The sequence below is a fragment of the Tolypothrix tenuis PCC 7101 genome, from assembly GCF_963874875.1.
In the GTDB taxonomy this organism is placed as follows: domain Bacteria; phylum Cyanobacteriota; class Cyanobacteriia; order Cyanobacteriales; family Nostocaceae; genus Aulosira; species Aulosira tenue.
On record NZ_CAWNJS010000002.1, the window covers coordinates 230,686 to 288,356 of the forward strand.

At 40.3% G+C, this 57,671-nt stretch carries 15 protein-coding genes and 1 pseudogene (2 of these 16 only partly in view); 13 read left to right on the forward strand and 3 right to left on the reverse strand.

Annotated elements, in window-relative coordinates:
• From AACU25_RS35210 to AACU25_RS35255, 10 genes and pseudogenes are all read left to right on the forward strand, one after another.
• Positions 1 to 1,486, forward strand: partial view of a type I polyketide synthase gene (locus tag AACU25_RS35210; protein ID WP_096584884.1) — the 3' end only. It extends 1,745 nt beyond the left edge of the window; the window shows 1,486 of its 3,231 coding nt (coding positions 1,746-3,231); its start codon lies beyond the left edge, outside the window; it ends in the stop codon at positions 1,484 to 1,486.
• Position 1,487: 1 nt separating this feature from the next.
• On the forward strand, positions 1,488 to 7,286 hold the full coding sequence (locus AACU25_RS35215) for a type I polyketide synthase (protein WP_096584887.1): 5,799 nt from the start codon (positions 1,488 to 1,490) through the stop codon (positions 7,284 to 7,286).
• A 1-nt stretch (position 7,287) separates the two neighbouring features.
• Complete coding sequence (locus tag AACU25_RS35220; RefSeq protein WP_096584890.1) at positions 7,288 to 13,998, forward strand: type I polyketide synthase; 6,711 nt, start codon at positions 7,288 to 7,290, stop codon at positions 13,996 to 13,998.
• A gap of 173 nt (positions 13,999 to 14,171) precedes the next feature.
• A complete protein-coding gene (locus AACU25_RS35225; RefSeq protein ID WP_096584893.1) occupies positions 14,172 to 15,179 on the forward strand; it encodes a DUF6208 family protein in 1,008 nt (335 codons plus the stop codon).
• Between the two features lie 462 nt (positions 15,180 to 15,641).
• Complete coding sequence (locus AACU25_RS35230) at positions 15,642 to 22,070, forward strand: non-ribosomal peptide synthetase (protein WP_096584896.1); 6,429 nt, start codon at positions 15,642 to 15,644, stop codon at positions 22,068 to 22,070.
• A 37-nt stretch (positions 22,071 to 22,107) separates the two neighbouring features.
• Positions 22,108 to 22,329, forward strand: coding sequence for an MbtH family protein (locus tag AACU25_RS35235; RefSeq protein WP_096584899.1), 222 nt, complete (start codon positions 22,108 to 22,110; stop codon positions 22,327 to 22,329).
• Positions 22,330 to 22,541: 212 nt separating this feature from the next.
• The gene (locus tag AACU25_RS35240; protein ID WP_321206558.1) at positions 22,542 to 23,354 is read left to right on the forward strand and encodes a glycosyltransferase family 32 protein; all 813 of its coding nucleotides are present in this window, start codon (positions 22,542 to 22,544) and stop codon (positions 23,352 to 23,354) included.
• 108 nt (positions 23,355 to 23,462) lie between these two features.
• A pseudogene (locus tag AACU25_RS35245) lies at positions 23,463 to 24,327 on the forward strand (cupin-like domain-containing protein).
• A 224-nt stretch (positions 24,328 to 24,551) separates the two neighbouring features.
• On the forward strand, positions 24,552 to 25,481 hold the full coding sequence (locus tag AACU25_RS35250) for an ABC transporter ATP-binding protein (protein ID WP_096584902.1): 930 nt from the start codon (positions 24,552 to 24,554) through the stop codon (positions 25,479 to 25,481).
• Positions 25,474 to 26,247 (forward strand): ABC transporter permease, encoded by a 774-nt coding sequence (locus AACU25_RS35255; RefSeq protein ID WP_096584905.1) that lies wholly within the window; start codon positions 25,474 to 25,476, stop codon positions 26,245 to 26,247. The genes AACU25_RS35250 and AACU25_RS35255 overlap by 8 nt, the downstream gene beginning before the upstream one ends.
• Before the next feature lie 372 nt (positions 26,248 to 26,619).
• On the opposite strand, the gene AACU25_RS35260 is transcribed toward AACU25_RS35255, so the two are convergent.
• The 3 genes from AACU25_RS35260 to AACU25_RS35270 are packed head-to-tail and all read right to left on the reverse strand — an operon-like array spanning position 26,620 to position 47,271.
• Complete coding sequence (locus AACU25_RS35260) at positions 26,620 to 37,557, reverse strand: non-ribosomal peptide synthetase (protein WP_096584907.1); 10,938 nt, start codon at positions 37,555 to 37,557, stop codon at positions 26,620 to 26,622.
• Between the two features lie 30 nt (positions 37,558 to 37,587).
• Complete coding sequence (locus tag AACU25_RS35265; RefSeq protein ID WP_096584909.1) at positions 37,588 to 46,656, reverse strand: non-ribosomal peptide synthetase; 9,069 nt, start codon at positions 46,654 to 46,656, stop codon at positions 37,588 to 37,590.
• A gap of 18 nt (positions 46,657 to 46,674) precedes the next feature.
• On the reverse strand, positions 46,675 to 47,271 hold the full coding sequence (locus tag AACU25_RS35270) for an aspartyl/asparaginyl beta-hydroxylase domain-containing protein (RefSeq protein ID WP_321206559.1): 597 nt from the start codon (positions 47,269 to 47,271) through the stop codon (positions 46,675 to 46,677).
• A gap of 227 nt (positions 47,272 to 47,498) precedes the next feature.
• Between AACU25_RS35270 and AACU25_RS35275 the strand changes: the two genes are divergently transcribed.
• The 3 genes from AACU25_RS35275 to AACU25_RS35285 form a co-directional block, all read left to right on the forward strand.
• Positions 47,499 to 48,263: an SDR family oxidoreductase gene (locus AACU25_RS35275; RefSeq protein WP_096584915.1), complete on the forward strand. Its 765-nt coding sequence runs from the start codon at positions 47,499 to 47,501 to the stop codon at positions 48,261 to 48,263.
• 205 nt (positions 48,264 to 48,468) lie between these two features.
• Positions 48,469 to 49,398 carry a glycosyltransferase family 2 protein gene (locus AACU25_RS35280; protein WP_190445583.1) on the forward strand — a complete coding sequence of 310 codons (930 nt, stop codon included), beginning with the start codon at positions 48,469 to 48,471 and terminating at the stop codon, positions 49,396 to 49,398.
• 17 nt (positions 49,399 to 49,415) lie between these two features.
• Positions 49,416 to 57,671: the 5' portion of a non-ribosomal peptide synthetase gene (locus AACU25_RS35285; RefSeq protein ID WP_199347153.1), read on the forward strand. The gene runs 246 nt beyond the window's last position; only the first 8,256 of its 8,502 coding nucleotides appear in the window; the start codon lies at positions 49,416 to 49,418; the stop codon falls past the right edge of the window.

A 57,671-nucleotide genomic window follows, 5' to 3' on the forward strand; every position in this document is an offset into this window, starting at 1 on the left:
GGGTGAGGGTAGTCAGTATGTAAATATGGGTTGGCAACTATACCAAACTCAACCCACTTTTCGGAAAACCTTGGAGGAATGCGACCAAATTCTGCGCCCCTACCTAGAGCAGCCTTTGTTGTCAGTGCTTTATCCACAGTCAACAGCACTTACAAGAAATTCCTCACTTCTAAATCAAACCGCATACACTCAACCAACTCTATTTGCAATAGAATATGCCTTAGCGCAGTTGTGGCAATCTTGGGGCATCAAACCGGATGTGGTCATGGGTCATAGTGTCGGGGAATATGTGGCAGCAACCGTAGCAGGAGTATTCAGTCTAGAAGATGGACTGAAACTAATTGTCACTAGGGCAAGGCTAATGAAATCCATGCCAGGAGAGTTTGCAGCCGTAGCCCAAGAACTCACCTATAGTCAGCCTCAGATAACAATCATTTCTCATCTTCCTGGAGAAAAAGCAACACCAGAAATCTCCACCCCTGAATATTGGATAGAGCATTTCAGCCAACCTGTGCATTTTGGTCAGAGTATGCAAACCCTGTATCAGTCAGGATATAAACTGTTCCTGGAAATTGGACCCAAGCCAATACTTTTAGAAATGGGTCGTCAATGTTTACCAAAGGATGCAGGATTATGGTTGCCTTCATTAGACCCTCTGCAAGAAGATTGGCAACAAATGCTCTCAAGTTTATGGCAGTTGTATACAAAAGGCTTAAAGGTGGATTGGTCGGGGTTTGACAAAGATTATTCCCGTCATAAAGTGGTACTGCCAACTTATCCATTTCAGAGGCAACGCTATTGGCTGGAAACATCTGAAAATAAGCATCAAAAAGATACCCGAGAAAATAGCCTAAATCTGATTGCTCAACTACTGAATGAAATTGATCCAGAGCAGTTAGCACAGGAGTTGAATTTATCGGAATTACTGACCGAACAAGAGCAAAAATTACTACCTAAACTCTTAAATATTTTAGCTAAGCGATCGCAAGAATATGGTCAATTATCAAAACCATATTCAGAAATTTTACAACAACTTGAGAAAACTCCCCAGACGGAACGCCACCAGCTAATGATAAATTACCTGCAAAGTGTGGTTGGTAAATTGTTAGGATTTCATGACTCCCAAAGCCCAGATTCACAGTTAGGATTCTTTGACATGGGCATGAACTATTCGATGATGCTCGAACTCAAAGATTTATTACAGACAAGTTTAGGTTGTGCTATTGCAGTCACAACATTATCTGAACATTTTAATATTCAAGACCTGGCTAAATATTTAATCACCAAGATTTTTGTGGGAGAGTTAGAGGAAAAATTGGAAATTGATAAATATTATGAAAATCCCAACCAAGGAACTCTGATTAATGGTGAAATAGAACTTCTATCTGAAGATACGATCGCCAATGCCATGACAGAGGAAATAATCGCGACGGCACTTCAAGATGAACTGAAAGAAATTGAATTTTTACTCAACCAGGGAATGTGAAATGACCAATAATTTAACGACAGGGCAACAAGTTGTTTCTTCCCAACAAGTGCTTCAAACTATCAAAGAAATGCGAACTAGACTTGAAGCAGTCAACAAAGAAAAAACTGAACCTATCGCAATTATTGGTCTGGGTTGCCGATTTCCAGGTAATGCAAATGACCCTGACTCATTCTGGAATTTATTACATAAAGGTATTGATGCTGTAACAGAAGTCCCACCTGGCCGATGGGATGTTGATGCTTACTATGATCCTAATCCTGATGCACCGGGGAAAACCTACACAAAACAAGGTGGTTTTATCCAGCAAGTAGACCAGTTCGATCCCCTATTTTTTGGAATTTCCCCCAGAGAAGCAGTGAGTTTAGACCCCCAACAAAGACTGCTTTTAGAAGTGACCTGGGAAGCCCTAGAAAACGCTGGACAACCACCAACAAAACTTAGAAATAGCCAAACAGGTGTATATGTGGGCATTTGCACAGATGACTATGCCCAACGAAATATGAGTCTGGAGAACAGGTTCTTAATGGATGCCCACTTTGGCACAGGTAACGCCCGCAGTATGGCTGTAGGTCGTATTTCTCACTTCCTTGGCTTACAAGGTCCGAATATTCAATTAGATACTGCCTGTTCCTCTTCATTACTAGCTGTACATCTAGCTTGCCAAAGTTTGCGTTCCAAAGAATCCAATCTTGCCCTTGCAGGCGGAGTCAATCTGATTCTATGGCCTCTCAGCACTATCAGTCGTTGCAAGTTGAAAGCCTTAGCTCCAGATGGTCGCTGTAAAACTTTTGATGTTGCGGCAGATGGTTATGGACAGGGAGAAGGATGTGGGATGGTAGTTCTGAAACGTCTTTCAGATGCTATGGCTGATGGTGATAACGTCTTAGCGGTGATTCGAGGTTCCGCTGTCAACCATGATGGACCTAGCAGCGGTCTGACAGTTCCCAACAAAATGGCGCAGAAAGAAGTGATTCAGCAAGCACTACAAAATGCGAGAGTGGAGGCGCATCAGGTGAGCTATGTAGAAGCTCACGGGACAGGAACATCCCTTGGAGACCCGATTGAGATAGAGTCTTTGGCAGCAGTTTATGGCAAAAACCGCCCGATAAATCAACCCTTGGTAGTTGGTTCAGTAAAAACCAATTTCGGGCATTTGGAAGCAGCCGCAGGAGTTTGCGGTTTGATGAAGGTGGTTTTATCCCTTCAGAATCAAGAAATACCAGCCCATTTGCACCTGAACAAACCTAATCCCCATATTCCTTGGCATCAACTTCCTCTGGTCGTTCCCACCAAAACAATTCCCTGGAATGTAGGCAATCAAAGTAGAATAGCAGGTATTAGTGCTTTTGGAATTAGTGGGACAAACGTTCATATAATCTTGGAAGAAGCACCAGAACAAGTCCAACCTGAAAAATCTTTAGAGCGTAAATTACAGATATTATCTCTCTCAGCAAAAACTCCAAAGGCTTTGGCAGAGTCAGTTAGTAGTTATGCTCATCATTTGGAAAATAATCCAGAATTAGAGCTAGAAGACATCTGTCACACTGCCAATACAGGGCGTGTTCATTTCAATCATCGACTCGCAGTGATTACCTCTGATAAAGCTGAACTCGCTACAAAACTCAGCAACATCACAGTAGGTAAGGAAGTTGCTGGACTATTTTCTGGTCAAATCTCTACCAGCACAAGTTCACCTAAAGTAGCTTTTCTGTTTACAGGGCAGGGTAGCCAGTATGTAAATATGGGTTGGCAACTGTACCAAACTCAACCCACTTTTCGGAAAACCTTGGAAGAATGCGACCAAATTCTGCGCTCATACTTAGATAAGCCTTTGTCATCTGTGCTTTATCCACAATCAACAGCACTGGTAGAAAATTCCTCACGTCTAAATCAAACCGCATACACTCAACCCGCTCTATTTGCAATAGAATATGCCTTAGCGCAGTTGTGGCAATCTTGGGGCATTAAACCGGATGTGGTCATGGGTCATAGTGTCGGGGAATATGTGGCAGCAACTGTCGCAGGAGTATTCAGCCTAGAAGAAGGACTTAAACTAATTGCAGCTAGGGGAAGATTAATGCAGCAGTTGCCTAGTGGCGGAGAGATGGTATCGGTGTTGGCATCAGAGTCGCAGGTAACAAAGGTAATAGCCTCCTATGCAGACAAGGTAGTGATCGCCGCCATCAATGGTGCCGACAGCATTGTGATTTCCGGTGTTGGTGAAGCGATCGCCGCAATTTGTCAGAATTTCGCAGACATGGGAATCAAGACCAAACCCCTACAAGTGTCTCACGCTTTCCACTCCGCGCTGATGGACCCGATGCTTGGGGAGTTTGCAGACATCGCCAAAGAAATCACCTATCATCAACCCTGCATCCCTCTAATTTCTAATGTCACCGGAAAACAGGCAACAGCAGCAATAGCCACCCCTGAATATTGGGTGAACCATGTCCGGCAACCTGTGCATTTTGCTCAGAGTATGCAAACCCTTCATCGGCAAGGATATAAACTGTTCCTGGAAATCGGACCTAAGCCAATACTCTTGGGCATGGGTCGTCAATGTCTGCCAGAAAATGTGGGATTATGGTTGCCTTCATTACGTCCGCCTCAAGAAGATTGGCAACAAATGCTCTCAAGTTTAGGGCAACTATACACACAAGGAGTAGCAGTAGACTGGTCAGGATTTGACCGTGATTATTCCCGGCGCAAAGTATCACTCCCAACCTATCCATTTCAACGCCAACGCTATTGGCAGGAAGTGGTAGAAAACAAGGATAAAACTGTTTCTACACCAATTGTGCAATTGCTCAACCAAGGTGAAACCGAGGGGTTAGCAAAGGAATTAGAACTAGCTGGAGAACTGAGCGAACAAGAGCGACAATTACTGCCAAAGCTACTAGGACTTTTAGTGAAACGGCAGCAAAATTATCTGGAGTTTAAAGGGGGTATAGTTCACGAATATTACAATGCTGTAGCAATTTTAGGTCAAGAGCAAGCGGGAAATCAAGCAGATGTCAGATCAGAATCAGCATTTTTAACCTTTGGTTTATTTCCCGAAAAAGTTCCTGGTTTTTCTTGGATTAAATGTCTCACAGAGCCGAATCAAGAAAAATCACGTCAGATGATTGTTGATTCTCAAAAAGAGTTGAGAAAATTATTGTTTGCTGAAGTTGATTTCTCAGCTTGCAAAAAAGTTTTAGACTTTGGCTGCGGATACGCTTCGGATTTAATTCAGTTAGCCAAAAAACATGAGCATCTACAATTGAATGGCTACACGATTTCCAGCGAACAAGCCAAACTCGGTAGTGCCAAAGTTGCAGAAAATCAACTCCAAGGGCGGGTAAAAATATTTAATCGTGATAGTACTAAAGATGAATTTCCTGATCGTTATGATTTGGTATTCGGGTTTGAAGTAGCACACCACATTTTCGATAAAAAATCATTATTCACGAATATCGGTAATCATTTGCACCAAAAAGGTTATTTAGTGTTAGCAGATTTCATCTCTAACAGCGAATTATCTATCGATCATCAGGAAACATCTTCCTACTTTATTACTAAATCAGAGTGGGTAGAGTTACTATCTCAACATCATCTCCAGTTAGTTGCAGCTATTGATGTCAGTCCAGAGATATCTAACTTTTTGTACGACCCAGACTTTGAGGAACGTTTGCAGCAGTTGTATGCCAGAAATCGCAACGAGAACGTCAAATCAGGGTTTAAATCCTACTATCAATTAGGCAAAGTTCTCAGCAAAGGAATAGCCAGCTATGTATTGCTAACAGCTCAAAAGCAAGAGCAGTTATCTCCAGAGCAAATAGCTGAGTGGAATCAACAAAGATTAGCGCAACTGACATCTTACTCAGAGGTGACACCAAATCGCTGGCTCTACGAATTAGAATGGCAGCCCCAAAAACATTCAAATTCCATAGATCAGCAGAGAACAACAGGAAACTGGTTATTATTTGCAGAACCTGGTGATGTAGCCAAAGGATTAGTCGAGAAATTGGGTGCAGGATGTGTGATTGTCTCTCCTGGTTCCAGTTATCAAAAGATAGACGAAAAACATTACCAACTCAATCCCACTGCGCCAGAAGAATTTAAACGGCTGTTGGGTGACATTGCTCAACACTCACAACTCCAGGGAATTGTGCATCTGTGGAGTTTACCAACAACCAACAGTCAGTTAAAAATAGCCCTAGAATATGGTTGTGCAAGTTTGCTGCATCTAGTGCAAGCCTTGATACAGACCCAAAAACAAGTAGCCCCTGTGTGGATAGTTACCCAAGGTGCGATGAGTGTGGTTACAGACAAAGAAGCAGTGCAAGTGCAACAAACACCAGTGTGGGGATTAGGTCGGGTAGTCAGTTTGGAACATCCAGAACTGCAATGTCGGTTACTTGACTTGGAATCGAACACCAAAGCAGAAGAACTGGTGAGGTTGCTACATCAAGAACTGAACTCACAAGACGACGAGAACCAGATTGCTTACCGTCAGGGAGAACGTCGGGTAGCGCGACTAGTACGCCGACAGACAACCACCGAACAAAAGCAAGAGATCACCATTGTTCCTGAAGGCAGTTACTTGATTACTGGTGGACTGGGTGCTTTGGGATTACAATTGGCTAAGTGGTTGGTAGATAAAGGTGCTAAACATTTGGTACTCACTGGGCGTGGTCAACCCTCACAGACAGCACAACAAACCATCACCCAAATCGAGCAAGCCGGAGTAGAAGTTTTTGTGCTGCTAGGTGATGTTTCTGTTGAAGAAGATACAGCCAAGATTTTCAGACAGGCGAATGTATCTTTACCGCCATTACGAGGTGTGATTCATGCGGCGGGAGTTTTGGATGATGGGGTTCTCCAGCAGATGAGCTGGGAACGGTTTATAAAAGTTATGGCTCCCAAAATTCACGGCGTATGGTATCTGCACAAATTAACTCAGGAGTTACCGTTGGACTTCTTTGTGTGTTTCTCCTCAGCAGCATCTTTGTTGGGTTCAACAGGTCAAGGTAATTATGCAGCCGCTAACGCTTTTCTTGATGGCTTGGCAGCTCATCGGCGATCGCTCAGTTTACCAGGATTGAGCGTGAACTGGGGTGCTTGGGGAGAAGGCGGTATGGCTACTCGGTTGGCAGATCAGTTCCAGAGCCGCATTCGCTCTTTGGGTATGAGTAGCATTCCGCCATCTCAAGGGTTACAAATTTTGGAGCAGTTGTTGGCACAATCGGCCACCTCTGTAGGGGTATTTCCTGTGAACTGGTCTGTGTTTGTGACACAATTGCCAGCAGGGATGAAAATGCCTGTATTGGAGGCATTTATCGATGAAGATGATGTAGCAAAAGAAACTCAGACCAACGAGTTTTTAGCACAACTCAAAGTAGCTAAAGCTAGCGATCGCCCCTCACTAATGACAAATTACCTCCAAGGTGTTGTGGGTAAGTTACTAGGATTCCCTGAATCTCAAATGCTAGACCCGCAACTAGGATTTTTTGATATGGGGATGGATTCTTTACTGGCTTTAGAGTTAAGGAATCTGCTGCAAACCAGTTTGGGGTGTGCAGTTTCTACCACGATTTTGTTTGAATACTCTAATATTGACTCTTTAGCTGAGTATTTAGTCACAGAGGTTTTGGCAGAAAAACTAGCCGCGACGGTTGAAATTGCCAACAATGGGAAACAACCACCACCAGCATTTATTTCTGGAGAGAAACAAACAACTTCCCCAGAAATACCAACAGACGCGATTATAGAAAAATTTAAACAGATCCAAAACCTACTCAACAAGGAGGTATAGCGTGAATCAACCTCTTTCATCCCAGCAGTTGTTTGAGCTTTTAGAGCAAGTTCATCATAAGCTAGAAGCAGTTGATCGGGAAAAAACAGAACCAATTGCCATTATTGGCATGGGTTGCCGTTTTCCTGGGAACGCCAACGACCCCGCTTCATTGTGGCGTTTACTCCACGAGGGTGTGGATGCTGTTAGCGAAATACCATCAGATCGCTGGGATGTTGAGGAATTTTACGACCCAGATCCCGAAGCTCCTGCCAAGGCATACACCCGATATGGTAGCTTTATTCCAGAAGTTGACCAGTTCGACCCTCAGTTTTTTGGGATGTCGCCTCGGGAAGCAGCAAGTTTAGACCCCCAGCAGAAGTTGCTGTTAGAAGTGACCTGGGAAGCTCTAGAAAATGCAGGGCTGGCAGCAAATAAGTTGAGAAACAGCCTCACTGGTGTATACGTAGGTATTTGCACTGATGACCATACGTATAACTTAACAATCAACGCAGTGACAAAATTAGTTACTCCATTCAGCAAAAATCAAGAGACTTCCGTTTCTGTGGATGGCTACACTGGTATAGGTGTTGCCCGTAGCGTTGCCGTGGGTCGTATTTCTCATCTGCTGGGTTTGCAAGGCCCAAACATTCAGTTAGATACGGCTTGTTCCTCCTCTTTAGTAGCCGTGCATCTGGCTTGCCAAAGTTTGCGGTTAAAAGAATGTAATCTTGCCCTCGTGGGCGGAGTCAATTTGATTCTGTCCCCAGGAAACACCATAGCTCGGTGCAAGATGAAAGCCTTAGCTCCTGATGGTCGTTGTAAAACTTTTGCTGCAGCGGCAGATGGTTATGGTCAGGGAGAAGGATGTGGCATGGTTGTCCTCAAACGTCTTTCAGATGCCATAGCTGATGGTGATTCAGTTTTAGCGGTGATTCGCGGTTCGGCTACCAACCACGATGGCCCTAGTAGTGGTTTAACTGTGCCTAACAAAAAAGCTCAACAGCAAGTCATCCAGCAAGCACTAGAAAATGCTAGGGTAGAGCCGCATCAGGTGAGTTATGTGGAAGCTCACGGCACAGGAACATCCCTTGGCGACCCGATTGAGCTAGAATCCTTAGCAGCAGTATATGGCCATAACCGTCCTCACAATCAACCGTTGGTAGTTGGTTCGGTCAAGACCAACTTCGGACACCTAGAGGCGGCGGCTGGTGTTTTATCTTTGATGAAAGTTGTGCTGTCGCTTTACCATCAAGAGATACCACCTCATTTGCATTTTACTAAGCCTAATCCTTACATACCTTGGCATAAAATTTCTGTGGTCGTTCCCACTAGAGGAATGCCTTGGGTGAGGGAAGAAAAACCCCGCATAGCTGGCGTAAGTTCCTTTGGGATGAGTGGGAGCAACGTTCATGTCATCTTAGAAGAAGCGCCAAAACAGGTTAAAGGTAAACAATCAAAAGAACGTCCTGTTCATTTACTAACGCTATCAGCGAAAACTCAACAGGCTCTAGAAGATTTAGCCAGTTCCTATCGCAATTATCTGGAAATTCATCCAGCACAAAGTTTGTCCGATATCTGTTACACCGCTAATACTGGACGATCTCATTTTCAGTATCGTCTGGCGGTGCTGGCTACTTCAGGAGCCGAATTGAAGGAAAAATTGGGGCGATTACAAGATCCCCTAGCTATGGAAGAAGCAGGGGATCTAATGTTCTGTGGTCAACTCCGCAGCACCAGCAGTCAACCAAAAATAGCTTTCTTGTTTACAGGTCAAGGCTCTCAGTATGTAAGAATGGGATGGGAACTATACCAGACTCAACCAATTTTTCGTGAAGCTTTGGCGCAATGCGATCGCATTCTGCAACCTTACCTCAACATCTCTCTACTAGAAGTACTCTATCCCCCCACAGAAGTAGAAGAAAAATCTCATCTCCTGAATGAAACCGCATACACTCAACCGGCTTTGTTTGCTTTGGAATATGCCTTAGTGGAGTTATGGAAATCCTGGGGAATCGAGCCAAATGTGGTAATGGGTCACAGTGTGGGCGAATATGTCGCTGCAACTGTAGCTGGAGTTTTTAGTCTTGAAGATGGTCTCAAACTGATTGCCACTAGGGGACGGTTAATGCAACAATTACCCCCAGGCGGTGAAATGGTATCGGTGATGGCATCGGAGTCTCAGGTAAGAGAAGCGATCGCACCTTATATTTCACAAGTAGCCATTGCTGCTTTTAACGGTCTTAAGAGTATTGTAATTTCTGGGGAAAGTCAAGCGATTGGGGTAATTTGTCGCAGTCTAGAATCCCAAGACATCAAGCTCAAACGCTTACAAGTATCCCACGCTTTCCACTCACCACTAATGGATTCGATGCTCAGGGAATTTGCAGCAGTGGCTCAACAAATCAGCTACCGTCAGCCTCGAATTCCCTTAATATCTAATGTGACTGGCAACCTAGCTGATGAAAGCATTGCCACAGATCGGTACTGGGTAGATCATATTAGACAACCTGTAAGATTTGCTCAGGGTCTGCAAACGCTACATCAGCAAGGTTATACAGTCTTCTTGGAAATCGGACCTCAGCCAATACTATTGGGCATGGGTCGTCAATGTATACCAGCAAATCAAGGGGTCTGGCTGTCTTCTTTACATTCAACCCAAAGTGATTGGCAACAAATGCTCTCTAGTGTGGCACAGTTGTATGTGCAAGGAGCAAAAATAGATTGGTTAGAGTTGGAACGAGGTTATGCTTGTTCTAAGGTAATGTTGCCAAGTTATCCGTTCCAACGGCAACTTTATCCGAGAGAACCAATCCAAAGTCTACAAAAACTTCTATCTGGTGCCATCAAGTCGGAAAATACTTCGATTGTCAACTTACTCAGCCAAGGATATACCGCAGAGTTACTTCAACAACTACAAAAAGCTGGTAATTTTTCACAAGAGCAATTAAGATTATTAACCGATTTATTAGCAGTATTATCTCAAAAACAGCAGCAGCAATTAGTAACAGATACTATCAAAGATTGGCTCTATGCAGTCCAGTGGCAACCTGTAAATATAAATATTGGTCAGCAAAAGCCGAATTTTCAACTCAGTCACTGGTTAATTTTTGCTGATTCAACAGGGTTAGGCGAAACTCTAATGACTCAATTGCAAAACCAAGGACATGAATGTAGTTTAGTTTATCGAGCCGATATTTATCATAGTCATCAAAGAGGAATTTATAATATTAATCCTGAACATCCCCAAGAATTTGAACAACTTTATCAAGAAATAATCGAAACAAGTATATTACCTGTACAAAGGATAATTCATCTGTGGAGTTTAGATGAGAATTGTGAGCAAGATTTAACGATTTCTGCTTTAGAGTCAGCGCAACTTTGGGGGTGTGGTAGTGTACTGTATTTGTTACAGGCTGTAGTTAAAAACTCCAAGAATACTTTACCCCAATTGTGGCTGGTCACTAGAGGATCTCAGCCGGTTTTATCAAACACAGCGCAAATAGCAGTCACTCAATCATCTTTGTGGGGGTTAGGTCGAGTTATCTCTTGTGAACATCCGCAAATGTGGGGTGGTTTGATAGATTTAGATCCACAGAGTTCAGAAGATGAGGCGGAAATATTACTGCAACTTTTAGCAGATCATCAAAAAGAAGATCATCTAGCTCTGCGCGATCGCAAACCATATGTAGCTCGTTTAGTCAAACAATCTCTGCCAGAGTTTGCACCCTTATCATTGCGTTCTGATGCAACTTATCTGATGACTGGAGGTCTGGGAGCTTTAGGATTACATACAGCTGAGTGGATGGTATCCAAAGGTGCCAAAAATTTAGTTTTAATTAGTCGTCACCAACCTTCGGAACAAACACATCTCAAAATTGAGCATTTAGAACAATTAGGAGCTAAAATTCATGTTTTGTGTGCAGATATCTCTGTCGAACAAGATGTGATAAGAATTCTACAGCAGATTGAGACATCCTTACCTCCATTGCTCGGCGTAATTCATGCAGCTGGAGTTTTGGACGATGGGATGATACATCAAATGAGTTGGGAGCGTTTTACTAAGGTAATGAGACCCAAGGTAAACGGTGCTTGGTATTTGCATCAATTCACTCAACAACTCTCACTAGACTTCTTTGTTTGCTTCTCTTCCATAGCTTCCTTACTAGGTTCTGCTAGTCAAGGAAACTATGCTGCTGCTAATGCGTTTATGGATGCTTTGGCTCATAATCGTCGTCGGATGGGATTATCTGGATTAAGCATTAACTGGGGAGCATGGTCTGAAAGTGGGATGGCTACTCGTGTAACTAGTCAGCATCAAAGCCGGATGAAAACATCTGGGATAGGTGCTATTTCTCCAACACAAGGACTGCAAGTATTAGAGCAACTTCTACTCAACCAATCTCAATCACAGGTGGGGGTAATACCCGCCGATTGGTCAATTTTGGCAGAACAATGGAATTTAGAAAATACCAGTTCATTACTTTTGGAACTATTAGATCGGGAAAAATTACAACAGCAACTTGCATTTAAACAGCAGAATGAAAAAGCGATTTTAGAAAAATTAAAAGTAGCACCAGAAACTGAACATCAAGAGATATTAAGGATTTATCTGCAATCTCTAGTAGCCAAGACTCTAAGAATCCAAGTATCAGAGATTCCTACTGATGCTAATCTCATCGAATTGGGTATGGATTCTCTTATGACTATGGAAGTCATCAATCAACTTAGCCGCGATTTAGACTTTATAATTTACCCCAGAGAGTTTTATGAACGACCTAGAATAGATTCTCTAACCAAGTATTTAAGTGCTGAACTGGGAAACAAAACTATTACCCTGAACTCGCAGCAATCATCTCCACCAACTTTAGAACTCTTCGAGGCCAAATCAATCTTCAATTCTCCTGCTCTGATTCCCAGTTCAGAGCGTCTTCCTGGGATTATATTTATCCTTTCTAGTCCTCGGTCTGGTTCTACTTTGCTCAGGGTAATGTTGGCTGGTCATCCTGCTTTATTTTCACCACCAGAATTGCATCTTTTAGCCTTTAATAATATGAGAGAGCGGGGGGAACAACTCAATTTTTCGCACTTGGGTGAAGGGCTACAGAAAGCTTTAATGGAAATTCTCCATCTAGATGCAACAGCTAGTCAGGCTGTACTTGAAGATATGGAGTTGCAGAATTTGTCTATTCAGCAAGTGTATCGCCAGCTTCAGGAAAATATAGCTCCCCGGTTACTAGTAGATAAATCTCCTGCTTATGCTGTGAATCGCGCCATCTTAGAACGAGGAGAAGCTATATTTGCTAACTCCAAATACATTCACTTAGTTCGCCATCCCTATTCAGTTATTGAGTCATTTGTGCGGATGCGGATGCAAAAAATGGCAGGGTTAGGTGATGAAAATCCTTACCAAGTTGCAGAGCAGGTATGGACTAATAGTAATCAGAATATCTTAGACTTTCTAGCTCAGATAGAACCAGAGCGTTGTCATCAGATTTTTTATGAAGACTTGGTAAAGAAACCCTCGGAGATAGGAACACAACTGTGCGATTTTTTGCAAATTAATTTTGATCCTGCAATTTTGCAACCTTATGATGGCGATCGCATGACTGAGGGTATTTATAAAAATTCCTTGTCAATCAGCGATCCCAACTTTCTCAAACATAATTTTGTGGATGCGAGTTTAGGAGACAAGTGGAAAACTATTGAATTACCTCATCGGTTAGGGGAAAAAACACGACAGCTTGTTAAGCAATTCAATTATGAATTACCTAACCCAATGGACTTTCCCTCAAATATTGCCAGAAATGAACAGTCACAGGGACAAGTTTTTTTAACTGCACCAAACAAGGAGCAGTTTATGGATGAAAAGTTTTTGGAGTTCAAAGGAAATCAGACTTGTGTATGTAGTTGGGGTTCCCCAGATAATCCTATAGTTCTGTGTATTCATGGAATTTTGGAACAAGGATTGGCTTGGCAAGAAGTAGCACTCCCTCTGGTTGCAAAAGGTTATCGGGTAGTAGCTCCTGATCTATTTGGTCATGGACGTTCAACTCATTTAGAAATGGTAACTTCTTATAACTCTCTAACATTTTTGGCTCAAATAGATCGGGTGATGCAGGAATTACCAGACCAACCTTTGTTTCTTGTAGGTCATTCTATGGGAGCAATGTTAGGCGCAATGATTGCTAGTGTGCGACCTCAGAAGGTGAAAGCCTTAATGTTAGTTGAACCTCCATTACCTCCTGAAGAGAACAAACAAAAGTCAATTAATCAGCTAACAAATTTTTTAGAATATTTTGCCTCTTGTCCTCAACATCCTATATTCCCAGATGTAGAAACTGCTGCTAGGAGATTGCGTCAAGCTACACCTGCTTTGTCAAAAGAATTTTCCTATATCCTCGCTCAACGGACAACAACACCCTGTAAAGGCGGAGTCAGGTGGAGTTGGGACCCGATTCTTCGGACTCGTTCTACTCTAAATTTTAACAGTTTTAATGGAGGTCGATCCCAATATCTAGAAATGCTCAAACATATTCAAATTCCTACCACATTAGTCTATGGAGATAGCAGTCAACTAAATCGTCCAGAAGACTTGCAACAACAGCAAATAGCTATGGCTAAAGCAAAACTAGTTTTTGTTTCTGGAGGACATAATCTCCACATTGAAGCTGCTTCTGCTTTAGCATTAATGATTGAACATAATTATTGTGACTCGCAATTATACTCATGATATCATGTCCGCTTGATTACTGATGATTAAAACAGAAGACATAACTAGTTTTCCACACACAATATAAGGTGATTGAATCTAAGCAATAAATCGGAATTGGGAAAAATATCTAGCTAGGAATAAATGAGCCACAATCATTTAACCTTTTTACACCACTATAAAATAATTAATAAATGAAAAATAGCGAAAACCCTTTAGATATAGAGCTTTTGTGGGAAATCCCACTAGCTTTTTTGTCTTGGATATTTTTTAAAACGGTAAGGCTATTAATACGTACTATTGCAAATAGTAATACAAATTTAAACAAAAAAACAGGTTTTAAATGGCTACTATACTCTGAAGAATTACTAAGAAAACCTTTAATATTACTATCTATTTTAGTTACGGGACCCCGTTGGAACCCCCATGTAATTGCTGCTGGTGCTGGACCATTTTATGTCAAAGAATCGTTAGCCATAGATGTAAAATCTTGTCTAGATTCAGCCCAATCATGGACTATCGGTATTTATAGTTTTCCTAAGGGAAAAGCTATTACACATATAGCATATCATAGTTTAAATTTCCAGGAAGAATGGCATCAAGTAAAACTTAATCCTGGAAAATATACTTTAGGAATAAGATACTATCATTGGTCTGCTATAGTTGATTTACCAGCTATCAATGTAGATGGATATCAAGTTATTAATACTCAATCAATTAACAATGATGATATCAACGATTACCTCAAAAATTTAGCAGCACGAGATAATTTTTTTTACCGATGCCTTAATTATTACATATTTACTCTACTAATTTGCCAAAAATGGATATCACAAAAATGGGTTCAGAAAGAATATTTACCTGTTGGAGATACAAATAACGAGTTTTTTTATGGAGTGATTTATCAGGGGTGTTCTTTAAACTTCCAGATAAATCCGCTATTTTTGAAAAACTATGATATTTATTTAACAATATATAATCGTTCTAGTTTCCCAGTTATCTGGTATCAGATACGGGAAGAAAAACACACAACTTCCATAGTAGAAAAAGATGGTTTCTATTTAATTCGGCTTCGTTCCCACTCATCTTCCACATTTCAAGATGAAGTATCTGATAATTCAAAAATAATTCCTAATAATGAAACATTAAGGATTAATATGTTCAATACCTTCGCTAAAAAAAGAGTGGGAAGAAAGGGCTGAGAGAGGAATGGTACTAAAATAAGCTGAAAAAAGCGGTTTTGACGATTTATTTTTGCCGTTCGCTACAAGTCACAGTGACTTTAGTATCTCTGATTTCGGTGGTAAGCTAATCCGCATTTAAACTGCAATATAGCTACTATTTCCTTTATTTTTGATTTTCCGATACCATTTACAGCGATTTTCAGGTACATGAACCACGTCTTTATAGAGTATTAAATATTGTAGAAGGTGGTATTTGCATTAAACTACGACTGTTAACATTTGTTTTAGGCAGGTTATTGTAAGTTGACGATACAGTTTGTTAATACCAATTCTCTATGAAGATGAGCTTTTTATTTATCCTCTTGCAAAAGTCTTAATTTTCGCCAATTTACTAGAGAATTAGTATCAGCAGTTCAAAATAGTAAATTTACCTGATTTTTATCAGTAATCAAGTTAATTTATTTCAGGAATTTTTCACCAGTGAATAGTATATTATCCTTATCTATAAATCAACGGGAAATCTATCTTGACCAAATGATGTGGTTGGAAGGTTCCCATCTGAATATTGGTGCGACTGTAACAGTTTTGGATGCATTTGATATTGAAATTTTCAATTATGCAATGAATCAGGTAATTCGCTGTCATCCCGGTTTACGGACGCGAATTTATGAATTAGAAGGAAAGCCTTTACAAATTATTGCACCGCACCATGACGCAGCAGTAAAATTAGTTGATTTCTCTAGTTATGAAAACAGCGAAAAATCTGCTGAAGAATATATAAATAAAGAATTTACTCAACCTTTTAGCTTTGGCGAACATAACCCACTAGTTGATTTTCAGCTAATTCGCACCAGTAACCAAAAACACATCATTTTTGCTAAATATCATCATGCAATTACCGATGGTTGGGGAACTTCTATCTTTTTCCGGGAAGTAATTAAAACTTACAACCAAATTATTCACGATGGGGTTGATACCCAAACCGAACAAGATTGTTATTTAACTGAATATCTTCAGGAAGAATCAGAATATTTAGCAGGGCGAAATTATCCGCGCGATCGCGATTATTGGAAACAGCGCCTCACTGGTATTTCTCCCCAAGTTTTCCCCCAAATTAAGGACGCAGGATTAACAGGCGATCGCCAAGCAATTTATATTCCCCGCGAGCAGTATAATCGCGTAAATACTTTATGTCAAGAAATCCAATCGAATGCGTTTCATTTTATTTTAGGCTTAATCGCCGTTTGTTTAACTAATCGTTACCAAAAGCCAGATTTAACTGTGGGTTTATCTCTCCTTAATCGCAATAAGAAAAGCTTTAAGGATGCTATTGGCTTATTTGTCAGTACGATTCCTTTCCGCGTGCCAGTAAATAGCAATGAAACAGTTCACCAACTATTAGATAATATCCGTTCTTTATTGCGTCAAGATTATCGCCATCAACGCTTCCCTCTAGGAGAAATGAAGCGTCTAGCAGGCTTACAATTAAATAGTAAAGAACATTTATTTGAAGTTTATTTATCCTACGAAAGACACGATTACAACGAATGTTTTGCTGATAGTCAAACAAGCTGCGTACCTTTGTACAGTGGACAACAAAAAGTCCCACTGATTATTTATGTCCGTGAATATGCCGAAAATAGCGATATCAAAATCGATTTTGATTATAATCTTGCCTATTTAGATGCTGAAACAGTCAGCCAGATAGTGACAGATTTTCAAAATTTGTTTACTACTGCCATAGAAAGATTAGAAAAGCCAATTTCTAGTCTGGTTGCTAAATCGCCAGAAGCCAATAATTATAACATTATTCAACCAGAAATTTCTCTGGATATTTCCAATTATGAAACATTAGTTTCAGCCTTTGCAACTACCGCCGATACCTATCCAGAAAACCCAGCAGTTAAATTTAATAAAAATACCCTCACCTATGCTGAATTAAATAGCAAAGCCAACCGCTTGGCGAATTATTTAATCAGTCAAGGAGTTCAAGCAGGAACGCGAGTGGGGATATGTTTAGAACGTTCAGAAAATATAGTAATTGCCATTTTAGGTATCCTGAAAATAGGTGCAGCTTATGTACCTATCGATCCTAACTCTCCCGCTACCCGTCTGCAATTAATTCTCCAAGATAGCGGAATTTCTGCATTGATTGCTGAACCAGGAATTTTATCAGCATTAACTAACAAAGAAATTTTAGGTTTCACTCTTCCATCTCTAGAATCGGAACTAATTAATCAACCAGATACAGCGCCAGAAGTTGTCATTAAACCGGAATTTCCTGCTTATATTATTTACACTAGCGGTTCCACTGGTACGCCTAAAGGTTGTATCGTCACCCATAGAAACGCCATCCGGTTAATGCGTTCCACAGAACCTTGGTTTGGCTTTAACGACAAAGATATTTGGACGCTGTTTCATTCCTTCGCTTTTGACTTTTCTGTGTGGGAATTGTGGGGTGCTTTACTTTACGGCGGTAAAGTAATTATTGTACCTTTCTGGTTAAGCAGAACGCCAGAAAGTTTCCGCGAATTCCTCACCACAGAACGGGTAACTGTTCTCAATCAAACTCCTTCCGCTTTCTATCAACTAATTCGCGCCGATGAAGCGAGTGTAGGAAGACTGGCGTTACGTTATATCATTTTTGGTGGTGAAGCTTTAGATTTTCCCACTTTACGTCCTTGGTTTGAAAAGTACGGCGATAAAAACCCGCGTTTAATTAATATGTACGGGATTACAGAAACTACCGTTCATGTCACGTATCGCCCAATTTCTCGGCAAGATTTGACAGGAAATGCTAGTGTTATCGGTAGAGAAATTCCTGACTTACAGGTATATTTACTTGATGACAAATTACAACCAGTTACTGATGGTTTACCAGGAGAAATTTACGTAGCTGGTGCTGGGGTGACTAGCGGTTATTTAAATCGTCCCGCATTAACAGCAGAAAGGTTTTTAGCTAATCCTTTTGGTAGTGGAAAAATTTACCGCAGTGGTGATTTAGGGCGGAGATTAGCCAACGGGGATTTAGAATATTTAGGACGGATAGATCAACAAGTTAAAATTCGCGGTTTTCGGATTGAATTAGGAGAAATTCAAGCAGCGTTAACATCCCATTCTCAAGTGCGGGAAGCAGTGATTGTCACTGATGAATGGGAAGCCGAAAATCGCTTAGTTGCTTATTATGTTCCTGGGGAAACTAACCCCACAGCTAATGAATTGCGTCAGCATTTAAAAACTAAGCTACCTGATTACATGATACCTGGAGCTTATGTGAGTTTAGATGCTTTCCCCCTGAATGTTAACGGGAAAATTGACAATAAAGCCTTACCTGCTCCAGATTGGAATTTGTTAAGGGTAGAAGAAAATTATATAGCCGCGCGTAACGCCGATGAAGAAACTTTATGTGCAATTGTCGCCGCTACTTTAGGAATAGAAAAAGTCGGAATTGACGATAATTTCTTTGATATTGGTGGCGATTCCATTTTAGCTTTACAAGTCATCGCCAAAGCTAAAAAAGCTGGTTTTGCAATTTCCGCGCGAGAACTTTATGAATCAGCGACGGTGCGTCAATTAGCTACAAAAAAAGCAGCAGTTGCTGTATCTAATAATAATATTAGTGACAATCCGACAGTTAACTTGCTATCAGCAGCAGATAGACAAAGCTTACCAAAAGATGCAGCCGATGCTTATCCCCTTTCGAGTTTACAGGCGGGAATGCTTTATCACACAGAAATGCATCCCGAATCGGCAATTTTCCATCAAATTTTCACCTTTGATTTACATCTGAGCTATTCTGAAGTAGCCTGGAAAAAAGCGATCGCGGATATTTGTGATGCTCATCCAGTATTGCGGACTTCCTTCCATTGGACAAGATACAGCACTCCCATCCAAATTGTTCACACCCAAGTAGAATTACCTTTAACGATTGTCGATTTGCGGGATTTGGGAGCAAACGCCCGGCAAAAAGTGGCAGAATGGATTGAATCAGAAAAAAATCGCGCCTTTGATATCACCAAACCGCCTTTATTCCGGTTCCAAATTCACCGACTCGCTGATGCTGAACTCAGCTTTAGCTTTAGTTTTCACCACGTGATTCTCGATGGTTGGAGTGTAGCGACGTTGTTAACGCAACTGTTACAACGTTATATTCAGTATTTAGCATCAGAAACCCTTCCGGCTTTGACAATACCGGAGATTAATTACAAAGATTTTATCGCCCAAGAACAACAAGCGATCGCATCTGGACAAATGCGAGAATTTTGGCAACAATATCTGAGTAATTTAGAAGTTACCACCCTCCCCCGTCTGAATATCCAGAAATCTCCAACGACATCTTTACAACGCCAACTAAAGCGCTTATCTATTAATATAGATGCACAATTAAGCGAAAAAATCCGCCAATTAGCCAAAAAAGCTGGCGTTCCCCTAAAAACAGCACTTTTAGCCGTGCATTTGCGCGTTATCTCCTTTATAACTGGACAAAAAGAAGTTGTTACTGGTAACGTCAGCAATGGAAGATTAGAAACCCTCGACAGCCAAAACTTGTTAGGATTATTCGTCAATACCATTCCCTTCCGCATGGATTTAACATCGGGAACCTGGCTAGAATTAATTCAATCAGTCTTCCGTGCGGAAAGTGACATGCTTCCGCATCGCAACTTTCCCCTCGCCGAAATGCAACGCTTGATTGATAGGCGTCCCTTGTTTGAAGTCGGATTTAACTATGTGCATTTCCACGTATACGAAGGGTTGCTGAATTTACCGCAAATATCAGTCCAGAACATTGATATTTTTGAAGAAACAGACTTTCCCTTCTTGGTAGAATTTTGTTTAGTTCCCGGAAGCAGCGCTTTGCAATTGAATTTAATCTATGATGTAGAACAGTTTGCGGCTGCACAGGTTGAGCAATATAGCCAATATTATCAAGCCGCTTTGACAGATATTGCTACCAATACCCACACACATTACCACAGGCGATCGCTTCTCTCACCCACAGAACGGCAAAACTTACTCCAAGCTGCTAACAGCAATCCTGCTAACTTCCCCTCTAGTGATACCCTCATCTCTGCCTTTAGCCAAGCAGTAGCCGAATATACAGATAAAATCGCCCTGGTTTGGCAAGAAACCACCCTCACCTTTGGCGAATTAGACACCCGCGCCAATCGTCTCGCCCATTACCTCCAAAGTCAAGGCGTGGGGACAGAAAGCTTAGTAGGACTGTGTTTAGAGCGCTCTGAACAATTAATCATTGCCATTTTAGCCATCCTCAAAGCTGGCGGTGCTTACGTTCCCATTGATCCCAGTTACCCAAGCGATCGCATAGAATTTCTTTTACAAGATAGCGGCGTTGTTCTCCTATTAACCGAGCAATCAGTAATATCCCAGATTCCCCAATCTGATACCAAAATCATCATTCTGGAAAATATTGCCACCCAACTAGAAAATTACAGCGCCGATGCTTTAGTAGTGCAGATATTACCAGAACATCCCGCCTATGTAATTTATACAAGTGGTTCCACAGGCAAACCCAAAGGCTGTATTGTCACCCACGCCAATGTGATGCGGCTGCTCAAAGCCACCGCATCTTGGTTTGCATTTAACAGCGAAGATGTTTGGACTTTATTCCACTCCTACGCCTTTGACTTCTCTGTGTGGGAACTCTGGGGAGCTTTATTATATGGTGGTCGAGTAGTTGTAGTCCCCTACTGGACAAGTCGCTCACCAAAAGACTTTTTACAACTACTGAAAAATCAGCAAGTTACAGTATTAAATCAAACGCCATCAGCCTTCCGACAATTAATCCAAGCAGCGACTCAAGAGCAGCAAAAGTTACCTTTGCGCTATGTAATATTTGGGGGAGAAGCCTTAGAACTATCAAGCCTACAACCTTGGTTTGAGTTATATGGCGACGCACAACCAAAATTGATTAATATGTACGGTATCACCGAAACCACCGTTCATGTCACCTATAGACCGATTACCCAGACAGATATCAGCGCCAATCGCGGAAGCGTTATCGGTCAACCCATCCCCGATTTACATCTATATATATTAGATGAGAATCTAGAACCAACCCCCGTAGGAACTCCTGGGGAAATTTATATTGGTGGTGCGGGAGTGACGCGGGGTTATCTCTATCAACCTCGTCTGAGTGCAGAAAGATTTATTCCTGACCCCTTTGCTAAAACTTTAGGTAGCCGTCTATACCGCAGTGGTGATTTGGCGCGGCGGTTACCAGACGGTGAACTAGAATATCTCGGACGCGCCGACCGACAAGTGAAAATACGCGGTTTCCGTATAGAAACTGGCGAAGTTAGCGCCGTTCTCAACAGTCACCCCCAAGTCAAAGAAGGCTTTGTCCTCTTGCGTAAATTTGCCAATGGAGATAAAAAGCTAGTTGCTTATTTTACCTCTAATACAGAGTCAGATTTGACAACAGTATTACCAGAGTATTTAAAAAGCAAACTTCCAGATTATATGATTCCCTCCGCCTTTGTGCCACTAGCAACCATTCCCTTGACTGTAAACGGTAAACTAGACCAAAAAGCCTTACCATTACCCAATGGGAATGCAAGCAGTAAACCTTACATTGCACCCAGAACCGAGCAAGAAGCCACTATTTGTGGATTAATGGCGAATTTACTAAACTTAGAACGGGTAGGAGTCAACGATGACTTCTTTGAAATTGGCGGAGATTCCCTGTTAGTCACACAACTAGCCATCCGTCTGCGTCAAACCTATGACAGCGAATTCCCCCTACCGCAACTATTCACCCATCGTACCCCAGAAGCGATCGCGCTTTTACTAGGTAGTTCGCCAACGGTGCAAACCACCAGCGAAATCCGCAAAGCAACTCGTCAACGCCGTTCTGTAAACTTAAGTGATGACGGCATTTTAGTTAATTAAAATTACGCTTGTAAACCGATAAAGGAGACTAAAAATCATGGCTAACAACGAACAAAACGACGAAACTATATATCTTGTAGTTGTCAATCATGAAGAACAATATTCAATTTGGCCGCAATGGAAACAAGAATTACCATTAGGATGGAAAGCAGTAGGCAAAGAAGGTAATAAAACCGAATGTTTAGCCTATATCGAAGAAGTCTGGACTGATATGCGTCCTTTAAGCCTCCGCCAAGCAATGCAAGAATCATCAAAGTAAACAACTGCTAACCAGGGAATAGGGAATAGGAAATACCCGGCGTTGCTGATTGATGGGATGATTTTTATCTCACGCATAGACACGGAGCGGCTTCCCGCAGGGTAGGCGCAAAAGCAAGCCAGTGCGTTGGGCGGCTCTGCCGACTTGAAGCAACTGGCGCGCAAAGAATCGACTTTCAGCTTTGTCTAGAAGTCTAAATTCATCCCGCAAATATGCAACGCCGAAAATACCCTAATTCCCAATGCCCAATGCCCAATGCCCAATGCCCCATGCCCCATCCCCAAACCATGAGCAAAATTCCCAAAATCATCCATCAGATTTTTTTTCTAGGAGAAGCCGCAATCCCCAAAAATTACCGTCGTTATCAGCAAACAGTTTTGCAAAATCATCCCCATTGGGAATATCAATTTTGGGATGAAGCCAAAGCCAGAAAATTTATGGAATCAAATTATTCCTGGTTTCTTCCTATATTTGATGCTTATCCCCATGATATTCAACGTCGTGATGCCATCCGTTATTTTATCCTTTATCATTATGGCGGATTTTATCTTGATATGGATGTTGAATGTCTCAAACCCCTGGATGATTTATTAGCAGATTTTGAACTAGTTTTATCCAAATTGGTGGGGTTTAGTAATGCGATTATGGGTAGTATTCCCAACCATCCTCTATGGTTGAAAGTATTTGCAGAATTAGAAAAACGTCAACATAATTTAGATAATAAAACCATGCCTTTGTATGTCGGCTACAGCACCGGGCCGATTATGCTAAATGATTGTGTAGTCGCTGGTAAATTTGATCAAAATTCCACCGTACTTGTCTGTCCAGGATACATTTTTGAACCAAGAGCACCAATGGAACTTAACGGTAAAATCTTCAAAAGTCAACCTAACTCACAGACCTATACAATACACCACATGACTACTTCTTGGTTGCCCAAAAAAGACCAAATAATTAGAGTTTTATTTGGTGTAATTGTCGAACCCTACTGGTTCTTTCGCTCTTTGCTCAAAGGTGTGCTTTAATTATTTTATGAGAGTTTTATCAAAAAGAATATTATTTTAATCAAAAGTTAAAATTCTTAAATTTAATACTCACTGAGTATAATACATACCTAATTATAGGTAAAAATCATGACTATAAATGCACAAAATCTATTTGATCAAACATCAATCAATCAAATTGAACGTATTCATAAACCTCAAGTAGATGAGTTTAGAAAAAAAATTTTTTCTTCAAGAAAACCAGTGATTATTACTGGCACAGTAACTGATTGGAAATCATATAGTTTATGGTCAATTGAGTATTTAAATAATCTTGTAGGTAATAAAGAAATTAATGTCAATATTTCCCCAAATAAAATATTTACTTTTGATCCACAAGCTCAATTTACTATAACTAGTAAAAAAATGAATTTTACTGATTTCACAGATTGGATTGTCCAAAAAAAAAACAACAAACGAATACTATTATCTCCAGCAAAGTTCAATTAAGAGCAGCTTTCCCGAACTACTTCCAGATATTGAAGTTCCAGATTATATTGAGCAAAAATTATTCATTATTGCAAATCTGTGGATAGGTACTGGTGGTAATATATCACCATTACATTATGATATGTCAGAAAACTTTTTATGTCAGTTGCGTGGTCGAAAGCGGGTTTTGCTGTTTGAACCAAAACAAACTTCTCTACTATATCCTTTTCCCGCACATTCAAAAATACCACACATGAGCCAATTAAATATTGACCAAATTGACAGCGATAAATTTCCTAAATTTCAAAAAGCAAAATACATAGACTGTATGCTGGAGCCTGGTGAAATGCTTTTTATTCCAGCTTTTTGGTGGCACCAAGTTTACTCTCTCGATCAGCTAAATATTGCTATTAACTTCTGGTGGAAAACTAATTTTAAAGAGTATTTGAAACCAAATGGAAGCCGATTGGTATCACAGATACCTCGTCTGATTTGGCAAAATATTAAGAATTTTGCGGGGCTTTAATACCTTGAACTGGAAGTAGGTAAAAGTAGTAGCAAAAAATTCGTCTTGTTCATCAAATAATTATCTCAGAGAGAGATTATAATGGTTGTAAAGATTTATTTACATACACATATCGCCAAATCTCATCAACTGCGCGTTTAACTCCACCCGCAGCACGACAAGCATCACCCAAACGACCACTATTGACTAAGTTTTATATCAATATTCAACATTTCTGGTTCCTGATGTACGTACTGGAAGCTTACAACCTCAAAAAAACTTACCGTCAAAACAATCAAATTATTGAAGCGGTTAAAAATGTTTCCCTTGCCATTCATCCTAAAGAAGTACTAGCTTTTCTTGGACCCAATGGTGCTGGTAAAACAACGACGATTAAAATGATTGCCGGACTAATTCACCCAGATAGAGGTTCAGTCAAAATTGCCGGCAGCGATCCTCATCGCAATTCAGCAGCACTACAAAATCTAGGTGCAGTGCTGGAAGGAAATCGTAACTTATATTGGCGATTGACTCCTGAAGAGAATCTGGAATATTTTGGAGTACTCAAAGGATTGACCCGACAACAAGCACGGCGGTCGGGAATGGAGCTGTTAGAAAGATTTGGATTAATGCACAAACGCCTAACTCCAGTCCAGCAACTTTCACGGGGAATGCAGCAGAAGGTAGCATTTGCTGTGGCATTGATTCATCAACCCCAACTTTTATTACTAGATGAACCAACTTTAGGACTTGACGTTGAAGCAACAGAAAATGTCAAAGTTTTAGTGCGAGAAATTGTTGCCAATGGTTGTGCTATTCTGTTGACAACTCATCAATTAACAATAGCGGAAGAGTTATCAGATAGAATTGCCATTATTCAAAAAGGTGAAATTTCAACTCAATTACCAACTCAACAATTAATTCGCAAATTTTCTGGCTCATCTTACAAAATTGAAACAGAAACTGCAATAGATGCAAGACGTATTGAAGTTTTAGAAACCATTGGTGCTAAGGTTGTAGAAAGTAATATTATTTATGTCGAACATCCGGAATTCCTCTATAAAGTTTTAGAAATTCTCAATCCTATACCACTGCATCGTATAGAAAAAGCAGAAGCTGATTTGACGCAAATATTTTTAAAATTAATCAGAGAAGGTAATAATATCAATGCTTGAATTATTTCTAGCAGAATTGCGGCGGAGTTGGATTGTTTTTCACCGTTACCCCTTTGAAGCAATAGTAGGAATTTTTATTTTTACTACTTTCTTTTATGGACTTTTTTTAAGTGCTCGTTATATTGCTGGATCAAGCTTTCAATTTGGTGAGCGCCTCGATTCTATAGTTATCGGTTATGTCCTTTGGACTTTAGTATCGTTTATTCAGATAAACATCGCTGGAGAATTACAGTATGAAGCGCAAACGGGTACTTTAGAACAAATTTTTCTTTCTCGTTATAGTGCAATTAAAGTATTTTTAATGCGAACATTCGCTAACTTAATTATTCAGATATTTATCATGATTAGTATTTTAATTATTATTATTATCCTGACAGGAATCCGCCTCAGTTTTCCTCTATCTTTACTTTTACCACTAGCTACTGTCTTAATGGGAGCTTATGGCATTGCTTTTACTATTGGTTCCATCGCTTTATTATTTAAGCGTGTTCAACAAATGTTAACGATATTTCAATTTGCATTGCTATTTTTAATCGCAACTCCCATTGAAAATTGGAGGTCACCACTATACATTTTAGGGCAATTACTTCCCATGACTCCCGGCGCAGAATTGCTGCGGGATTTGATGGCAAGAGGTGAAAGTTTAAATTTTTCAAAATTGATTATAGCTTTTATCAATGGAGGAATATATTTTGCTGTGGGATTATTAATTTTCCGTTTTGCTGAACATACTGCGAAAAAACGGGGAATGCTGAGTGGGTATTAAACCTCACCCCCTTCCCCCATCCTTATCAAGGCTATGGTGTACACACAAGTAGATCTAGAACGAGTTTCCAACCAAAAACCAATACCACTAATATCCCTAATTATGATAGTCTGCTGTTGATGACGCTAAGTTGTATGGCAGCATAGGAGGTCCATTTGAAGGATTAAGCGACCAAGAATAGAGGCTATTTGAAGACATATTCTCCAAGGAAACAGAAAAAAGAGAACGGGAAATTTCTCATGCACCATTTCGCCATGTACTTAATACATTACTGTATATAGTGATTTAATGCCGCTGATGATTTGGGAGTTATGCTTAGCTCGTGATATCGTTACTGAGAATTCTCTACCTTCCTATTTTTTAGCTAAACTGTTAATTAAGTTTTCGCTTGGCTTCTAGAAGCTTGATTTTTTCTTCTGGCGTCATATGTTTTAGGCGTAAAAAGGCTTTGGCGATTTTTTCAGTACGTCCTGATTCCGGTTCTTTTACTAATAGAAGTTGTGCCATTCTTTCAATTGTTACTGTGTCAAAAAGTTCGCGTAATTCCAAATCAATTAAGAAGACTTTTCTGATACGTGCATGAACTTGAGCCACTAACAGAGAATGTCCGCCGAGTTGGAAAAAGTTGTCTGTGACTCCGACTTTCTCAACTGGGAGAATTTCTTGCCAAATATAGGTTAATGCCTCTTCAATGGGATTTCTTGGTGCTAGATATTCTTGGCGATAATCTGATTTATTTGGTAATGGTAAAGCACGCCGATCAACTTTATTATTCGGTGTTAATGGCATGGCATCAAGAAATACCCAAGCGGCAGGTAACATATAATCGGGTAGCTTTGCTAAGATATGCGATCGCAGATTTTCTTCAGTAGGTGCTGCGATTCCTGATTTCACAACTAAATAGGCAACTAGTGTTTTACCGACAGTATCATCAATGGCTTGGACAATAGCTTGCGCGATCGCTGGATGGGTTTCTAAAATGGTTTCAATTTCGCCTAATTCGATGCGATAACCACGGATTTTCACTTGGTAATCGCTGCGTCCCAAAAATTCAATTTCACCATTTCCTAGCCAGCGCGCTAAATCATCGGTACGATATAATCTCTCACCTGGGTTTGTAGCAAAAGGGTTGGGGACAAATCTATCTGCGGTTAAATCTGGTTTTTGGCGATAACCCCTTGCTAATCCAATTCCGCCAATGAATAATTCACCGACAATCCCTTGGGGAACGGGATTACCAGCCTTATCTAAAATATAAATTGAGGTGTTATCAATTGCCCGACCGATAGAAAGCGCATCTTCTGGTTGCTGAATTTGCTTAACGGTAGACCAAATTGTGGTTTCTGTCGGCCCGTAAACATTCCACAGTTCCACCTGAGAGTTGAGAAGAGTAGCTGCTAACTCAACGGGTATGGCTTCCCCACCGCAGAGAATGCAGAAATTATCCTGTGGTTCCCAACCTGCGGTTAACAGTAATCGCCAAGTGCTGGGGGTGGCTTGCATGATGGTGGCTTGGGATATTTGCAAGAGTTGAGCTAGCTTAAAGCCATCTTTGGTGGTTTCTTTGTCAGCGATGACTAATTTAGCACCAGTAATTAAAGGTAAGAATAACTCTAAGCCGGCAATGTCAAAGGAGATTGTAGTTACTGCTACTAAAGTATCCGTAGATGTCAGGTTGAGTTTGGCTTGGAAACTGAGGAGGAAATTGACTACAGATTCATGGTGAATTTGTACTCCCTTGGGTTTGCCAGTGGAACCGGAAGTATAGATAACATAGGCTAAATGATTGTTACCCACAACCGCAGGCGGCGCTGTATCTGGTTGGGAAGATAGATCATCTAACAACAAAACTTTTGCTGATGAATCTGGTATTTGTGTAGCAATTTTAGCTTCTGTAATAATCGCCGTTACTCCACTGTCTGCCAGCATCCAAGAAAGGCGATCGCGGGGGAAGGTAGGATCTAGTGGTAAGTATGCTGCACCTGCTTTCATAATACCTAACAGGGCGACGGGCAAACCTGCATGACGTTCTAAACATACCGCTACCAAAGTTTCCCTTGTTACGCCTAGTTGTAATAGTGCATGGGCGACTTGGTTCGATTGGCGTTCTATATCTGCATAGGTGAGGTCAGGAAAAATTGCGATCGCATCAGGAGTTTGAGCGGCTTGTTGGCTGAATAATTGATGTATGGGTGTAATCGGTAGTTGGGAATGGGTGATTGGCTGGGGTAAATTGGTAATTTCCTGTGCAGACAATAAGCCAATGTCACCGATAAATTGGGGATTTGCTGTGGCAATACTGGTCAATATCTGAGTGAGATATTGTAGTATTTGTTGCCTTTCTTCCTTGCTGCCGATATCCTGCCCAAACGCAATTTTCAGCGTTAAGTCCTCTCCTGGTAAGGCATAAAGGCTTATGGGGTAATGGTTTTTCTCTAGAGATTCTACAGAATGAATCGCCAATTCCCCTGGCTGATTACGCAGAGTTTCGGAGACTGGGTAATTTTCGTATACCACAATTGATGCAAATAACGGTTCTCCCCTGGGAATGTCACTCCAGGCTTGAATATCGACTAAGCGAGTGAAAGCATATTGATTAATTTGCGATAAGCGATCGCGTAGTGAGTTTAACCATTGTCCAAAAGGTGTGTCTGCATCTAATTTCAGGCGTAAGGGTAGGGTATTAATAAATAAACCTACCATTTCTGCAAAGCCGGATAATTCAGTGGCGCGTCCCGACACGGTGACACCAAAAATTACTTCCTCGCTACCGCTATATCGACTCAACAAAATACCCCAAGCCGCTTGTATTAAGGTGCTTAATGTGACTTGCTGTTTTTGGGCAAAGGTTTTGAGTTGGCTGTAAATTTCTTGGGGGATGGCAGTTTGTAAGGTTTGATAATCTTCGCTCGAGTTGTTTTTTATACCTAACACTGTAGCTTCCCGAACACCGCTTAATTCTTCTCGCCAGAAAGATGTAGCGGAACCAGAATCTTGTTTTTGTAACCAAGCGATAAAATCGCGGTAAATCGGCGGTTGGGGTAAAGTTGGAGGTTGGGTATTAGCTTGGTAAAATGCGATCGCATCTTGAAAAACTAGCGGTAATGACCAGCCATCTAACAACAAATGATGGTGAGTCCATAAGAAACGCCATTTTTCTGTTTCGGTTCTCACTAAAGTCATCCGCATCAGTGGCGCTGTTTCTGGTGATATTTTTTGCTGTCGGTCTGTTGTGACTAATAATGACCATTTTTCGGCTATTTCTTCAGCATTGAACTCACGCCAATCTGCATAAACAAAAGGTAAATTCACATGGCGGTGAATGCGCTGTAATGGTCGGGATAAATCTTGCCAAACAAAGGAAGCGCGTAAACTTTGATGGCGGTTAATACAAGCTTCCCAAGCATTTTTAAAAGTTTCGATATCGAGAATTCCTGCTATTTCTCCACTCACCTGTTGTAGGTAAACATCTTTGTCTGATTCGTAATTGCTATGGAAAAGTATTCCCTCTTGCACAGGGGACAGAGGATAAATATCTTCGACATCGATATTTCCGGCTAAAGCTATAGTTAATTGTTCTGCATTGATTGTAGCTAGGGGAAAATCTGCGGGGGTAAAACTATATGCTTGCTGGCGGCTAGTTGCTAATAGTAGCTGCAAATGCTTGGCGAAACTATCTGCTAAATGATGTATCGTTGCTTCTCGATGTAAGGCTTTGCTAAAACCAAACCGCATTTGTAATTTTCCGTTAGCAATTAAACTAGTAATTTCTAGTTGAAAAGCACGCCGATTTTCTGGATGTCGGGATAGTCCTACATCTTCAGTCGCCGGGTTAAAGGGTGCAGTTGGGGAAATATTTTCATCAAACTGTCCCAAATAATTAAATAGGATACCTTCAGGAATTGGTGCTAAAGTAAAGGCAAATTCTGGGTTTTGTGCCAGAATACCGTATGCAAAGCCATTATTGGGTAAGTTCCGCAACTGTTCTTTAACGCTGGCTAAGTTCGCGAAAATATCGCCTTTATTTTCTAATTTTATGGGGAAGAGAGATGTAAACCAGCCGACAGCATCAGAAATATCAATTGCGGTCAAATCGCTTTCTCTACCGTGACTTTCTAAGGCAATTAAGATGTTAGATTCTCCTGTCCATTCTGTGACTGCTGATAGTAAAGCAGTCAAAAGAACTTCTTGAATTCTGACTTTGTGGGTGCGGGGTAATTCATACAACAGGCTTGCAGTTTCTTCTTGGCTGAAATTGCACTCAATTTGACTAGCAGAAATTTCTGTGTTGTTGGCGATGTTATCGGGGAAGTCTAAAGGAAGTTGCGTATTATCAATATATTGCTGTTTCCAGAAATTAACTTCTTCTTCCCAGGTAGAATTTTCTGTTAGATGATGTAGGTGTTGAGTCCACTGTGGGAAGCCGATGCTATGAGTAGCTAAGGAAATTTCTTGTTGTTGTTCTAAAGCATTACAAGCTGTAGCTAAATCTTGTAAAATGACGCGCCAGGAAATACCGTCAACGATGAGGTGATGAATAATTAGTAATAGCTTATCGGCGGTATTGGCATCAGTTTGGAAATAGACGGCGCGGAACAGAGGCCCGATAGCTAAATTTAGTTGAGCTTGAAATTGGCTGGCTGTGGTTTGCAGTTGGGCTGATAATTCTGTTGCCGGAACAGCAGTAAAGTCAACAATATCAAAGTTTAAAACTCGTCTATCATCGTCTAACTTTTGTATCCAGCCAGTTGCAGTTTGCTGGAAGCGCAGGCGGAAAGCTGGGTGAATTTTGGCAAGATCATCTAAAGCAGTTTCACATTGGTTGGCATTAATTTCTGATTTAATATCTAAAAGTATTGCCTGATTCCAATGTTCTGGATGGGGTAAATTCTGGTTGAAGAACCATTTTTGAATAGGAGTCAGGGGGATTTCGCTACCTACAGGCAAAGTTAAAGCATTGGGAATTTTATTTGATGTTTTTACCTGTGCTGCTAACGCCTCAATTTGGGGATTTTTAAACAAATCTTGAGGCGTAAAATAAAAACCAGCATCCCGCGCTTTGGCAATAATTTGTAAAGCGAGAATTGAGTCTCCACCTAATTCAAAAAAGTTATCAGCAATTCCCACTTGGGATACTTGTAATACTTGCTGCCAAAGTTGAGTTAGTATCTGTTCAATTTCCGTGCGTGGGGCGATATATTGCTGATGGGTAACAATATTTTCTTCATCAGGAATTGGTAAAGCGTTGAGATTAATTTTGCCATTGGGTAGCAAAGGCCAAACATCAAGACTAACAAACAGCGAAGGCATCATATAATCGGGGAGTAACTCCGATAAATGCGATCGCAATAATGTTTGCCAATTTGCGGGAGGTGTTTGCAGTTGTAAATATGCAACTAGTCTTTGGGGTTTATCGGTAATTGCAATAGCTTTCGTGACAGCGCGAACTACCCAAGCAGGTTGTTCTAAAGCGGCGACAATTTCCCCAGTTTCGATGCGGAAACCTCGGATTTTCACCTGTTGATCGACACGTCCCAGGAACTCGATTCTACCATCAGGTAAATAACGCGCGCGATCGCCTGTGCGATACATCCGACTACCAAGATTTTCTGCAAAGGGGTCTGGTATAAAGCGTTCGGCGGTGATTCCCGGTGCATAGGCGTATCCCCTAGCTAATTGACAACCAGCAATATATAACTCTCCCGGCGTGCCAATGGGTACAGGTTGCATCAGGGAATTTAGGATATATAAATCTGCATGATTGACTGGTTGACCGATGGGAATTGTATCAGTAATTTCATTTAGTTGGCATTTATGAAATGCTACATCAATTGTTGTTTCCGCCGGGCCGTAAAGATTCACCAAAGGAATCGCTAAAAGTTGTGCAAACTCATCCCAAACCCGTTTTTTCAGTGCTTCACCACCACTAAAAACTAATCGCAGAGATGAACATTCAGCAAATCCCGGTTCACCTAACAGCATTTCTAATAGACTCGGCACCAATTGTAGCAGAGTCACTTTTTCTTGTTGAATAGTATTGACCAAATACGCCGGGTCTTGATGACCTCCCGGTTGTGCCATTACCAATTTAGCACCCACCATCAAAGGAGTCCAAAATTCCCACACCGACGCATCAAAGCTAAATGGTGTTTTTTGCAAGACGACATCGTGAGAAGTTACGCCAAAGGTTGCTAAAAACCAAGCTTGATGATCTGCTAAAGCCTGATGGGAAATGGTAATTCCTTTTGGTCTTCCTGTGGAACCAGAAGTGAAGATAATATATGCAATATTCTCATTTAAAACAGCAATTTCTAAATCTGCAACAGATTGAACTGCAATTTTTTCTTGATAAATATCAACACAGATAATTTGACAATTATCACCGACGAAATCAGAGAAAATTTCTAAATCAGAACGAGATAACAGTAGCTGAATTTGTGCATCTGCTAACATCGACTGAATCCGCGCCATTGGGTAATGGGGGTCAATGGGGACATAACAACCACCTGCTTTGAGAACCGCCAACATAGCACAAACCATGTCAAAGGAACGTTCTAAACAAATACCTACAGGTTGTTCTGCACTAATACCTAATTCAAGTAAGAATCTTGCTAGTTGATTCGCCTTGTGATTGAGTTGGCTATATGTCCAACTTTCTCCCTCACAAATAATTGCGATCGCTTCCGGATTGGCTGCTGCTTGTTGAGCTACAATTTCATGTACTGGGGTAACTGGTAATGGGTAATTTTCCCTTTGTTTCCCTGGAATTGAGAAAAGTGAAATCCCCATTTCTCCGTGAGGATTAGCAATTAAAGCATTGATACTATTTTGATAGTAATTACCAATATTGAAGATTTGCGCCTCTGCAAATTCTTGGCGGTCGTATGTGATATTAAAAGAAATATGTTCCCCACCGACTTCTTCATTCCAAGTTACAGCCAAAGGAATACTCGATTCATCCAAAGATTCGGCTTTAATTAACTCCACATCTCGCCAATTTAGCAAGCCTTGATAAACGTGGAAATGGACAAAATTAAATGATGTTTCATAGAGACTTTGCGATCGATGTAAACGCTGAATTTCTGCCAAAGGAAAGCGACGATAAGGCATTAATTCTTGTTCAGCTTGCCAAGTTTGTTTAATTAAGTCAACCCAAGAACCGCGCTGTAATGATAAGCGTAACGGTATTGTATTTAAGAATAGACCTAAAACGCGATCGCTATCAGTTTCTGTGGGTCTACCATTACTTACCAAACCTGTGACAATTTCTGTTTCTCCCGAATAAAAACTAATAACTTGCAGATGAACCGCTAGAAATAATGTTTTTAAAGGTACGCCTAACTGCTTGGCTAAGGTTTTTACAGCTTGAGAAATATTGACAGGTAAAATAATATCAAATTTACCCATTCTTGACCCTGAAAAAACCACACCCGGCCAGCGCGGAAGTTGAGTCAAGGGAATTTCTGCTAGTTGATTTTGCCAAAATTCTCGCTGTTTGACATCAGCTAAAGCCTGCTGTTCTAAAGCGATAAAGCGAGAATATTCTAAAGTTGGTGCTGGGGGAAGTGCAGGTACACCCCTATTCATTAGATGGAGATATAAGCCTGTTAATTCTGATAAGAAGTTGGCTAAACTCCATCCATCCATGATAGCATGGTGTAAAGTAAAACTGGCTTGTATAACGTTTTCATCCAGCAGATGAATATGAAAACGTATCAATGGCGCTTGTTTATAATCAAAGCGATTTGCCCGCTCTTTAATAATAAATTCTTGGATATAATCATCCTGTGCTGCTGCTGATAAAGCAGTTAAATCAGCAAAAATAATTTGGCTGGGGACTTCTTTAAGAATTACCTGAATTGGCTGAGTAAATTCTGCTAAATAAAATGCTGTTCTTAAAACCCGATGTCTGGCGAACATTTGCTTATAAGCAGCTTCCCAAATCGCTAAGTCAAAAGGTATACGAATCCGAAAACTAAAAACATCATGGTAAGTTGTGGAAGCTTCCGAATATTCACCATGAAATAACATTCCGGCTTGTAGTTGTCCTACAGGATAAGCATCCTCAGCTCCATCTGGTAATTTTTCTCTATCTTGGGGAGCAATTAAGGCGAAAGGTTGGGTATCAAGATGATGATTATCTGTGGCTGTGGCTGTTGTTAAAAACTCTGCTAAATCTGATAGCACAGGATGAGCAAAAATCTGCTCTAATTTTAAGTTTAATCCCTGGGCTTGGGCGAGGGAAACCACGCGAATACTGCGGATGGAATCGCCACCTAACACAAAATAATTATCAAATCTACCTACCTGATTTACCTCTAAAACTTGTTGCCAAATCTTAGCTAAAATCTCCTCAGTTTCTGTCGCGGAAGGAACAAAGGCAACTTCGAGATTTTCTCTTTGAATTTCTGGTTTAGGTAAGGCTTTTTTATCTAGTTTACCATTAGGAGTGAGGGGAAATTTATCTAAATAAACAATTTGCGAAGGTACCATGTAATCAGGTAGTTGCTGTTGCAAATAATTTCGCAGAGTTTCAATTGTCGGTTGCTGACCAGGGGTACAAACTATATAAGCAATCAACCGCTTTTGATGGGTTTCTGTATCAACATCTACTAAAACTATTGCTTCCTGAACTTGGGGAACCTGAGAAATCGCCGTTTCAATTTCACCAATTTCAATGCGGAAGCCACGAATTTTTACTTGGTCATCTATGCGTCCGAGATATTCCAAATCGCCGTTAGGAAGAAAGCGACCTAAATCACCAGTACGATATAAACGTGATGCTGATTTGGCGGTGATATCTGCAAAATAATCTTGCACAAACCTTTCTGCGGTTAATTCCGGTCGGTTGAGATAACCACGCGCCACCCCTGCGCCACCAACATACATTTCCCCAATTACCCCGGTGGGGAGAGGATTTCCATCAGCATCGAGGATATATAGTTGTAAATCAGGGATGGGTTGACCAATTAAACTACCAGATGGGTTGTCTATATCTTCTTGATTAATTGGTCTATAGGTGACATGGACGGTAGTTTCTGTAATTCCGTACATATTCACCAAGCGGGTTTGCTGTTCCCCATAACGTTCAAACCAAGGACGCAAACTGGGGAGATTTAAAGCTTCGCCGCCAAAGATAATGTAACGTAAACGAGAAAAGTTACAGTTAATGTCTCTACAGGCTAGTAATTGTGCAAAAGCTGAAGGAGTTTGATTGAGAACCGTGACTTTTTCATCTTGCAGTAATTGTAGGAAAGTTTGCGGGTCACGGCTAACGCAATAAGGAACGATAACTAACCTTCCGCCATAAAGTAACGCACCCCAAATTTCCCAAACAGAAAAATCAAAGGCGAAGGAATGGAAAAATGTCCAAACATCCTGCTGATTAAATGCAAACCAGTGTTGGGTACTGCGAAATAGACGAGTAACGTTATGTTGGGTAACTAATACACCTTTGGGTTTACCTGTGGAACCAGATGTATAGATAATATAAGCCCCAAAATCTGGGTCAAGATTTTCTATTGTTAAAGCTTCGGTGCTTTCATTTAAATAAGGCGCGTCTGCTGCATCTAAACATATTTTGTGGCTCGATTCTGGAAGCTGAGAACTAATAGCTGTTGTGGTGAGAATTAATTCGGCTTCACAGTCAGAAATAGTAAATTCAATTCTTTCACGGGGATAAGCTGGATCGATGGGCACATACACACCACCCGCCTTGACAACACCCAGCATAGCAATAATTAATTCTGGAGAACGTTCCAGACAAATTACCACTCGTTTATCTGTAGTAATACCTTGCTTTTGTAAATATCGGGCGATACGATTAGAGTTTTCATCTAATTCTTGATATGTAAAATTTTCTTGTTCAAAAGTGAGCGCAATTTGTTCTGGATATTTGCTGACAACTTCGGCAAATATCTCTCTGAGAGTTTCTTTACGTCCTAATGGCTGCGGTTTTGGTTTTGGTAAGCGATAACCAGGAGGAAGTAAAGATAAAGACTGTAAAGGCGCTTGAGGGTTATTTGCCATATTAATCAGCAAATTCCCAAATTGCTCAAGCAGTAATTCCATAGTTACTGCATCAAAGCGAGATGTATTGTAACTTAATTTCAGAGATAGCCCATCCCCAGGAACTACTACCAAAGTTAAAGGATAATGGGTAGTTTCAAAAAAGAAAGATTCGGGAACATTCAAGCCAAAATCTGCAGCTTTTAAAGATTTATCAACGGGAAAGTTTTCAAAAGCTAGCAAACTTTCAAACATTGGTTGTCCGCGAGGAACATCACTCCAGCCTTGAATATCTGACAGGCTAGAATCTTCAAATTGACGGATGAAAGCGGCGCGGGATTGCAGGTTTTGCAACCAAGAATCAAGGGTTTCTGTACCAAAAATGATGACACGAAATGGTAAAGTATTAATAAAGGGGCCAATCATGCCTTCTACCCCTAGTAATTCTGGAGGTCTTCCGGCTACTGTAATCCCATAAACTATGTCTTGATTGCGGCTATAACGGTTAATTAATATTGCCCAAGCCCCTTGAATAACTGTATTGAGGGTAACGCTACAATTTTGGGCTAATTTTTGTAATAATGCGGTAACTTCTGGCGATAGTAGCTGTTTAATTTCTCCGCTGACAAAAGCACTACTATGGTTGGTTTTAGACATCATTAATAGGGGACTAGCACTAGCAAATCCCGCCATATATTCCCGCCAAAATGCTTCACCATCTTGGGGATTTTTCTGTTTTAACCAAGCAATAAAATCACCATAAGGACGGACATTTGGTAAATAGATCTCGATATTTTCTTTAGCTGCTTTGTGCAACATTAAGAATTCACGTAGGAGAATTGGCCATGACCAACCATCTAAAATTATATGGTGATGACTCCAGACTAAATGCCAGGATTCTTCCCCTAGCCGAATTAATGTTACCCGCATCAATGGGGGACGATTTAAAATAAATCCTTGTTTTTTATCGGCTTCAAGAAATTCAGCAAGGTAGTTTTTTTGGGCTGAGTTACTCAGTCCACGCCAATCTTGTTCGGCGATATTAAATACCAGATTCCGAAAGACAATTTGTACGGGTTCGGTTTGCCCTTTGGTAACAATAGCAGTTCTTAAAATTGGATGTCTATCTACTAGGGTTTGCCATGCTTGACGCACTGCAATTACAGAAACTTTACCTTCTAACCGACAGTGAAATTGCTCGAAGTAAACGCCAGATTCTGGTTCGTAAAGGGAATGGAATAATAGTCCTTTTTGTAGAGGTGTGAGGGGAAAAATATTCTCAATTTTATCTTTTAGCTGCATATAACTATCCTTTTGTGGAGTAAATAAAACTTACTCTAAATCATCTAAAATGGCATCTAATTCTGTTTCAGATAAATCAACTAAATTAAAGTCGCTGGCACTATAAAATGCTACGTTGGTAGAGGTAAAATCTGTGAGATAAAAACGTAGATTTCTTTGATAACTTTCGGCGATCGCCTGGATACTTTCCTGATAATGTATATTTCGGCTATAAGACCAATCTATTTCTAGTTGTTCGTTTTGAATCCTCGCATTAATTTCTAAAATATGGGGACGTTGTTGTTGAGCAAATAATCCTGTTCCTAATGGTACATTACTAATATTGAATAAACCATTGTTTTTACCTATGCTATCTGTCTGTCCGAGATAATTAAAGCTGATATCAGGTTTTTGGGCGTTAATTAAGGTTGCTTCTTGACGCAGATAACGCAATATGCCAAAGCTGATGCCATGATGGGGAATAGTTCGGATTTGGGTTTTTATTTCTTTGAGTAATAAATCAGGTTCTGCATTCAGGGTAGGTTGTTTGAGCAAAATTGGATATAAAGATGTAAACCAACCTACTGTTCTCGAAAGGTCTAATTTTTCAATAATTTCTTCTCTCCCATGTCCTTCTAAATCGATGAGCCAAGCATCAGACTCATAAGCCTCGGTGAGGGTTTTTAGTAATGCAGCTAGCATGATTTCTTGGACGCTAGCATGATAGTTTGTAGTTGCTTGTTTGAGTAAGAAATTTGTTTCTGCTGGGGTTAGTTGGTAAGATATAACAGCGCTACTATCTACGGTGTTGCTATCAGGGTTGACTGGATAATCAACTGGTAAGGTAGCTACAGGAGTTGAGAGGATGTTTTGCCAAAAGGGAATATCTTGGATAATTTCTGTTGAGTTAGCCAAGTTTTGCAAAGATGTAGTCCACCGTCGATAGGAGGATGTTTTGGGAGGTAGGGAAATAGGCTGTTGTGCGATCGCTTGTTGATAAGCTTGATTTAAATCTGCAAGCAGAATCCGCCAGGATACTCCGTCTACCACCAAATGATGTGCGAAAAGTATCAGGACGTTGCCATATTCAGCAAGGTTTGTGGCATATAGCACCCGTAGTAGAGGCGATCGCTTTAATTGAAAACTTCCGTGTTGAGCTCCGACAATTGCTGCAAACGCTTCTGACTGTGTATCTGGTAGATGGTTACTAAAATCTGCAATTTGCAAGTCCAGATTAATGGACTCTGTATAAGATTGCTCCCATTCTCCCAGATTTTCGATAAATGTCAACCGGAAAACATCATGATGCTGCACTAGAGATTGTAAAGCTAGATTTAGCGCCTCTATATTTAACGATTCATCAATACTCAAGGCTACTGCTTGATTCCAGTGGTGGGGATGAGGGAATTTTTGGGCAAAAAACCAATTTTGAATCGGGGATAGGGGAACCACTCCCGTTAATGGTTCGATAACTGCTAGTTGCTGTTGTAATGGTTTCGCCCTAGCTGCGATTCGAGAGAGAGTTTGGGCTTCAAAAATGTCTTTAGGGCTAATCTCCCAGCCAGCAGCGCGGGCGCGAGATACTATTTGCAAGCTAATTATCGAGTCTCCACCTAACTCAAAGAAATTATCTTGGGGATTTACCGTTTCTAATCCCAAAACTTCTACCCAAATTTGGGCAAATATCTCTTCTGTTTCCGTTTTGGGAATAGCTGGAGTGGTGATTAATTCCGGTGCTGGTAGGGCTTGGCGATCAATTTTACCATTGGGGGTGAGAGGCCAAGCTGTGAGTAACACCACCCCACTAGGAACCATATAAGCTGGTAAGACTGTGGTTAAATAATCTCGTAATTCGTTGCTGCCAGGTGAGTTTTCTGTGGGGATGAGGGCGTAAGCTATCAGGCGTTTGCGCCCTGGTAAGTCTTGACGCACCATAACTACTGCACTATCTACCTTGGGGTATTTGATTAAAGCTGCTTCGATTTCGCCTAATTCAATCCGATAACCGTTGAGTTTAACTTGGGAATCTTGGCGTCCTAAAAAGCGGATGTTTCCTTGTAAATCATATACGCCGCGATCGCCTGTTTTGTAAAGTCGCGCCCCTGGTTGGCTAGCAAAGGGATGGGGAATAAAGGCGGCGGCGGTTAAATCGGCGCGATGTAAGTAACCCCGTGCTAAACTTATACCGCCAATATAAATTTCTCCGGTGACACCAGGGGCGACTGGTTGCAAAAATGAGTCTAGCAGGTAAATTTCCACATTGGCGATCGCTTGACCTATACTCGGTTCGCCAAGTAACTGGGTACAATTCATTAAGCTAGCGCAGACTGTCGCTTCTGTGGGGCCATAAGCGTTAAAACAACTGCGGTTTTCTGTTCCCCAACGGCGGAATAAATCAAGAGAAGCTGCTTCCCCAGCCATAATTAAGGTTTGTAATTGGGGTAAGTCTGTGGGTGCAATAGCAGCTACGAGGGAGGGGGGAAGGGTAATATGGGTGATGTTTGCAGCAGTTAATTTTGCCCACAATGCAGGCGATGAGGTGCGGTTGGCCGCGTCTTGCAGATATAAACTAGCGCCGCTACCCAAAGCCATAAATATTTCGGAAATCGCCGCATCAAAATTTAAAGAAGCAAATTGATAAACCCGACTCGCATCTGTGACTCCAAAACTCTCAGTTTGCGCTTGTACGAGATTTTGTATCCCTGCGTGAGTGACGAGAACGCCTTTAGGTTTTCCTGTGGAACCAGATGTATAGATAATGTAGGCGAGATTTTCTGGTCTAATTTTTAAGTTAGGACGAGTAACAACCTGTAGGAATGATTCTTTCTCATCTTTTAACAAGATAACTCGCACATCTTCAGCAAACAATCCCGATGGCGGCGTTTCATTGCTGAGAATCACAGCAGTTTGGCTATTTTCTACCATAAATTGCGATCGCGCTTTTGGATAGGAGCGATCTAGAGGGAGAAACGCCGCACCTGCTTTTAACACGGCTAAGAGGGCAATAATATAGTCAATTGAAGGGTCAAAATATAACCCGACAATCGACTCATATCTAATACCTGCATTAATTAGAGTAGCTGCTAATTGATTGGCTCGTTGTTCTAACTCACCATAGGTAATTGTCTTGTCGTCAGCAACTAACGCCACTGCTTGAGGATGTAAATCCGCTTGAACTTCAAACAACTGGTGTGCTGTGCGGAAATCTCCCCAATTAATGACATTACCTTTAGCTGTGTGAATAATGCGATCGCATTCTTGCTCTGATAAAGCCTGAATCGCTCCTAACACCTCATGGGGGTGTTGTGCTAAGTTTACCATAATATTTCGCAGGCGCTCTAGCAAGATGTTCGCGGCTGTAGCTGACAAAAATTGTGTCTGATAGTTGAGTTTTAACAACAGTCCGTCATCGGGTATGACACCTACTGTCAACGGGTAATTAGTTCTTTCATAAAACTCGATGTCATCAACTTGAAAATCCTGACGCTGCTCTTTTAAACTTTTGTCAACGGGGTAATTTTCAAAGACTAAAATACTCTCAAATAATGATTCCCCCGCAGCTAAAGGAATCTGCTTTTGAATATCTGTGAGTTTGCTATATTCATATTCCCGCATTTGCACATGATGCTGTTGAATATTTTCTAGCCAACTCGCCACAGTTACAGACGCATTCAACCGGACTCGCATCGGTAAGGTATTAATAAATAAACCTACCATATTTTCTACTTCTGCCAGTTCCGGTGGTCTTCCAGAAACCGTCACCCCAAATACTACATCCTCGCCTGCACCATGTTTTTGTAAACATAATGCCCAAGCACCTTGTGCAATAGTATTGAGTGTCAGCCTTTGGCTTTGCGCCATCTTTTGCAATTGGGCAAATTCAGCTGCATTCAGGCGTAATTCTGCTTCCGCATAAGCCGATAAATTTGTGGCTAATTCTGATGTTTCTAATTGCCAAGATAGGCGAATTGGTGTAGAAATTTCCGCCAATGTTGACTGCCAAAATTCCTGAGCTTCATGTATATTTCGGGCTTTTAACCATTGAACATAATGGCGATAAGGGGGAATTGGTGGTAAGGAATGGGGAACTTGTTGACAGGTTGATTGATAAATAGTCAAAACTTCTTTAAAGATAATTGGTAGTGACCAACCATCAAGAATAATATGATGATGACTCCATACCCATTGCCAGGTAGAATCATCTAAGCGAATCATCACAAACCGCATTAAAGTAGGCTGACTCAAGTCAAATCCGGTTTGGCGATCGCTAATTAAATATTCCGGTAATTTATCTTTTTGTTGTGTTGCCGATAAATTGCGCCAATCTTGTTGTAAAATATAAAAATCTACATTTTTGCTAACAATTTGTAAAGGCTGGTCTTGGTTATCCCAAATAAACGCACTGCGAAGAGTTGGATGTCGTTCTACAACTGTTTGCCAAGCAAAGTTAAAATTATCGATATCAACTTTACCGCTAATGTTACCTGTAACTTGTTCAAAATAAATCCCATCTTCTGAGTTATAAATTGTGTGGAATAACATTCCCTCCTGCAAAGGCGACAGGGGATAAATATCCTCTAAATTAGGATATTTGGCTTGGAGAAGATCTAAATTAGCTTGCTCAATTCGCACCAAGGGAAAATCTGATGGTGTATATCCACCCACACCAATTTCCCGACAATGGCTGAGTATTTCTATCAGGTTGTTATGAAAACATTCCGCCCATGCAGCAATTGTTGTTTCTTGGTGTAAGTTAGAACTATATAACCAATCAACCCGTAATTCTCCTGCAACAACAATGCCATTAATATCAATGATATGTGGGCGTAAACCTTGAGCATCCCGTGTAGGTTCTATGTCTTCATTTACTAAGCACAATAACTGATTTTTCGCGCTTTCATTTCGCACTTGACCCAGATAATTAAAACTGACTTGCCCTGTAGTTGGCAAGGTTTCCTGATTAATATATCTTAACAAACCATAGCCAAAACCGCGTCGGGGAACAGCACGGAATTGTTCCTTAACAGTTTTAATTAAATTCTCGATCTCTAAATTACTGCTAGCTAATTCCAACCGCAGAGGATACAGGGTAGTGAACCAACCCAGAGTGCGCGTAATATCTAAATCCGCCGATAATTCTTCCCTACCATGCCCTTCCATCATAATTTGCAGGGTGGAATTTTGGCTAATCTGGCTCAAGGTTTTCGCCAAAGCTGCGAGTAATAATTCTTGAGGTTGGGTGCGATAAGCTTTATTTGCTTGGATAAGAAATCGGTGGGTTTGTTCTTTGGTTAATTGTCGAGAAACTTTTTTAATTGATGCTTCTAAATTTTCTGTAACAGAGTGGGAAAAATCCAGAGGTAATTTCGCCGTTTCTCCCTTGACAGTCTCCAGCCAAAATTGTCTTTCCGTTTTTATTGTGCTGGAGTGAGCAAAACTGTACAGAAATTGACTCCATTGTTGAAAAGAAGAAGTTGGCGGTGACAGTTCATTCCCATTAATTATTTCTACTAAATCTTGTAATAAGATTCGCCAAGAAACGCCATCAACAATCAAGTGATGAATAACTATTAATAACCGGGGTTGACGATGTTCTGCCAAATTAAACCACATCGCACCAGCTAAAGGCCCGTCATACAAATTTAATGATTTTTGCAGACGTTCAATAGCTGACTGCATTGCCACATTTTGTTCTAATTCTGTGAAGGCTGCTAAATCAATTAGTTCCCAAGCAAAAGCAGCATTCTTATCAGTGTAAAATTGTCGCCAACTTGCATTTTCTTGTGCAAATCGTAACCGGAAACCATCGTGATGGGAAGAAATAACTTGAATTGCTGAGGCGACTGTTTCTGGTTGTAATGATTTGTGAACTTCTAAAAGAATAGCTTGATTCCAATGGTGCGGGTTAGGAAGATGCAGGTCAAAAAACCATTTTTGAATCGGAGTCAAAAGAACTTCACCTACAGCTTTACTAGCAGCTAGGGCTGGGGCGTACATCATTTGTGCTACCCTAGCTAGGCGTTGTACTGTTTGTTCTTGGAAAATTTCTTTAGGGGTTAATATCCATCCTTGACGGCGAATTTCTGTGACGACTTTCAAAGCTAAGATAGAATCACCACCTAAATCGAAGAAATTATCTTCAATTCCAATCCCATCTAAACCTAAAACTTTCTCCCAAACGTGACAAATTACCTTTTCTGCATCAGTTTGTGGTGGTGTCAAACTGCGTTTATTTGAGGCTTGATTCCAATCAGGAACGGGTAAAGCTTGACGATTAATTTTACCTTGAGCAGTTAAGGGCATAGCATCAATAAACATGAATGCTGCCGGTATCATATAATCAGGCAATAGCTCTTTTAATGCTGTCCTTAACTCATTCTTATCAGCCTGTCCCTTGGCTACTACATAAGCTACTAAACGCTTATCTTCTGAAGTTTGAGAATAAACAATAACTGTGGCTTCTGCGACTTGGGGAAGCGCGGCTAAAGCAGCTTCAATTTCTCCTAATTCAATGCGAAAACCGCGTACTTTTACTTGTAAATCCCGTCTTCCCAGATATTCAATATCACCATTAGATAAACGTCGTGCTAAATCTCCAGTACGATAGAGTCTAGCGCCTGGTTGTTGGCTGTAGGGGTTGGGAATAAACCTTTGTGCGGTGAGTGTCGGGCGGTTGAGATACCCTCTGGAAACACCCATCCCACCTACATAGATTTCACCGGGAACGCCCACAGGTGTAGGTTCTAAAGCATCATCTAATATATATATAGATAAGTCGGGAATTTGAACACCGATCACACTACCACGATTCTGCTCTATATCCTCTTTGAATATCGGACGATAGGTAACATGTACGGTGGTTTCTGTAATCCCGTACATATTTATCAAACGTGGTGAGTTATCCCCATATTTTTCTATCCAAGGCTTGAGGCTTTGTAATTCTAATGCTTCTCCACCAAAAATAATTGCCCGTAAGCTTAATTTATCTGCAAATTCTTGGTCGGCGCGGATGAGTTGACGAAAAGCGGATGGAGTTTGATTGAGGATAGTGACGCTTTCTTGTTGTAACAGTCTGCGAAAAGCTTCGGGAGAACGACTTGCTAAATAGGGAACTACAACTAGTTTCCCTCCATACAATAAGGCTCCCCACATTTCCCACACAGAAAAGTCAAAGGCGAAGGAATGAAATAATGTCCAAACGTCGTTTTCGCTAAACTCAAACCACGCTTCTGTACTCCGCATCAGTCTGACTACGTTGTGGTGCGTTACTAAACAACCTTTGGGTTGTCCGGTGGAACCACTGGTGTAAATAATATAAGCTGCTTGTTGGGGTATAATTTCCGTAGTTACTGTAATATCTGCGGTCAATTTTATCCTGTCAATGACCAAGATTTCCCCTAGCTTAACTGGTAGCTGAGAAAGTAAATTCTCTGTGGTTAATATCAAGCTAATACCACTATCTTCGGCGATAAAACTTAGCCTTTCTGGGGGATATTGGGGATCTAAAGGTACATAAGTCCCGCCTGCTTTTAAAACTGCTAGTAACGAAATTATTAACGCTGCACTGCGTTCTTGAAAAATACCAACTCTTGTTTCTCTCCCGACGCCTTTTTGTTGCAAAATCGCTGCTAATTGCTGAGAACGTTCGTTTAGTTCCTGATAGGTTAATTTCTCTTCAGCGCTGCTGATGGCAATTTTATCAGGATATTTATAGGCGGTATGAATAAACAGTTCAACTAAGTTTGTCGGTTCCCATTCACCAGTGTCTTTACTCCCACCTAAAACCAAAAGTTCTTGGCGTTCCTGGGCTGTTAACATCGGTAAGGCGTTAATGCTAACATCCGGGTTATTCACAACATGAATTAACAGTTGTTGATAATGCGTTAATAACCTCTGGGCTGTTTCTGAGGTGAACAAGTCTGTGTTATATTCCAGTGCAACTTGCCATCCTGATTCAGAAGGTTCTAACATCAAACTCAAATCAAACTTAGCGCCGCCATTATCTATATATATAGGTGTAGCAGTAAGTCCTGGTAATTGAATTTCGCCGATGGGTGCATTTTGCAAGACGAACAGAGTTTGAAAAATTGGCGCACGACTAGGATCGCGTTGGATTTGTAGTTGATCTACTAACAGTTCTAAAGGGACATCTTGATTAGCATAAGCTGCTACACAAGTTTTGCGGATTCTTCGGAGAAATTCACTAAATGTCGGTTGACCAGAAAGGTCGCCACGTAAAGATAAACTGTTAATAAAACAACCAATCAGATGAGCAATTTCACTACGTTGACGATTAGCGATCGCACTGCCAACAATAATATCAGTTTGACCAGAATAACGAAATAATAAAACTTGATAGACTGCTAATGCCACCATAAAAAAGGTAGCACCTTCTGCTTTTCCTAATGCTTCTAACCCAGCTGTCAGGGATGCTGACAGAGGTTCCCTCAGCACAGCACCATTAAAAGTTTGAGTGGCTGGACGTAGTTTATCTAGAGGTAAATCTAGAATCGGTAAAGGTGCTACTAGGGTTTTTTCCCAATTAGCTAATTGTTGTTGAATAGTCTGGGTTTTTAACCAATTTAATTGCCATTCTGCATAATCTCCATATTGAATTGGTAATTCTGGTAAAGCTACTTTTTTACCTGCAACAAATGCACTATAAAATTCTGTCAGTTCTTGAACAAAGATACCCAAAGACCAACCATCACTAATAATATGATGCAAATTCACTAACAGAATATGCTCTTGTGGGGATATCTCATACAAAACTACCCTCATCAATGGCCCAGTGACGAGGTTGAAGGGTATTTGCGCTTCCGTTTCTAAAATACTGTAAATATTATCTATTGGTAAATTGAGAATTTTTTGCTCTAAAAAAAAATCCTGTTCGCAGTGGATTAGTTGAACGGGTTCACCATTTTCTATAGCAAAGGTTGTCCTGAGAATCTCATGGCGATGAATAATTTGCCTACAGGATTTCTCTAAAGCTATGACATCCAACTGACCAACTAAAAGTAAAGCAATCGGAATATTATAAGCAATATTGCCAGGATTTAAGATTTCCTGATACCATATCTGCCTTTGCGCCAAAGATAGAGGTAATACACAAACTTCCATAGATTCCAGTAGATGTAATTACTTGGAGGCGGATTCAGTTTGAAGTAAAATCTTTAACCAATACTCTTCATCAATTTGTTGATTACTGGTTAATGCTTCATTAATGGTAAATGCAGATTTGGTAAAGTCTATTAATAATATAATTCTCGTTTTATCAGATTTATTCCAAGCTTCATGTTCCAAGGTATCATCAAAAATCAAGCATTTACCTTCCTGCCAACTTCTGGTTTCTTTGTCTACTCTAATCGCACAGCTATCAGGAACCATTACCCCCAAGTGGCAGCGTAGTACAGCTTGAGTTGCACCAAAATACGGACCGATATAAGTACCAGGAGCTAAAGAAGAAAACCCTGCTGTGAGCATACCAGGTATTCCTTCTACTAACTTAGTTGTTTCTGGACACAATCGACAATTTTCCGCGATTTTTTGACCAAAAGCATAAAATCCAAAAACTTCCCAGCCTTGATTATAAATATTTTTTTCTGGCCAATCAATAAAGTTTTGAGGTTGTAACTGCTCTAATTCTTTACGGACAGTTAACCAATTGGCTTCTAATGCAGTTGTAAATTCAAATTCATTTGCTAAGAAAAACATTATTTTATTAACTTGAATCAATAAAGTATGGTCTTGTATTTTATAAATTTGGAATTGATTATCAGAAGTATATCATGCTTTCATTTTTGCTGGTCAGCTATGCTAAAATTTCATGACAACTAACACATAATTTTTTCAGTTTTATGACATATATTTTAATATTATATATTGTTAAACTATATGTATTGCTATTTACATATAGTACCAAAAATTTTCAATCTCCAATTGCTAACAAGTGAAAAATTAATATGAAGCTAGAAAATGTGCGTGCGATAATTACTGGTTCGTCTAGTGGAATTGGACGTTGTATCGCTTTAGAATTAGCCCATATAGGCGCGCAAGTCGTAAGTGGCGATTTGGATCTGGATGGTTTGAAAGAACTGGAAACAGAAAGTCTAGAACTATCAGGAAAAATTTATGGAATTCATTTAGATGTAGCGAATGAAACTTCGGTAAAAGATTTTATTACCCAGGCTTTTGAAAAGATTGACAATATTAATACGTTAGTAAACAATGCTGGTATTCTTCGTGATGGGTTACTAGTTACACGGGATGAAGAAGGTTGGCTACGGAAATTACCCACCGCACAATGGAAGCGAGTGATTGATGTCAACTTAACCGGTGCTTTTTTGATGGCGCGAGAATTTGCGGCTGCGGCGATTGAGAGAAACATTAATCCCAGTTTGATTGTCAATATTTCCTCTATTACCAGATCTGGTAATCCCGGTCAGTCGAATTACAGTGCTTCTAAGGCAGGATTAGATGCAGATACACGCACATGGGCTTTAGAATTGGCACCCTTTGGATTTCGGGTAGCAGGTATCGCACCTGGATTGACAAATACCCCAATTCTTAGCCGGGTATCTCCTGAAGCTTTAGCCCAAATGACAGCACAAATACCCCTGGGGCGCATAGCTGAACCTTATGAAATCTGGCAAGCCATGCGTTTTATTATTGAATGTGACTATTTTACTGGTAGCGTCATCGATGTAGATGGTGGTGCGCGATTTTAAAGAGCAAAAATTTATTCAGAATCACCGGAAAGAAGGAGTATAGAGATAATTCTATCCTCTTTGAACTTAGTGTAGACGTAGCCCACCGCAGGCATTGTTTGGGGGTGAAAAATCACCTTGCTTGTGTTTTCTATCTTATAATTAATTCCACCCATGTACTTGTATCCTACTTTATATAACTAAGTAGATGGGAAGTTACTTCTGTATGTCGAAAGTGAGTATCATAACTCCCTGTTACAATGCAGAGAAATTTATTAGTAAGACCATAGAAAGCATACGATCCCAAACCTTTATTGAATGGGAGTATATAGTTGTAGATGATGGCAGCACAGATAAATCTGTGGATGTAGTGTCATCTTATCTAGCCCATGAACCGCGTTTGAAGCTAGTCAAGCAAACTAATGCTGGTGCGTGCAATGCTCGTAATAACGGCTTTAAAGCTTGTGCGTTGGAATCCCAATACTTACTATTTTTTGATGCAGATGACTGCCTAGAGCCGCAAATGCTGGAGGTAATGGTAGAATACCTGGATGCTCATCCTCAGGTAGGACTTGTTTACTGCGATAGTTGGTTTATTGACCCAGAGAATCGGATTTTACTAACACCAGAACATCGCAGATTTGTTCCTGAGGGTTTTGTTATTCGAGAACTGTCTTATGAAACTCCACAAACACCCTTGATTGCGGTTGCTTGTGGAGGAGGGTTATATGAAAGCTATTGTGTGATGCGTAGGAGTATTTATGAACAGACATGTGGATGGGATGAATGGTTAGGACAGGGAACAGAAGGAGTCGATTTATTTACTCAAATTGCGCTGTTGAGTGAAGTGCATTTTATCCCCCAAAAACTGTATAGATATCGCCAATATCCTCTTCAAGCAACCAGGAAAACGATAGATTTGCAAAAGCAGCTTTTCTCGCTGCTTTCTAAGTGGAAAGAGGGTAAATGGTTGACATCAGAGCAAAAGAAGAGAATCGATGAAGTTCTGTGGTTATTTGAACATCGATTAGAGCCTTTCTTTAATATATTACATGGAACCTATTTGTTGCGAGCGGGACAATTTGTTACAGCATTCAAATTATACATATCAGGATTTAGCAAGTATTTAGTTTCATTTTTACCATTACAACTTTAAAGTCACTTTGATTGATTATGAATTATTCAGAAATAGATGATATTGAACTTTTAGAATTATTGTTAGAAGAAGATGGAATCAAACAGGATACAGAACAATTTCTTATTCCCCGGCGCAGTTTGAAGGAAGCGCCATTATCTTTCCAGCAAAGACGCTTATGGTTTCTTTATGAATTAGAACCGACATCTTCGGCTTATAATATTTGTTCTGTATTCAGTCTGCAAGGATTGCTCATTGTTGAGGCTTTACAGCAAGCTTTTCGAGAATTGCAACAAAGACATGAAAGCTTGCGTACCACATTTACAAATTTTGATGGTGAAGCTAGGCAGATAGTTCACCCCAATTTTCTCACAGAAATTAGTTTAGAAGATTGGAGCTATCGCCCACTTACAGAAACTGAACCAGAAATTTTTCATATAGGGCGTTCTGAAGCTGATTATACCTTTGATTTAGCCACAGGCCCCCTCATCCGCGCCCGACTTTTTCGCCTGACACCACAGCAATACATTCTTACCCTGACTCTGCATCATATTATCGCTGATGCTTGGTCTATAGGCGTGATTTTACAAGAAATTGCTGTTTTGTATCAACTAGCAATTAAAGGAGATAAAACAGGAATTCCCGAATTAAAAATTCAATACGCCGACTATGCTGTATGGCAACAAGAAAAATACAATCCTTTAACTTTAGCAGATAGCCTGAATTATTGGGAAAAACAACTATCAGAATTACCCATCCTGCAATTTCCTATTGATTTTTCTCGACCCCGCTTACAAACATTTCGTGGTGATTTAGTAAAATTTGAATTGCCAAACCATCTCACCAAAAACCTCCGCACTTTTAGTCAAAAATCAGATGCGACTTTGTTTATGACGCTGATGGCTAGTTTTCAAGCTCTTTTGTCTCGCTACACAGGACAAGAGGATATACCCGTAGGAACTTCCATCGCCAACCGTCCGGGATTTGATGCGGAAAAACTCATTGGTTTTTTCGTCAATATGTTAGTAATTCGCACTGATTTAGCCGATGAACCGACTTTTCGCTCGTTGGTAAATAGAGTGAAAACAACTCTTTTAGAGGCTTTTGAGCATACAGAAGTACCCTTTGAAACTTTGGTAGAACGCCTAAATATTGAACGTGATACTAGCCGGAATCCTTTATTTCAAATTGCTTTTACTTTATTAAATTCTCCATTACCGAATTTTGGGATAGATGATTTAGAAATTTCTATATTAGCCAATCAAGAAGCAGCGCGTTTCGATTTAGAACTATTTATCACCGAAAGTGCAGATAGTTTGCATGGGGTTTTATCCTATAATATTGATTTATTCAGACGAGAAACAGTAGAAAGATTGGCGCGTCATTTTTGTCAACTGCTAGAAAGTTTAGTAACGCAACCAGATACACCGGTAAGTCGGTTATCTTTCTTGCTTCCAGAAGAATTAGCGCCATTAGTACCTGTTCAAGCCCAGGAAACTTTTTCTGTAACATCCTGTTTGCATGAAGTTTTTAATCAACAGGTAAAATTACGTCCGCAGCAGACAGCGCTAATTTTTGCAACAGAAAAGCTTACCTATGAACAATTAAATCATCGCGCCAATCAATTAGCCCATCATTTAATTAATCGCGGTGTCAAACCAGAGTCAAGGTTGGGGTTGTGGTTGTCTCGTTCTTTAGACTTGGTAGTGGCTATTTTAGCTATCTTGAAAGCAGGGGGTGTGTACGTTCCCTTCGATCCTGACTATCCAAGCGATCGCATTGCTTATATGCTGGAAGATAGTCAAGTTGCAGTTTTGCTCACCCATACCCAATTTCAAACACAAATTCCCCCCCACCAAGCCACAACTATATTTATCGATAATTGCGAAGTTGAACTAGCAACACAACCAACCACCGCACCATCGGTTTTAGTTCATCCCGATAACGCCGCTTACATTATTTACACGAGTGGTTCCACAGGAAAACCGAAAGGAGTTGTCGTTACCCATCGTCATGTTGTGCGGTTAATGTTGGCGACGGAAAAATGGTTTAAATTTAACGCTAAAGATGTCTGGACACTCTTTCATTCCTGCGCCTTTGATTTCTCAGTTTGGGAAATTTGGGGCGCTTTTTTCTTTGGTGGACGTTTAGTTATTGTACCTTATTTAGTCAGTCGCTCTCCAGAAGAATTTTATAATTTACTTTGCGATCAAAAAGTCACAGTTTTAAATCAAACTCCCTCAGCTTTTCGCCAATTAATGCAAGCCGAAGCATCACTGGGTAGAGAAGGAGAATTAGAATTACGCTATGTAATCTTTGGTGGGGAAGCTCTTGATTTAGCCAGCTTAGAACCTTGGTTTGAACGCCACGATGAAGAGTTTCCCTTGCTAGTAAATATGTATGGGATTACGGAAACTACAGTCCATGTTACTTACCGTCCAATTCGCTTACGCGATGTTAAACAACGTCTAGGAAGTTTAATTGGTAAACCAATTCCTGACCTTTCCTTATATATTTTAGATCGTCATTGCCAACCTGTTCCTATTGGTGTTATCGGCGAAATGTATGTTGGTGGTGCGGGTGTGACTCGCGGTTATTTTAACCGTCCGCAATTAACCGCCGAGCGCATGATTCCCAATCCTTTTCACAATTCAAAACCAGAACGTCTCTATAAAACCGGTGATTTAGCTCGTTTTCTCTACAACGGTGAAATTGAATATATAGGACGCAACGATCATCAAGTCAAAATTCGGGGTTTCCGCATTGAACTAGGCGAAATTGAAGCAGTTATCAAACGTCATCCAGGGGTACGGGATGCTTTAGTTATAGTCCGTGAAGCCAGCCAGGAAGATATGAGAATAGCAGCTTATATCGTCCCCAAAAATCAAATTCCTGATCAGGAGAATTTAACCAGGGAACAAACCGAAGAATGGCAATATACTTTTAACGAAACCTATCAGGAAACTGACACAGAAACTGACCCAGATTTTAATATCATTGGTTGGAATAATAGTTACGATAATCAGCCGATTCCCGCCGCACAAATGCGTCAATGGCTAGATAATACCCTGGCGCGAATCCAAGCACTGCAACCCCAAAGAGTGCTGGAAATTGGCTGTGGTACAGGAATGATTTTGTTGAATATTGCACCTCAGGTTGAATCTTATTGGGGAACTGATTTTTCCCAAGCAGCTATTAACCGATTAACAAATATTATCCAAAATCAATCTTTGTCTCATGTGCGCTTGTTCTCTAGAGAAGCCATCAATTTTGCAAACATTCCTACCTCTGACTTCGATACAATTATTATTAACTCCGTTGCTCAATATTTCCCATCCCTTGAATATTTACAGCAAGTAATTGCTGGTGCTTTGCAAGTATTAGCACCGGGTGGTAGTTTATTTATTGGCGATAACCGCAGCTTACCGCTTCTCAATTATTTCCATAGCAGCGTTGCCTTTTTTCAAGCAGCAGATAATATAGATAGAGAGAATTTTCAAATCCAAGTTAACCGCCTAGCAGAAGCGGAAAGTGAGTTAGTAATTGACCCCAATTTCTTTATCAATTTAACTCAAGTATTCCCTAATATCGCCGCAGTCGAAGTTCATCTCAAAGCCGAAAATAACCATAATGAATTAACCAAATATCGTTACGATGTGATCTTGCACAAATCAGGCGCAGAACAAAATGATATTGTTGAGGCTGTTTGGCAAGATTGGGAAAATGCAAATCTTCAATTAGATGATTTACGGCACAAAATTATAGAAGTAGGTGCTATTGGTTGGCGTGGTATTGCCAATGCGCGCTTAATTAAAGATGCAGCTATTTGGCAATGGTTGCAAGGTATTAATAGTAATATTAATAGTCATACTATCAAAGAATTACGCGAATTTATTAATCAACTAGATTTACAATCAGCAATTGAGCCAGCAGATTTATATACTCTGGCTCAAGAAATCGGTTGTGAAGTAAATATCAGTTATTCGCCAGATTCTAATCATCAATATTTTGATGTTTGTTTCTATCCGCAAACAAACGGTAAATGCCGTTCTCCGCTAATGCCAATTAGCAATAAAATATTGCATCAAGTTGCTAATTATTATGCCATCAATCCCCTGAAAGCACGTTTTGCGAAAACCTTAATTTCTCAATTAAAAGCACAGGCGCGGGAAGAATTACCAGAATATATGTGTCCCGCCTCTTTTGTACTGCTAGAAAGCTTTCCCCTAACTCCCAGTGGTAAGCTAGATAGACGCGCCTTACCAGCACCAGATAGAGAACAAGAAATTAGCAGAGAATCTTTTGTTCAACCGACAACTCCCACCCAAACAAAACTATGTCACATCTGGAGTGATGTTTTGGGAATTGAGCAAATTGGTATCGCCGATGATTTCTTCCATTTAGGAGGACATTCACTATTAGCAACTAAATTAGTTTCTCGGATTCGGGAAGAGTTTAATTTAGCTTTACCATTGCGGACAGTTTTTGAGTATTCCACCATTGCAGGTTTAGCAGCAGAAATTGAACGCCTAGCGGAAGGTAATAATATTAGCAATGCACTTTTAGATATTATCCCTCAAGTTAGTGATCGCCAAAATTTACCGTTGTCTTTCTCTCAATCTCGACTGTGGTTTTTAGATTTATTAGAACCGCATAATCCCGCTTACAACATCGCCGTTGCATTTCGCTTAGATGGGAAATTAAATCGAGAAGCACTACAGCAGAGTTTGCAAACCATAATTCAACGCCACGAAGTATTACGCACGACTTTTGACAATCAAGATGGAGTTCCCATCCAAGTTATTCACCCAACTTATCCAGTCCCCTTAATCGTCACAGAACTACAGCAAGCAGAACAACTCCAAGAGTTAATTAGCCAAGCAATTACCACTCCCTTCAATCTGCGTAGTCTACCTTTACTTCGTGTTCATCTCTATCAATTAGCCGAAGATGTTCATGTTTTTGTTCTAGTCATCCATCATATTATTGCTGATGGTTGGTCTTTGGGATTAATGATTAAGGAATTATCCTTATCTTATACAGCATTTTGTCAAGGAGAAGTAGCCAAGTTACAGCCTCTACCTATACAATATGCAGATTTTGCCCATTGGCAACGCACAACTTTTGAGCAAACCCAACTACAAGCACAACTGGCTTACTGGAAACAAAAACTTGCTGGTAAAATAGAGGTTTTAGAATTACCCACAGATTATCCCCGTCCGGCGATCGCTCGTTATCAAGGTGGTACAGTATCCTTTACAATCAACAGGGAAATATCCGCAGCATTTCAGAAATTATGCGAAGGGCAAGGTGCTACCCTATTCATGGGCTTATTAGGGGTATTTAGCACCCTGTTAATGCGTTATTCAGGACAGCAAGATTTCTTAATTGGTACACCAATAGCTAACCGCAACCGCAAACAAGTTGAAGAATTAATTGGCTTTTTTGTCAATACTTTAGTTATAAAAACTGATTTAAGCGGTAATCCTGATTTTACAAATTTACTATTACGCATTAAAGAAGAAACCCTAAAAGCCTACGCCCACCAGGATGTACCTTTTGAGAGAATAGTCGAAGAAATTCAGCCTGAGAGAAATCTCAGTCATAATCCCTTGTTCCAGGTGATGTTTGTATTACAAAATGCACCAATGGGTAAACTAGAATTACCCCAGTTGCAATTAACTCCGTTAGAATTGGAGCAAGTGACAGCCAAGTTTGATTTAACTTTGTTGATGACAGAAACAGAACAAGGAATTCAAGGGCAATGGGAATATAGAACCGATTTATTTGATGTCACAACTATTAATAGAATGGTAGGACATTACCAAACTTTGCTGGAAGCTATTGTAGCTAATCCCCAGAAGTGCATTACTGCACTACCTCTATTAACAGCAACTGAGCAACATCAGCTATTAGTAAATTGGCATAATACTCAAGTTGATTATTCCCAAGATATATCTCTCCATCAATTATTTGAAGTTCAGGTAGAAAAAACACCGGATGCAATAGCAGTAGTATTTGAAAATCAATATTTAACTTATGATGATTTAAATAAACGTGCTAATCAATTAGCCCATTACCTCCAAAATTTAGGAGTTAAACCAGAGGTAGTAGTAGGCATTTGTATTGAACGCTCTCTAGAAATGGTAGTAGGATTATTAGGGATTTTGAAAGCTGGTGGTGCTTATCTCCCCATCGATTCAGCTTATCCCCAAGAACGCATCAATTTCATGTTAGCAGATGCTCAGATATCTATATTATTAACCCAAGAAAAACTACTACCAAAATTGAGCCTGCAAAATAATGTACAGATTATTTGTTTAGATAGCGACTGGGAAATTATTGCTCAACAAAGTATATATAACCCAGTTAGCAGGACAATAGCAGATAATTTAGCTTATATCATTTATACATCTGGTTCCACAGGGAAGCCTAAGGGTGTGATGATTAATCACCGTGCTATTTGCAATCATATGTTATGGATGCAAACGACCTTTGCTTTTCAGGAAACAGACACAGTACTACAAAAAACTCCCTTTAGTTTTGATGCTTCGGTTTGGGAATTTTACGCACCTTTATTAGTCGGTGGAAAGTTAATCATTGCTAGACCTGGTGGTCATCAAGATGTTAGTTATTTGCTGGAAGTGATTAACCAACAACAAGTAACTATTGTGCAACTTGTGCCATCATTGCTGCAAATGCTTTTAGAACAAGCAGGAATTGAAAAATGTGATTCTCTTAAACATATCTTCTGCGGTGGTGAAACTTTACCTTTAGTACTGCAAGAAAGTTTATTGAGCCGACTAAATGTGAATCTGTATAATCTTTACGGCCCAACTGAAGCTTGTATTGATGCTACTTTCTGGACTTGTCAAGCCGAAATAAATCAAAAGAATGTCCCTATTGGTAGACCAATTCACAACGCAAAAACTTATATTCTTGACTCTAATTTGCAACTAGTACCGATTGGTATTCCTGGGGAATTGTACATAGGTGGTGCTGGACTAGCCAGGGGATATTTCAAACGTCCAGAATTGACCGCTGACAAATTTATCGCTAACCCTTTCAATCATATAAAATCAGAGCGTCTTTATAAAACAGGTGACTTAGTTCGCTATCTTCCCGACGGTAATATTGAATTTTTAGGACGCATTGATAACCAAGTTAAAATTCGCGGTTTCCGCATTGAACTAGGAGAAATTGAAGAAGTCTTAAATCAGCATCCAGATGTACTCAATGCGGTGGTAATTACTAGTGTAGATGCAGTAGGAAGTAAAAAGTTAGTTACATACATTGTCCCCGCAACTGAGCAACTTACCTCAGTAAATCAGCTACGGAACTTCCTGAAAAGTAAACTTCCTGATTACATGATTCCCAGCAACTTTGTCATTTTGGATACTTTACCTTTAACACCTAATGGCAAGGTTGATAGAAAAGCCCTAGCTTCACTGAATGTAGAAACAAAAATTGCATCCAGTAAACAAATTTTACCTCGAACACCATTAGAATATAAATTAGTAGAAATCTGGGAAGAAATACTACAAATCAGCCCTATTGGTGTAACTGAAAACTTCTTTGATTTAGGCGGCCACTCTCTCTTAGCAATTCGGTTAATAGCAGCAATTGAAAAACGTTTAGATTGTAATCTACCTGTTGTTGCTTTATTCCGAGAAGGTACAATCGAAAAGATAGCAGCTTTAATAGAGCAAGAGCGGACAACCAGCGATTTAGATGTTCTAGTTCCTCTACAAACCAAGGGAAATTTACCTCCCTTATTTCTCGTGCATCAAGCCGGTGGTTATGCTCTTTCCTACTCCTTACTAGCTCAAAATTTAGGTCAAGAACGTCCAATTTATGGACTGCAAGCTCATGGCTTAGATGGTAAACAAGCGCCTTTAGAAACCATCGAAGCAATGGCTGCTAGCTATATTAAAGCAATTAGAGCCATGCAACCTTCTGGGCCTTATTTATTAGGTGGTCACTCTTTGGGAGGACTTATCGCCTTTGAAATCACAGCCCAATTAGAAGCTATGGGTGAACAGGTAGAAAATCTGTTAATTATCGATACCCATCCACCATTACCCACATTAGAAATTGAAAGTTCTTTAGAAGATGATGCTGCTATTCTTTGCTTCTTAGTTGAGCAAATAGCTATTCATTTTAACACAAATCTCAAAATTCCCTACGAAGAACTATCCAGCCGCAACCAAGCAGAGCAATTTCAGTATGTACTAGAAATCTTGCAGCAGTCTGAAGTTATTCCCCCTGATTCAGGGCAAAATTTAATTGCTGGG

Coding starts and splice junctions, on each gene's coding strand:
- AACU25_RS35215 (WP_096584887.1), top strand. CDS start 1,488: ATGACCAATAATTTAACGACAGGGCAACAAGTTGTTTCTTCCCAACAA.
- AACU25_RS35225 (WP_096584893.1), top strand. CDS start 14,172: ATGAAAAATAGCGAAAACCCTTTAGATATAGAGCTTTTGTGGGAAATC.
- AACU25_RS35235 (WP_096584899.1), top strand. CDS start 22,108: ATGGCTAACAACGAACAAAACGACGAAACTATATATCTTGTAGTTGTC.
- AACU25_RS35240 (WP_321206558.1), top strand. CDS start 22,542: ATGCAACGCCGAAAATACCCTAATTCCCAATGCCCAATGCCCAATGCC.
- AACU25_RS35250 (WP_096584902.1), top strand. CDS start 24,552: ATGTACGTACTGGAAGCTTACAACCTCAAAAAAACTTACCGTCAAAAC.
- AACU25_RS35255 (WP_096584905.1), top strand. CDS start 25,474: ATGCTTGAATTATTTCTAGCAGAATTGCGGCGGAGTTGGATTGTTTTT.
- AACU25_RS35260 (WP_096584907.1), bottom strand. CDS start 37,557: ATGCAGCTAAAAGATAAAATTGAGAATATTTTTCCCCTCACACCTCTA.
- AACU25_RS35265 (WP_096584909.1), bottom strand. CDS start 46,656: ATGGAAGTTTGTGTATTACCTCTATCTTTGGCGCAAAGGCAGATATGG.
- AACU25_RS35275 (WP_096584915.1), top strand. CDS start 47,499: ATGAAGCTAGAAAATGTGCGTGCGATAATTACTGGTTCGTCTAGTGGA.
- AACU25_RS35280 (WP_190445583.1), top strand. CDS start 48,469: ATGTCGAAAGTGAGTATCATAACTCCCTGTTACAATGCAGAGAAATTT.